General features: G+C 36.8%; 39 protein-coding genes. 17 read left to right on the top strand and 22 right to left on the bottom strand.

Annotation, left to right across the window (positions count from 1 at the left end; translation table 11 throughout):
* Positions 1 to 174: 174 nt before the first annotated feature.
* The 10 genes from glyA to metK all read right to left on the bottom strand — a co-directional run bounded on the left by glyA (position 175) and on the right by metK (position 12,055).
* Entirely contained in the window at positions 175 to 1,434 is a 1,260-nt protein-coding gene (gene glyA, locus B0186_RS07985) for a serine hydroxymethyltransferase (protein WP_078218842.1), read from the bottom strand.
* 181 nt (positions 1,435 to 1,615) lie between these two features.
* Complete coding sequence (gene purD, locus B0186_RS07980) at positions 1,616 to 2,914, bottom strand: phosphoribosylamine--glycine ligase (RefSeq protein WP_078218841.1); 1,299 nt, start codon at positions 2,912 to 2,914, stop codon at positions 1,616 to 1,618.
* 221 nt (positions 2,915 to 3,135) lie between these two features.
* Complete coding sequence (purH, locus tag B0186_RS07975) at positions 3,136 to 4,737, bottom strand: bifunctional phosphoribosylaminoimidazolecarboxamide formyltransferase/IMP cyclohydrolase (protein WP_078218840.1); 1,602 nt, start codon at positions 4,735 to 4,737, stop codon at positions 3,136 to 3,138.
* A gap of 134 nt (positions 4,738 to 4,871) precedes the next feature.
* Positions 4,872 to 5,264 (bottom strand): DoxX family protein, encoded by a 393-nt coding sequence (locus B0186_RS07970; protein ID WP_078218839.1) that lies wholly within the window; start codon positions 5,262 to 5,264, stop codon positions 4,872 to 4,874.
* Between the two features lie 244 nt (positions 5,265 to 5,508).
* Entirely contained in the window at positions 5,509 to 6,006 is a 498-nt protein-coding gene (locus B0186_RS07965; RefSeq protein WP_078218838.1) for an opioid growth factor receptor-related protein, read from the bottom strand.
* Positions 6,007 to 6,024: 18 nt separating this feature from the next.
* Complete coding sequence (locus B0186_RS07960; RefSeq protein ID WP_078218837.1) at positions 6,025 to 8,106, bottom strand: AAA family ATPase; 2,082 nt, start codon at positions 8,104 to 8,106, stop codon at positions 6,025 to 6,027.
* A 121-nt stretch (positions 8,107 to 8,227) separates the two neighbouring features.
* The gene (locus tag B0186_RS11895) at positions 8,228 to 9,217 is read right to left on the bottom strand and encodes a restriction endonuclease (RefSeq protein WP_211272433.1); all 990 of its coding nucleotides are present in this window, start codon (positions 9,215 to 9,217) and stop codon (positions 8,228 to 8,230) included.
* Between the two features lie 74 nt (positions 9,218 to 9,291).
* A complete protein-coding gene (locus tag B0186_RS07950) occupies positions 9,292 to 10,245 on the bottom strand; it encodes a helix-turn-helix transcriptional regulator (RefSeq protein WP_078218844.1) in 954 nt (317 codons plus the stop codon).
* Positions 10,246 to 10,251: 6 nt separating this feature from the next.
* Positions 10,252 to 10,800, bottom strand: a complete 549-nt coding sequence (locus tag B0186_RS07945; protein WP_078218836.1) for a SprT family zinc-dependent metalloprotease — start codon at positions 10,798 to 10,800, stop codon at positions 10,252 to 10,254.
* Positions 10,801 to 10,900: 100 nt separating this feature from the next.
* Positions 10,901 to 12,055, bottom strand: coding sequence for a methionine adenosyltransferase (gene metK, locus B0186_RS07940; protein ID WP_078218835.1), 1,155 nt, complete (start codon positions 12,053 to 12,055; stop codon positions 10,901 to 10,903).
* Positions 12,056 to 12,395: 340 nt separating this feature from the next.
* Between metK and rppH the strand changes: the two genes are divergently transcribed.
* Genes rppH through tadA form a run of 5 tightly spaced genes read left to right on the top strand, consistent with a single transcriptional unit; the run spans position 12,396 to position 15,999 of the window.
* Entirely contained in the window at positions 12,396 to 12,986 is a 591-nt protein-coding gene (rppH, locus tag B0186_RS07935) for an RNA pyrophosphohydrolase (RefSeq protein ID WP_078218834.1), read from the top strand.
* 1 nt (position 12,987) lies between these two features.
* Positions 12,988 to 13,782: a sulfite exporter TauE/SafE family protein gene (locus tag B0186_RS07930; protein WP_078218833.1), complete on the top strand. Its 795-nt coding sequence runs from the start codon at positions 12,988 to 12,990 to the stop codon at positions 13,780 to 13,782.
* A gap of 9 nt (positions 13,783 to 13,791) precedes the next feature.
* Complete coding sequence (lgt, locus tag B0186_RS07925; protein ID WP_078218832.1) at positions 13,792 to 14,598, top strand: prolipoprotein diacylglyceryl transferase; 807 nt, start codon at positions 13,792 to 13,794, stop codon at positions 14,596 to 14,598.
* 16 nt (positions 14,599 to 14,614) lie between these two features.
* Positions 14,615 to 15,466, top strand: coding sequence for a thymidylate synthase (locus tag B0186_RS07920; RefSeq protein WP_078218831.1), 852 nt, complete (start codon positions 14,615 to 14,617; stop codon positions 15,464 to 15,466).
* A gap of 47 nt (positions 15,467 to 15,513) precedes the next feature.
* A complete protein-coding gene (gene tadA, locus B0186_RS07915; RefSeq protein ID WP_078218830.1) occupies positions 15,514 to 15,999 on the top strand; it encodes a tRNA adenosine(34) deaminase TadA in 486 nt (161 codons plus the stop codon).
* 63 nt (positions 16,000 to 16,062) lie between these two features.
* Here tadA and fabB read toward each other — a convergent pair whose 3' ends face one another.
* On the bottom strand, positions 16,063 to 17,283 hold the full coding sequence (gene fabB, locus B0186_RS07910; RefSeq protein ID WP_078218829.1) for a beta-ketoacyl-ACP synthase I: 1,221 nt from the start codon (positions 17,281 to 17,283) through the stop codon (positions 16,063 to 16,065).
* Between the two features lie 152 nt (positions 17,284 to 17,435).
* Between fabB and mnmC the strand changes: the two genes are divergently transcribed.
* The 5 genes from mnmC to B0186_RS12190 all read left to right on the top strand — a co-directional run bounded on the left by mnmC (position 17,436) and on the right by B0186_RS12190 (position 23,621).
* Entirely contained in the window at positions 17,436 to 19,445 is a 2,010-nt protein-coding gene (gene mnmC / locus B0186_RS07905) for a bifunctional tRNA (5-methylaminomethyl-2-thiouridine)(34)-methyltransferase MnmC2/FAD-dependent 5-carboxymethylaminomethyl-2-thiouridine(34) oxidoreductase MnmC1 (protein WP_078218828.1), read from the top strand.
* A gap of 23 nt (positions 19,446 to 19,468) precedes the next feature.
* Positions 19,469 to 20,224 carry a Nif3-like dinuclear metal center hexameric protein gene (locus B0186_RS07900; RefSeq protein WP_078218827.1) on the top strand — a complete coding sequence of 252 codons (756 nt, stop codon included), beginning with the start codon at positions 19,469 to 19,471 and terminating at the stop codon, positions 20,222 to 20,224.
* 91 nt (positions 20,225 to 20,315) lie between these two features.
* Entirely contained in the window at positions 20,316 to 21,092 is a 777-nt protein-coding gene (locus tag B0186_RS07895) for an enoyl-ACP reductase FabI (RefSeq protein ID WP_078218826.1), read from the top strand.
* A 64-nt stretch (positions 21,093 to 21,156) separates the two neighbouring features.
* Entirely contained in the window at positions 21,157 to 23,136 is a 1,980-nt protein-coding gene (gene rnb, locus B0186_RS07890) for an exoribonuclease II (RefSeq protein WP_078218825.1), read from the top strand.
* 98 nt (positions 23,137 to 23,234) lie between these two features.
* Positions 23,235 to 23,621, top strand: coding sequence for a TM2 domain-containing protein (locus B0186_RS12190; protein WP_078218824.1), 387 nt, complete (start codon positions 23,235 to 23,237; stop codon positions 23,619 to 23,621).
* A gap of 89 nt (positions 23,622 to 23,710) precedes the next feature.
* Here the strand turns inward: B0186_RS12190 and uvrC are convergent, their stop codons facing one another.
* The 8 genes from uvrC to B0186_RS07845 form a co-directional block, all read right to left on the bottom strand.
* A complete protein-coding gene (gene uvrC / locus B0186_RS07880; RefSeq protein ID WP_078218843.1) occupies positions 23,711 to 25,540 on the bottom strand; it encodes an excinuclease ABC subunit UvrC in 1,830 nt (609 codons plus the stop codon).
* Between the two features lie 61 nt (positions 25,541 to 25,601).
* Positions 25,602 to 26,459 (bottom strand): KilA-N domain-containing protein, encoded by an 858-nt coding sequence (locus B0186_RS07875; RefSeq protein WP_078218823.1) that lies wholly within the window; start codon positions 26,457 to 26,459, stop codon positions 25,602 to 25,604.
* A 53-nt stretch (positions 26,460 to 26,512) separates the two neighbouring features.
* Positions 26,513 to 27,283 (bottom strand): 3-deoxy-manno-octulosonate cytidylyltransferase, encoded by a 771-nt coding sequence (gene kdsB, locus B0186_RS07870; protein ID WP_078218822.1) that lies wholly within the window; start codon positions 27,281 to 27,283, stop codon positions 26,513 to 26,515.
* A gap of 10 nt (positions 27,284 to 27,293) precedes the next feature.
* Positions 27,294 to 27,491: a Trm112 family protein gene (locus tag B0186_RS07865; RefSeq protein ID WP_078218821.1), complete on the bottom strand. Its 198-nt coding sequence runs from the start codon at positions 27,489 to 27,491 to the stop codon at positions 27,294 to 27,296.
* Positions 27,488 to 28,483: a tetraacyldisaccharide 4'-kinase gene (gene lpxK / locus B0186_RS07860; RefSeq protein WP_078218820.1), complete on the bottom strand. Its 996-nt coding sequence runs from the start codon at positions 28,481 to 28,483 to the stop codon at positions 27,488 to 27,490. Before lpxK ends, B0186_RS07865 begins: the two co-directional genes overlap by 4 nt.
* An 11-nt stretch (positions 28,484 to 28,494) precedes the next feature.
* Complete coding sequence (gene ycfP / locus B0186_RS07855) at positions 28,495 to 29,037, bottom strand: alpha/beta hydrolase YcfP (RefSeq protein WP_078218819.1); 543 nt, start codon at positions 29,035 to 29,037, stop codon at positions 28,495 to 28,497.
* A 100-nt stretch (positions 29,038 to 29,137) separates the two neighbouring features.
* On the bottom strand, positions 29,138 to 30,037 hold the full coding sequence (locus B0186_RS07850; RefSeq protein WP_078218818.1) for a RimK family alpha-L-glutamate ligase: 900 nt from the start codon (positions 30,035 to 30,037) through the stop codon (positions 29,138 to 29,140).
* Positions 30,038 to 30,051: 14 nt separating this feature from the next.
* A complete protein-coding gene (locus B0186_RS07845; RefSeq protein ID WP_078218817.1) occupies positions 30,052 to 30,774 on the bottom strand; it encodes a YwiC-like family protein in 723 nt (240 codons plus the stop codon).
* 110 nt (positions 30,775 to 30,884) lie between these two features.
* Here B0186_RS07845 and B0186_RS07840 point away from each other — a divergent pair, with 110 nt between their 5' ends.
* Complete coding sequence (locus B0186_RS07840) at positions 30,885 to 31,235, top strand: RidA family protein (RefSeq protein ID WP_078218816.1); 351 nt, start codon at positions 30,885 to 30,887, stop codon at positions 31,233 to 31,235.
* A 323-nt stretch (positions 31,236 to 31,558) separates the two neighbouring features.
* Complete coding sequence (locus tag B0186_RS07835; protein ID WP_078218815.1) at positions 31,559 to 32,872, top strand: cation:proton antiporter; 1,314 nt, start codon at positions 31,559 to 31,561, stop codon at positions 32,870 to 32,872.
* A gap of 60 nt (positions 32,873 to 32,932) precedes the next feature.
* Here B0186_RS07835 and fbpC read toward each other — a convergent pair whose 3' ends face one another.
* From fbpC to B0186_RS07820, 3 genes are all read right to left on the bottom strand, one after another.
* On the bottom strand, positions 32,933 to 33,979 hold the full coding sequence (fbpC, locus tag B0186_RS07830) for a ferric ABC transporter ATP-binding protein (RefSeq protein ID WP_078218814.1): 1,047 nt from the start codon (positions 33,977 to 33,979) through the stop codon (positions 32,933 to 32,935).
* Positions 33,980 to 34,042: 63 nt separating this feature from the next.
* Positions 34,043 to 36,100: an ABC transporter permease gene (locus B0186_RS07825; protein ID WP_078218813.1), complete on the bottom strand. Its 2,058-nt coding sequence runs from the start codon at positions 36,098 to 36,100 to the stop codon at positions 34,043 to 34,045.
* Positions 36,101 to 36,254: 154 nt separating this feature from the next.
* Positions 36,255 to 37,295, bottom strand: coding sequence for an ABC transporter substrate-binding protein (locus B0186_RS07820; RefSeq protein ID WP_078218812.1), 1,041 nt, complete (start codon positions 37,293 to 37,295; stop codon positions 36,255 to 36,257).
* A gap of 201 nt (positions 37,296 to 37,496) precedes the next feature.
* Here B0186_RS07820 and udk point away from each other — a divergent pair, with 201 nt between their 5' ends.
* The 5 genes from udk to adk all read left to right on the top strand — a co-directional run bounded on the left by udk (position 37,497) and on the right by adk (position 41,953).
* A complete protein-coding gene (udk, locus tag B0186_RS07815; RefSeq protein ID WP_078218811.1) occupies positions 37,497 to 38,138 on the top strand; it encodes a uridine kinase in 642 nt (213 codons plus the stop codon).
* 9 nt (positions 38,139 to 38,147) lie between these two features.
* Positions 38,148 to 38,732 carry a dCTP deaminase gene (gene dcd, locus B0186_RS07810; RefSeq protein ID WP_078218810.1) on the top strand — a complete coding sequence of 195 codons (585 nt, stop codon included), beginning with the start codon at positions 38,148 to 38,150 and terminating at the stop codon, positions 38,730 to 38,732.
* A 12-nt stretch (positions 38,733 to 38,744) separates the two neighbouring features.
* The gene (locus B0186_RS07805) at positions 38,745 to 39,935 is read left to right on the top strand and encodes a hypothetical protein (RefSeq protein WP_078218809.1); all 1,191 of its coding nucleotides are present in this window, start codon (positions 38,745 to 38,747) and stop codon (positions 39,933 to 39,935) included.
* A 287-nt stretch (positions 39,936 to 40,222) separates the two neighbouring features.
* A complete protein-coding gene (locus B0186_RS07800) occupies positions 40,223 to 41,224 on the top strand; it encodes a bile acid:sodium symporter family protein (protein WP_078218808.1) in 1,002 nt (333 codons plus the stop codon).
* 84 nt (positions 41,225 to 41,308) lie between these two features.
* Positions 41,309 to 41,953, top strand: a complete 645-nt coding sequence (gene adk, locus B0186_RS07795) for an adenylate kinase (protein ID WP_078218807.1) — start codon at positions 41,309 to 41,311, stop codon at positions 41,951 to 41,953.
* Positions 41,954 to 42,040 lie beyond the last annotated feature (87 nt).

Below are 42,040 nucleotides of genomic sequence, written 5' to 3'. Positions count from 1 at the left end.
TTAGGAAGGGGGCTTTTTTTAACCGCACTTTAATATGGGGCATTTGTTAGAAATGAGCTATTTAAGCAAGGTATGAATGGGAAATAAATACGATAAAATCACACCGCACTTTAAACAAAAAAAGCGATGGCTAAACCATCGCTTGTAATCAAAATTGAGGTTAAAAAATAAGATTTATGGATAAACAGGAAGACGTTTACAAATTGCTAATACTTTTTCTTTCACATCAGCAATAACTTGTTCATGGTTATCTTTATTCATGCTATCTAAAATATCGCACATCCAACCAGCTAACTCTACAACATCTTCTTCTTTAAAACCACGGCGAGTAACAGAAGGCGTACCCACACGAATACCAGAGGTAATAAATGGTTTTTGTGGATCATTTGGTACCGCATTTTTATTAACCGTAATATTTGCACGGCCTAATGCTGCATCTGCTGCTTTACCTGTTAAACCATGGCTAACTAAGTCAACTAAGAATAAATGGTTTTCTGTGCCATTAGATACAACGTTATATCCACGTTGTTTAAAGACTTCCACCATTGCTTTCGCATTTTTCAATACTTGCGCTTGATATGCTTTAAATTCTGGTTCTAAAGCTTCTTTAAAACAAACCGCTTTCGCTGCAATCACATGAACTAATGGACCACCTTGTCCAGCTGGGAATACCGCACTATTTAATTTTTTGTACAATTCTTCATCGCCATTAGCAAGGATTAAACCACCACGAGGACCTGCTAAGGTTTTGTGTGTTGTTGTGGTTACTACATGTGCATGTGGCATTGGGCTTGGATAAACACCTGCAGCAATTAGACCAGCAACGTGCGCCATATCAACGAATAAATATGCACCCACTTCATCAGCGATTTCACGCATTTTTGCCCAGTCAACCACTTGAGAATAAGCCGAAAATCCACCTACGATCATTTTTGGTTTCACTTCATGCGCTTGTTTGCGTAACGCATCATAGTCAATTAAGCCTTCTGATGTAATACCATATTGTTCTGCTTTATAAATTTTGCCAGAGAAACTCACTGATGCACCATGAGTTAAATGGCCACCATGTGCTAGGCTCATACCTAAAATCGTATCGCCTGGATTTAATAATGCCATGTAAACAGCCGCATTTGCTTGCGAGCCTGAGTGCGGTTGTACGTTCGCATAATCTGCACCAAATAATTCTTTTGCACGATCAATTGCTAATTGCTCTACGATGTCCGTATATTCACAACCACCATAATAGCGTTTGCCTGGATAACCTTCTGCATATTTATTGGTAAACTGAGATCCCTGAGCTTCCATTACTCGTGGACTAGCATAGTTTTCTGATGCAATTAATTCGATATGCTCTTCTTGACGACGATTTTCATCTTGAATGGCTTGCCATAAGATTGGATCGTAATCGGCAATATTCATACTTCTTTTTAACATTGTGTTTTCCTCTTTTGCTAATTATAAAGTGGTAACTAGTTTACCTGTTTCGACTTAAAATTTTAATAAAAATTTAATTCCAATTTTTCATCAGACTTATGAAAACTTTTCATTAATAAGCGCCGTCATGAAAAATAAAAAGTTAATTCAGCTTTTTACGGACGCCAACGTGTCGTCCCTACTATTGCTTTTCTCTTTGTACTGCTCGATAGCCAATATCTCGGCGATAGAAACGACCTTTCCATTGGATTTTTTCAGCTAATGATAGAGCTTGTTGCTGAGCTGCAAAAACCGTATCACCTAAAGCAGTTACACAAAGCACACGACCGCCATTGGTTAAAAGTTTTCCCTCTTTCTGTTCGACACCAGCTAAAAAAACTTTTTGATTTGCTACCGCACTTACAGGCAAACCTTGAATTTCATCGCCTTTGCGATAATCCGCTGGATAGCCTTCGGCTGCTAGTACGATACCAAGTGCGGCTTGCTCAGACCATTGTGATTGCACTTGATCTAATTTTCCATCACAAGCGGCTAAACAAAGCTCAACTAAATCTGACTGTAAACGCATCATAATTGGCTGAGTTTCGGGATCACCAAAGCGGCAGTTAAATTCAATCACTTTAGGCTGCCCATTTTTATCAATCATTAAACCAGCATATAAAAAGCCTGTATAAACATTGCCTTCAGCTGCCATGCCATTTACCGTTGGATAAATAACCTGTTGCATAATGCGATCATGAATTTCAGCAGTGACTACAGGTGCTGGCGAATAAGCCCCCATTCCGCCTGTATTCAAGCCTGTATCATTTTCGCCCACTCGTTTATGATCCTGTGAAGTCGCCATTGGCTCGACATTTTTACCGTCCACCATCACAATAAAACTGGCTTCTTCGCCTTCTAAAAATTCTTCAATTACCACTCTACTTCCAGCATCACCGAAAGCATTACCAGAAAGCATATCTTTAATCGCCGTTTCAGCTTCCTCTAAGGTCATCGCAACAATTACGCCCTTACCAGCGGCTAAGCCATCAGCTTTAACCACAATAGGTGCACCTTTTTCACGCACATAAGCCAGTGCTTGTTCTACATCGGTAAAGTTTTGATATTCCGCAGTAGGAATTTGATGACGAGCAAGGAAATCTTTGGTAAAAGCCTTGGAGCCTTCCAGCTGTGCCGCCGCTTGCGTTGGTCCAAAAATTTTCAAACCAGCAGCTCGGAAAGCATCAACTACGCCAATCACTAAAGGTGCTTCAGGGCCGACAATGGTCAAACCAATTTGCTTGTCTTGTGCAAATTTAACTAATCCATCAATATCAGTCGCTGAAATTGCGACATTTTCTACCGCACTTTTGCCACCCGTTTCCATTGCTGTTCCAGCGTTACCCGGTGCTACAAAAACTTTACTTGCTAACGGCGATTGAGCCACTTTCCAAGCCAAAGCATGCTCACGCCCACCATTTCCGATAATTAAAATATTCATTCGTTTTCCTTTAAAATTCTTTCTTTGATTTTCTTATTCGACATCATGCAATAACGCAATGCATTAGATTAACTAGGTAGGGACGCCACGCTGGCGTCCGTAAACTATTTAGTAAAAAGTTAAATAATCACATTCAATTTTTTAACGGACGCCAGCATGGCGTCCCTACAGTCATTCCTATTGTGCATCAGCTATATCATAATGGACTTCTAGATTAAAAATTAATGACGGAAATGGCGCATTTTTGTTAATACCATGACCATATTATGTTCATTAGCGGCATCGATCACTTCTTGATCACGCATTGAGCCACCTGGATGAATGACACATTCAATCCCGACTTTAGCCGCTGCATCAATACCATCACGGAATGGGAAGAAAGCATCAGATGCCATTACACAACCTTTGACTTCTAAGCCTTCGTCTTGCGCTTTAATCCCCGCAATTTTTGCTGAGTAAACACGGCTCATTTGCCCTGCCCCAATACCAATGGTTTGATTATTTTTGGCATAAACAATAGCATTAGATTTTACAAATTTTGCCACTTTCCAGCAGAATAAAAGATCTTCTAACTCTTGTTTTGTTGGTTGACGTTTGCTCACGACTTCAAGATCATCTAAACCAACCATAGATAAATCCGCTTCTTGTACCAATAAGCCACCATTGACACGTTTAAAATCTAAACGTTGTTGTGAGCTTTCCCAATATCCACATTCTAATAAACGAACATTTTTCTTACTTTTAACAGCTTCTTGTGCCGCAGGGCTTACTTTTGGTGCAATGATGACTTCAACAAATTGACGATCAATAATTTCTTTTGCGGTTTTTTCATCTAATTCACGGTTAAAGGCAATAATACCGCCGAAAGCTGAAGTTGGATCCGTTTGATACGCACAGTTATAAGCTTCCAAAATATCTTCTCCAAGCGCAACGCCACAAGGATTGGCATGTTTGACAATAACACAAGCTGGCTCAGCAAAAGATTTCACACATTCAAGTGCGGCATCAGTATCGGCAATATTATTGTAAGAAAGTGCTTTACCTTGTAATTGTTTAGCCGTTGATACGCTCGCCTCTTTGACCTCATTCTCCATATAAAAAGCCGCTTTTTGATGACCATTTTCGCCATAACGCATTGATTGCTTACGCACAAAATTAAGATTTAAAGTTCGTGGAAATTGACCGCACTTCGCATCGGTATCTTCTTCCTCAGCAGTAAAATAAGGTTTTACCATTTGCCCAAAATAGTTAGCGATCATGCTGTCATACTGAGCGGTATGTTCAAATGCCTTAATCGCCAAATCAAATCTGGTTTCTAAAGTTAAACCATTTTGGTTTTGATCCATTTCAGCCAAAATGGCATTAAAGTCTGCATTATTTACCACGATAGCGACATCTTTATGATTTTTTGCCGCAGAACGTACCATTGTTGGTCCGCCAATATCAATATTTTCTACCGCATCTTCAAGGCTACAATCAGGTTTAGCCACTGTTGCCGCAAAAGGATATAAATTCACAACAACCATATCAATAGCATCAATTTGATGCTGTGCCATCACTTCATCATCTGTACCACGACGGCCTAAAATTCCACCATGAATTTTAGGATGCAAGGTTTTAACTCGCCCATCCATCATTTCAGGAAAACCCGTGTAATCTGACACCTCAGTTACAGGTAAACCACTTTCAGCAAGCAATTTTGCCGTGCCTCCTGTTGATAATAATTTCACTCCTCTCTTAGCTAAACCTTGTGCAAATTCAACAATTCCTGATTTATCTGAAACGCTGAGTAATGCTTGACGGATAGGACGATTTAATTGCATTGAAAATTTCCTTTAATTGAACCAATAAAAAAACGCCGGCATTATAACGCAAACGTTTGCTTTTGTGTAAATAAAAAATAAAAAAAGCCCGCATAAAGCAGGCAAAAGGGAGTATGAATAAAATATTAAAATAATTATTTTTTCGCTAATTTGTTATCTAATGCAAAGGCGCCAGCACCATGCACAAAGAAGAACAAGAAAACTAAAGAATATAATGCAGCAAGTTCACCGCCGTTCAAAATTGGTAATAATACATTCGCAGCAGAAGCGTGAACATAGAAATAAGCGACTGCCATTTGACCTGAAAGGATAAACGCCACAGGACGAGTGAATAGACCTAATATTAGCAATACCCCACCAATAATTTCAATGACGCCACCAATACCAAATAATGAGAATAAAGGTTGCTGACCAAAAACAGCTGGCATGCCGAAAACTTTATCTGTTCCATGTAATAAGAACATATAAGCTGCAACGATTCGTAATAAAGCTAAAACATAAGGGTTATATTTGTTTAATGAGTTCATAAAAATTCCTATATAAAATAATTAAAAAGAAATGTGTTAATTCACGCGGCGCATAATAGCGAAGCAGAGATCAGTAAACAATACTGAAATAAGAAAAGAACTTTTTCTTTTTAGTTAATAATAAACAGGTTATTGGATAAATTATGAACTTTTATATTGATATCAACCTTCAATTAAAAAATCAAAAAGAGCGGTTAAATTTTTACAAATTTAACCGCTCAAATAAACAAATAGTAATATAGAACTACTCAATTAAACTCTGCCAAATACCCATAGTTTCAGGTTGAATAACACCTTTTTCTACCCCCATTTTTAAGGCAAATTGTTGTAAGTTTTTGGCTAAGGTCTTTTGACCACAAATATTTAAACTACGAATTAAACGAGATATTTTTTTACTTTCATGCCCAATATTGCGTAACCAATAATTCCGAGCTATTAATTCAGGCTTGGCGTAAATTTGATCACCTTCACGATATAAACAAAAATAATCCAATAAAAAATCTACTGAATGTAAATACTTCTGTTGGATTTCGGCATTCTGGCTGAAATATTGAGCCTCTTGTTCAGTAAATACGGGCACATTGGTATTCCACTTGGAACTCTCCATCACGGGAAATAGCCAAGGAATATAAAAATATCCATCACCTAATATGATTTGCGGTATATTCCACATATCTTGTAATGAATAATTATATGCACCATTACATTTTTCTAAATAGAAGTTGATTACGGGATGATTCATTTGATACCTCGATAAAAATTAAAAACCAATTGTCATTTTCTGTGTGCCATTTTTCAATTCACACTCCTCTTTCAAGGCATCAAGCCAATCGGTCGTAGAATTAAACGGACAAAAATAATGGCGGCGAGCTACCGTAGCAAAATCGCCTAAGGTCAATTTCCTGAGTTGCTTAAGATAAGATAGCTCTTGCTTAGTAGGTATTGATAGCCCTAATTTTTCTACTTGTTGCTGTGCAAGGCTAAAAATTTGCTCTTCTTGCAAATAATCAAAATACAACTTCAAATCGAAACGTCTTAATGCCGCTGGATCAAGCCCATCCATAAGATTTGTGGAAACAACCATTAGCCCTTCAAAATGCTCAATTTGAGTTAACATTTCATTCACTTGGCTATGTTCCCAGCTCCGTTGCCCACTTTCTCTTGCAAATAAAAAAGTATCCACCTCATCTAAGACTAATAACATATTTTCTTCTTTCGCTCTCTCAAAAGCCTGAGCAATTTTTTGCTCAGTTTCCCCTACATATTTACTCAACAAATCAGAACCTTGACAACGCAATAAAGGCATATCCAATTCTTGAGCCAACCATTCAGCCCATGCAGTTTTACCTGTTCCAGGTGGTCCGTAGCAGCAAATACGCCCTCTTTTTGTTTGCGATAAACCTTGAGTAACCTTATATAAATCATGGCGACAGCTCACATAATCCAACGAATAACTCAATTTTTTCTGATTTAACGGCTGTACTTTGCGATGGCCTTGAGCAAGTAAGGTTTGATTAAATACATTTAGCAACTTATGAGAAAAATCAATTTTTTGATCCGCACTTTTTAGTTGTTTCACAACATTAATACCTCGCGTTAATATCGCAGGTGAAAGTGCCTGAACTTGTGAAAAATAACGCACATAATCATCAGAAAGATACTCCTCTGCGATTTCTCGAATTAATTTTTCTTTATATTTGGTTGGTAAATTAGGCATTTCAAAAATCAAATCAAAACGCCGTAAATAAGCAGGATCAATACCTGAAACTGAATTAGAAATCCAAATCATTGGAGTGGTATTATTTTCTAAAAAATTATTGACCCAAGCTTTATTTTGTTGTGCTACTGAACGCTCAAATAAACCGCTTGCAAAAACATCTTCTACTTCATCAAAAATAACAATTGCATCTCGATCTTGTAATAAGGTTTGTGCTAAGTGGCAACGATTTAAACGTCTCTCACCATCAATAATATCGCCGTCCTCATCTTCATAATGTAAGAAATAGCAAGGGACATTCAACGTTTCTGCGAGCAAGGTTGCCAATTCTGTTTTACCCGTGCCTGCTAAACCATAAAGCAAAATATTAGCACCGCACTTTTTGCTCTTTAAACAATCCGCTAAATAATCCAGCAAAGTTTTACGCATATCTGCAATATGTTCAAAATTCGCTAGCGTTAAAGAGGATTTTTTCGCTACTTTAAGTGCCTTTTTCAGCAATAAATCCTCATCTAATTCAAACAGCAAGAAATCATCAAAATCAATGGTATGACCCCAATTAAAATAATCATCCACATCATTATAATTTCCTCTGTTATCCTTCATTACACCATAACTCATTAAATTAGCAGATTTTTTGACCGCATTTATGACTTTACTTTTTGCAATATTCAATAAATCAGCCACTACAGAACAAGCAGTATTCAGATCAACATTACCAAGATAATCTAAGGTATTTTCTAAACTTTTTTCTGCTTGAAGGTGCATCGTAAATTGCAATATTTTGATTTCTTCAGCAGTTAAATCTAAATATTTTTGAATTTTCGCTATATTTTGGTAAGCAACTACAAAATTATCAGGAATATCCAATGGCAAATTTTGGATTTCTGCATAACGTTTTTTGAGGGCTTTATTGATGGCTAGCTTAAATGAAATGCCACTGTCTTTAGCAAAATAAAGAGGGTCATCTTCTTCTGGAAGCCCTAAACTTGCGGCTAAATTATCATCTCTGTAACTAGACTCTCGAATAAATTTATTTATCACATTATGTTCAAGCAATACTTTTAAAATCAGTTTTTCTGTATAAAGCGACACTGTTGGTGGATTTAATTTGATGTCACACATAAAAAATACCCCTATCATCTTTTAATAGAGGTATTTTAAATAGCAAAGCGACAAATCTTGTCGTTTAACTGTTCTTTTCTAAATTTATATTTACTAGATATTCTCTCTTTGCAAATATAAATTAGACAATGACTGGCACATGCAGAATTCCTAATGAGCTCTTTGTTGCCATAGACAAATTAGCAACATGCTTATAAATCCAATCGACAAGTTGAATCCCCTCAATCACTAGAATATTATTGTCCTCTGCTAGCAAAGCTGCAGCTTCAGATAAAATAGCAGTTGTCACTAAACATTTTTTATAATTCATCTCGACTTCATCATCTGAACATTGATATTCAAGTAATTGTTTAACTCCTCGACTATCAGTTTCTCCTTCATGTAACTTCGCTTGAATAAATAAATTATTTGAGAAAATATCTCTACCATAAGCTTTAATATCTATATCGGAAATATCTGATGACTGATTTTTAGCTTTTCGAATAGCTGTATATCCCTCTAACTTTAATAGTTCAATAATTAACATTTCAAATTTATCTGGCGATAAATAACTTTTACCAGATACTATTTTCTGGAGTAAATCCTTTTTAAATCGTTCTTCTAGTTTTTCTTCTTCTCTAATTAGATAAGTATCATAAGTATAAACATCACCATTGCTAATATCATTAATCAAATTTTGAATCTCAGCTTCAAATTCTTTTAGGTTACATATACTCCCTCGGAATTTTAAATAACGCTGAAAATTATCTGTTAGCTTAGCTCTTGGTACCTTAATTAATTTATCTGTGTTTTTATCTCTAAAAAAAGAAACTGAAACTAAATTTGTTGCTTTATATCCAAAACTAACATCAAAGTTTTTCTTACCTTCCACAATACCAATAGCAACAGATTTAACGAGAGGAATAACAACAATATCTCCCGCTTTTAAACTAAAAAAATACTTAATCTTATTTTTAGATTTCCCAATTCCATTGGGATATTGTTCTTTGATCCTATGTAATAAATCTCTAATATTTTGGAATTGAGAGAAATCAACCTTACCCCAGCCCAAACCAACATAACCTTTTTTAATTACTTTTTCATCAGTTCTGACTAAATAAATATTCGCCATTCGCCCTCCAATTAGCTTTAAATAATATTAGAAACTATTTTAAATATTTATATGGCATTATAAGTCGTATAAGTCTAAGCCCCAATTTTTTCTATATCCCAAATCTCATCGCCAAATTTTGCTAGCCACCAATTTAGCATTTCCGTGTCCACTAAAGTGGCTTGAAATCTGTAATGTTTATCGTCTTCTTCAAGAGTTATCTGATCTTTAGATAAAGGCGTTTCGGTTAAATGAAAGCCAGCCCATTTTGCAATGGAAAAAGTTAATTTAATTTTTTTGCCATCGCCAAAGCCAAAATGACCTTCTGAAATATATTCCTTAAGATTAAAAGTTTGAGGGCGTTCAAAACTCATTGTGGATATTTCGGCAGATAAAATTCGATGTAAGGCTAAATGGAGAATAGATCCATTTTCATATTGCACCACGAGATAACTACTGGCACCTTGTTGTGCTAGTGCTAATGGCATGACCCTAGCTGAATGTTCTTTTCCTTTCTGATTACGATAAGCAATGCTTAACCATTTATTTCTATATAAAGCTAAGCTCACAGATTTAAAAATTTCAGGGGCAATTTCTGCGGGTATTAAAGGTTGGCTAGTAGGAACAATGCAAGTTTTTTCTAGCCATTGATGTCCTTCAGTATATTTATTATCGTAAATTAAATTCCGTTCTGCTTGTACAAAAAAGGGCTCCATAATGGACATAATATTACTTGGTAACAAAGCGCTTAAATGGTTTTTGGCAAGCATTAAGACTAGAGATTGCTGCTCATTAAGCATAGGTAAACTTAAACCACAACTTTGTTCTTTCCATTTATATCCTGCGGGCTTATTGCCATCACAATCTAAATGTTGCTCAAATTGCTCGCATAATGTTGCTAAATGACGTTGAATAGAACGTAAATCTCGCTTGTAGCCTGCCTCTTGCAAGCGTTCTTGTAACTCTTTGCTACTTATGCGCTTATTTTTAGGAATTAGACTTAATAACTTCAGTTGAAACTGCAAAGTGCTGTATTTATCTTCTTTCATATCCATTTACTCCACTTCATCTTTCATTTCAATTTGCTCAATTTTATCGCTAAAAACTAAAGTACCTTGACATTTTTTGCAAAAATACACCGCACTTTTCTGTTGAATTTTATTATGACGGCGGATTGATAGCTGATGGGTTTGGCATTGACATTGATAAAGAAAAGTTTTGCCTCTGACATTGCTCACATCAAATTGGTGACAAGTATCCGCTGGTAGCTGGAAAATCTTATTCATTACCGCTTGCCATTCTGCACCATGAGGTTTTACTCGCCCGAATTGTTGGTACACAATTAAATGGGCTAGTTCATGAGGAACCACTTGCTGAATAAATTGTTGTGGATTTTCCAATAATAAAGTGCGGTTTAATTTTATGCTGTTTTGTTGCAAATAGGCGACACCTGCTTTTAATCCTCGGGCATCATAGCTAAGGGTTGGCATGGGAAAATCACGTTGAAAATAGAGCTCAGCCATTTTCAAGCAATCTCTTAAACGCCTTTGGATTTGCATTTTGAGCTGACGAAAGTCGGCGGAATTTGGTTCAGTTTGAGGCATAAGAAGCGTAAAGTGCGGTTGAATTATGAAGTGATTGTAGGGACGCCACGCTGGCGTCCGATAATATATAAAAGGACGCCAATTGGGCGTCCATTTTAGATTATTTCAAACCTGCGGTAGCACGCAACTCTTCTGCACGATCCACTTTTTCCCAAGGGAACTGCTCACGTCCAAAATGTCCGTAAGCAGCGGTTTGACGATAAATAGGTTGGATTAGATCTAACATTTTGATCAAACCATAAGGGCGTAAATCAAAGAACTCACGCACTAATGCCACCAATAATTCATTGGCAACTTTGCCAGTACCAAAAGTTTCCACCATAATTGAGGTTGGTTCAGCTACACCGATTGCATAAGAAAGTTGGATTTCACAACGATCTGCTAATCCTGCAGCCACAATATTTTTCGCCACATAACGAGCCGCATAAGCAGCGGAACGATCCACTTTCGATGGATCTTTTCCAGAGAATGCACCACCACCATGACGAGCTGCACCACCGTAAGTATCTACAATGATTTTACGTCCAGTTAAACCACAATCGCCCATTGGACCACCAATCACAAAGCGACCTGTTGGATTGATAAAATACTTAGTGTCTTTGGATAACCATTCCGCTGGTAAAATTGGCTTGATGATTTCTTCCATTACGCCTTCGTGAACAGTTTTTTGATCAACTCTATCGCAATGTTGAGTAGAAAGTACAACAGCATCTACGCCAACGATTTTGTTATTTTCATATTTTAGGGTCACTTGGCTTTTCGCATCAGGACGTAACCAATCCAACGTGCCATTTTTACGCACTTGAGCTTGACGTTCCATTAAACGATGAGCGTAGGTAATCGCAGCTGGCATTAAAACTTCCGTTTCATTTGTGGCATAACCAAACATAATGCCTTGGTCACCCGCACCTTGATCCAATGGACTTTCACGATCCACACCTTGATTAATATCAGAAGATTGTTTACCAATAGCATTTAATACCGCACAAGAATGACCATCAAAGCCCATCTCTGAATGTTTATAACCAATATCGCAAATCACTTGACGAGTTAAGTTCTCAATATCTACCCAAGCGGAAGTGGTAATTTCTCCCCCCACTAAAGCCATACCTGTTTTTACATAGGTTTCACAAGCAACACGAGCTTTTGGATCTTGTTTTAAAATCTCATCAAGTACAGCGTCTGAAATTTGGTCTGCAATTTTATCTGGATGCCCTTCTGATACAGATTCAGAAGTAAATAAATAAGATGACATAGGTTTTCCTTAATATTACAAATTCTTTATATAATTTTCTTTATACAATAGTTTTAGATGTTTTAACGTCTAGACGGCTATAATACGCTTTTTTAACTAAAAGGCAAGTTTTAATTATGTAAAATAACTGTAAATTTATATAGTTAAAAATGAAGTGCTTAATTTAAGTTGTGCAAAAAGGCATATTATGAAACAATCTGCAAATTATTCGGCATTGTGCAGACAATAATATTTTCACTCCAATATTTTTATCTACTCTCAAAAAAGAAAATATTACTTATTACCGCATATATCTATGTCAAAACTAGCAAAAATTAACTATTAATTAAGGTGAAGGATAGTGATCGATTTCGATGGCTACCGTCCGAATGTGGGTATCGTGATCTGTAATTCAAAAAGACAGGTACTTTGGGCGAAAAGATATGGACAAAACTCTTGGCAGTTTCCACAGGGTGGAATAAATGATAACGAAACTGCCGAGCAAGCGATGTATCGCGAATTATATGAAGAAGTGGGCTTAACCCCAAAAGATGTCAAAATCTTATATGTTTCAAAACATTGGCTACGTTATAAATTGCCAAAGCGTTTACTTCGCTATGATAGCCAGCCAATCTGTATCGGGCAAAAACAACGTTGGTTTTTACTACAATTAGTTTCCGATGAAAAAAGCATCAATATGCAACGTACAAAATCGCCAGAATTTGATGGCTGGCGTTGGGTTAGCTTTTGGTATCCTGTAAGACAAGTTGTGGCGTTTAAGAAAGATGTATATCGCAAAGCAATGAAAGAATTTGCTGCATTTTTATTCGATACAAATTTGAATTCTAAAATAGCGATACCAGAAGAAAAAAAAGCTTCTTTATCATCAATTAAAAAAACACATTTTTACAAAAAATATCATAAATATTCTTCAAATAAGTTAGGGGGATAAGATGTTAACCTTTTTTCTCATTTGTCTAGGTGTAGGTGCCTTTGTGGGTTTTCTCGCTGGCTTATTCGGTATTGGTGGGGGACTTATCATTGTCCCAACCCTTGTCTACTTGCTCCCAATGGTAGGCGTTCCAGATAATCTACTTATGTCAACCGCACTTGGAACCTCTTTCGCCACTATTGTCATCACAAGTTTTTCTTCCGCACAACGCCATTACAAACTGGGCAATGTGGTTTGGGATGCGGTTAAAATTCTCATACCAGTGCTCATGTTATCTACCTTTATTTCAACGGGTATTGTAAGCCAATTAGATAAAAGTTTATCCAGCAAACTCTTTGCGATTTTAGTCGTTTACATGGCGATAAAAATGGTTATCTCGATTAAACCTCAAACCCAAAATAACAAAACACTCACACCACTATCATCTGCCATTGGTGGTGTTTTAATTGGTATTGCTTCAAGTATTGCGGGTATTGGCGGTGGCGGATTTATCGTGCCATTTTTAAATTCCCGTGGTGTTGATATGAAAAAAGCCATTGGCTCCTCTGCTGTTTGTGGCATGTTGTTAGGGCTGTCGGGTGCAGTTAGTTTTATGCGTAGTGGCTGGAATGTCGCTGAAATGCCAGAATATTCTCTTGGTTATGTTTATTTACCAGCAGTTTTAGGTATCACGCTTACGTCATTTTTTACTTCAAAGCTAGGTGCAACAACCACAACAAAACTCCCAGTACCAACCTTAAAACGCTATTTTGCAATGATGCTTATTGTTATTGCGCTTAATATGATCTTTAAATAAGGAAACTTAATGAATACCACATTTTTTAAAATGCCCTATATTGACCCTGTTATGTTTAGCTTAGGTCCTATCAGTTTACATTGGTATGGCGTGATGTATTTACTCGGCTTTGCCTTTGCTTATTGGCTAGGTACAACGAGAGCCAAAAAATCTAACTGTGTCTGGACAGCAGAACAAGTAGAACAATTATTATATAACGGCTTCTTTGGCGTGATTTTAGGTGGAAGAATTGGTGATGTGTTCTTCTACAACTTTGACAAATTCTTAGATGATCCTATTTATCTATTTCGTATTTGGGAAGGCGGAATGTCTTTCCACGGCGGATTAATAGGAGTTATTCTTGCTATGATTTGGACCTCTCGCCGTCAAGGTCATTGCTTCTGGCAAACCGCTGATTTTGTTGCGCCTTTAATACCTTTTGGTCTAGGTATGGGAAGAATTGGTAACTTCATAAATAGTGAATTATGGGGGCGTGTAACAGATGTACCTTGGGCGCTTATTCCTTATGGTTCAACAACGCCTCGCCATCCTTCTCAATTGTATGAAGCTTTCTTAGAAGGTCTGGTTTTATTAATCATCTTAAATCTCTATGTGCGCAAACCTCGCCCAACAGGCTCTGTGGCTGGTCTATTCTTAATTGGTTATGGGATCTTCCGTTTCCTCGTGGAATATGTGCGAGAAATTGATCACAATGTAAACACAGTAAATGATTTGCTTACTCGTGGACAAGTTCTCTGTTTGCCAATGATTTTCGGTGGATTAGCCATTATGATTTGGGCTTATCTTCGTGCCAATAAAAGAAAAAGTGCGGTTTAAAAAAGGATAATATTTTATGCGTCAATATTTAGATTTATGCCAACGTATTATTGATCAAGGGACTTGGGTAGAAAATGAACGCACAGGAAAACGCTGTTTAACTGTGATTAATGCAGATCTTACTTATGATGTTGCCAACAACCAATTTCCTTTGATTACCACCAGAAAAAGTTATTGGAAAGCGGCGATTGCAGAATTCTTAGGCTATATTCGTGGCTATGATAATGCTGCAGACTTCCGAAAACTAGGCACCAAAACTTGGGATGCCAACGCTAATGAAAATCTTGCATGGCTCAATAACCCAGTGCGTAAAGGCACTGACGATATGGGACGTGTTTATGGTGTACAAGGTCGTAGCTGGCGTAAACCGAATGGCGAAACAGTAGATCAGCTGCGTAAAATCGTGAATAACTTAAGTAAAGGAATTGATGATCGAGGCGAAATTTTAACCTTCTTCAATCCGGGAGAAATTGATTTAGGTTGCTTGCGCCCTTGTATGCATACCCATACCTTCTCTTTATTAGGCGATACACTATATTTAACTAGCTATCAACGCTCTTGCGATGTTCCATTAGGGCTAAATTTCAATCAAATTCAAGTTTTTACCTTTTTGGCATTAATGGCGCAAATTACGGGCAAAAAACCAGGGCAAGCCTACCACAAGATTATTAATGCGCATATTTATGAAGATCAACTTGAATTAATGCGTGATGTTCAACTAAAACGCGAGCCTCTGCCGTTACCAAAATTAGAAATTAATCCTGATATTAAAACACTGGAAGATTTAGAAACTTGGGTAACCATGGACGATTTCAAAGTCATCGGCTATGAATGTCATGAGGCAATTAAATATCCATTCTCTGTTTAATCTAAACAGGAACAAGCTCAAAAGTGCGGTCTGATTTTGATGAGAAAATGATGCGTCATGCCCTATCCCTTGCGGAGAGGGCTGAAACATTAGGGGAAATTCCAGTAGGTGCTGTTTTAGTCGATAAGCTAGGAAATATCCTTGCTGAAGGTTGTAACCTCTCAATCATTCACAATGATCCCACAGCCCATGCTGAAATTATTGCTCTGCGCCAAGCTGGGCAAAAACGACAAAATTACCGCCTACTTGACACAACCCTCTACGTTACTTTGGAACCTTGTACTATGTGTGCTGGCGCTATTTTGCATAGTCGCATTGGGCGCTTAGTTTTCGGTGCTTATGATTATAAAACAGGTGCGGTTGGTTCACGCTTTCATTTTTTTAATGATTACAAAATGAACCATGTGTTAGAAATTACTGGCGGTGTATTACAAGAAGAATGTAGCCAAAAACTCAGCTCATTTTTTCAAAAACGTAGAGATCAGAAGAAAAAAGAAAAATTAGAAAATAAACAATTAGATGCTAATTCATAGCAAGAAAAGAAACAAAAAACGCTCAACATTGAGCGTTTTTCGCTTATTAGGCGTAATAAAAAATTATTTGCTATAACGCTTAAACACTAACGCCGCATTTGTTCCACCAAAACCAAAGCTATTTGACATTACAGTTTGAAGTCCTGCATTTTCTTTTGTTTCAGTCACAATATTCATACCTTCAGCTTGTTCATCTAAAGTTTCAATATTAATACTTGGCGCAATAAAATCATGCTCTAACATCAATAAAGTATAGATTACTTCATGCGCACCTGCCGCACCTAATGAATGTCCAGTCATGGATTTTGTTGAAGAAATAGCAGGTTTTTGATCGCCAAATACATTGAGAATTGCCCCTAACTCTTTTACATCACCAACAGGTGTAGAAGTACCATGCACATTAATATAGTCGATTGGCGTATCTACTGTTGCAAGCGCTTGTTTCATACAACGTTCTGCACCCTCACCGCTTGGCGCAACCATGTCATAACCATCTGATGTAGCGCCATAACCCACAATTTCAGCATAAATTTTTGCACCACGAGCAAGCGCATGTTCTAATTCTTCCACGACCACTACCGCACCACCACCAGCGATAACAAACCCATCACGGTTTGCATCATAAGCACGAGAAGCTTTTTTAGGCGTTGCATTATACTTAGTTGAAACAGCTCCCATCGCATCAAATTCAGCAGCACATTCCCAGCACAACTCCTCTGCACCACCTGCAAAAACAACATCTTGTTTACCCAATTGGATTAACTCTACCGCATGACCAACACAGTGTGCAGAAGTCGCACAAGCGGAACTGATTGAATAATTGACACCACGAATTTTATAAGGTGTAGCTAGACAAGCTGATACGCTTGATGCCATAGTTTTTGTTACTGCATAAGGTCCTATTGCTTTTACGCCTCTCGGTCCACGAGCAACATCACAAGCAATAAGTTGATTACGTGCAGATCCTGTGCCAGCACCGATAACAAGACCTGTACGATCATTAGAAACTTGATCTTCAGTTAAACCAGAATCTTCAATTGCTTCTTTCATTGAAAGATAAGCATAAGCTGCAGCATCGCCCATAAAGCGATAAATTTTGCGATCAATCAAATCTGCTGGATTTAATTTAATAGTTCCTGCCACATGACTGCGCATACCCATTTCAACAAAATCTGGTACAAGCTCAATGCCCGATTTTCCTGCTTTTAAAGACTCCAATACTTCTTGTTTGTTGTTACCAATACTAGAAATAATACCCAAACCTGTGATCACGGCTCTTCTCATAGAAAAATTCCTTTGTGTTAAAGAATAAAATAATTGGTCGCTAACTTACTATGAAATAAAAATATTTCAAGTTTTTCTTTGAATGTTAGACCAGTCAAAATTTTTTCGCTATTATAGTCAACCTCTTGGTTACAATAAAGAATTAACTACACATGTTCACAATTACATCTGCCAAAGTTCATCTTAATCAACAAAACACCCCGGTGTCAGAACAATTCGATGATGTTTATTTTTCAAATCAAAATGGTTTAGCAGAAAGTGAATATATATTTCAACAAGGTAATCAATTATGGAACCGTTGGATTACCTCTCAAGAAAAACACTTTGTCATTGCCGAAACAGGATTCGGAACAGGTTTAAATTTCTTCTCAGTAACCGCACTTTTCCGCCTATTTCGCCAGCAATATCCTACATCGCACCTAAAACGTTTATTTTTTATTTCCTTTGAGAAATACCCCATTCCCAAAATACAACTTCAACAAATTCATCGACTTTATCCACAACTTTCCGAGTTATCACAACAATTACAACATTATTGGTTAGAACCAATCCAAGGTTGTCAACGTTTTCATTTTGCTGAAACAACTTTGGATTTATGGTTTGGTGATATTGCGGATAATTTATCGCAATTGGGCGATTATATGCAAAATCGCATCGATGCTTGGTTTTTAGATGGCTTCTCACCGAGCAAAAATCCACAAATGTGGAACGATGAACTATATCAATGGATGTTTTATTACAGCAAACCACAAGGCACATTTTCAACATATACTGCAGCAAGTGCGGTTCGAAAAGGGTTGCTTCATGCGGGATTTGAAGTATACAAACGCAAAGGTTATGGTAAAAAGCGCGAATGCTTGTGGGGTCTAAAAAATGCAATACAACAACCCAATGCAAAATATCCTTGGTATCTAAATCAAGTAGCCTCTTTATGCACTGAAGATATTGCTATTATTGGAGGTGGAATTGCTTCACTTTTTACCGCACTTTCACTCTTAAAAAGAGGAGCAAAAGTGACGTTGTACTGTGAAGATGAGCAACTAGCACTCAACGCTTCTGGCAATAAGCAAGGTGCATTTTATCCACAACTAAGTGATGACAATAATAGTAATATTCGTTTTTATATCCACGCCTTTTTCTATGGATTACAACGATTGCAATGGGTGATCGAACAAGGTATAGAATTTGAGCATGAATTTTGTGGTGTGGCAATTTGTGCCTATAATCAAAAAAGTGCGGTTAAATTAGCAAAAATTTCTTCTTATCAATGGCCAAACAGTTTATTTCAAAGTTTGCACACAGAACAATTAAGTGAAAAGGTAGGGCTACCTTTAAATTGTACGGGTGGTTTTATTCCGCAAGGGGCATGGCTTGCACCTCGTCAATTTGTGCAAAATACCTTTGCTTATTTACAACAACTCGGGCTAGAGATCAAAACTTCACAAAAAATCACCGCTCTTCACCAACAAAATACTCAATGGATTTTAACGAATGCACAAAATCAAACTTTTCATCATCAAGTCGTGGTTCTTGCTAACGGCTATAAAATAACCAACTTTACACAAACCGAAAAACTACCGCTTTATCCTGTGCGAGGTCAAGTCAGTCAAATTCCAACCAGTGAAAATTTACTGAAACTGAAATCTGTGCTTTGTTATGACGGTTATTTAACACCAGTAGATCAGGCAAAACAAAGTCATTGTATTGGTGCAAGTCATGTGCGTGATAATGCCAACCGAGATTTTAGCCATGAAGAACAATTAGAAAATCAGCAAAAAATTCAACGAAATCTCACCGCACTTTGGACTAAAGATGTGGATACTTCTAATAATCAAGCAAGAGTGGGCGTTCGTTGTGCAGTGCGAGATCGGGTACCAGTTGTTGGAAATGTACCGAATTTTGCACAACAATGCGTAGATTATCAAAATATCTTTAATTTACGCCGCCGTAAACAAGCTATTCCAAATGCAGCACAATGGGATAATTTATATCTTATTGGTGCATTGGGTTCTCGCGGGCTGACATCGGCTGCGTTATTGGGCGAAACCCTTGCATCGCTTATTTATGCTGAGCCACTTCCATTAAGTGAGGATATTCTGCATAATCTCAGCCCAAATCGTAGCTGGATGCGGAAGTTATTAAAAGGTACAACAATTAAATAAAATTTAATCAATTGGAAACTTATATGAATAATCTTGAATTAGAACAAATTATCAATCAAAAACTTAATAGTGCAGCTATCTCCGATTATGCGCCCAACGGTTTACAAGTGGAGGGAAAAGCGCATGTGCAAAAAATCATTACTGGTGTTACCGCAAGCCAAGCGCTAATTGATTATGCGGTGGAGCAAAAAGCAGATGCAATTTTAGTTCATCATGGCTATTTCTGGAAAAGCGAAAATCCTTGTATTCGTGGAATGAAAGGGAAACGCATTAAAACCTTGTTACAAAATGACATCAATATGTATGGCTATCATCTACCTTTAGATACTCACGCAGAATTAGGCAATAATGCACAACTTGCCAAGTTACTCGGGATTGAAAATTTACGTCCGTTAGAAAATAACAACTTTAGTATTCCTGTTTATGGGGATTTAATTGAAGCATTGAGTGGCGAAGCATTTGCTCAACGCATTGAAAAAGTATTAGGTCGTAAGCCGTTATTTTGTGGCGAAAACGCACCGCACTTAATTCGTACTATTGGTATTTGCACAGGTGGCGGACAAGGCTATATTGATTTAGCTGCGGCAAAAGGGCTAGATGCTTTTATTACAGGCGAAGTATCAGAACAAACTATTCATTCTGCACGAGAACAAGGTCTTCATTTTTTTGCGGCGGGTCATCATGCCACAGAGCGTTACGGCATTAAAGCATTAGGCGAATGGCTAGCCAAAGAATATGGATTTGAAGTGGAGTTTAAAGATATTGACAATCCAGCTTAAAGGTCGGAACTCTCAGGCTGTCTTTTGTTTTTTGTCGGATTTTGACTTATACTATGCCGACTTTTTAACTAACTAAATAAAGGGTTTTATTATGGGATTTTTAGCGGGTAAACGCATTTTAATCACAGGTTTAGCAAGCAGCCGTTCAATTGCTTACGGTATTGCTGCTGCAATGAAACGTGAAGGTGCTGAATTAGCCTTCACTTATTTAAACGATAAATTAAAAGCTCGTGTGGAAGAATTTGCGCAAGAGTTTGGTTCTAATATTGTCTTACCTTTAGACGTAGCAACAGATGAAAGCATCAATGAATGTTTTGCACAATTAAAGCAACATTGGGATAAATTTGATGGTTTTGTGCACGCAATTGCTTTTGCTCCGGGCGATCAATTAGACGGCGATTATGTCAATGCAGCAACTCGTGAAGGCTATCGCATAGCACATGATATTAGCGCATACAGCTTTGTTGCTATGGCACAAGCAGCTCGCCCAATGTTAAATCCAAACGCTGGCTTATTAACCTTAACTTATTTAGGTGCTGAACGCGCAATTCCAAACTATAACGTCATGTGTTTGGCAAAAGCCTCTCTTGAAGCGGCAACTCGTGTTATGGCAGCTGATTTAGGTAAAGAGGGTATTCGTGTCAATGCAATTTCAGCAGGTCCAATCCGCACTTTAGCTGCATCAGGCATTAAAAACTTCAAGAAAATGCTAGCAACTTTTGAAAATACAGCACCTTTACGCCGTACCGTAACAATTGAAGACGTAGGTAATTCAGCAGCATTCTTATGCTCAGAATTAGCCTCTGGCGTAACAGGCGAAGTATTGCATGTTGATGCTGGTTTTAGCATTACAGCAATGAGCGAATAATCAACTATTTCATCTTTTTCAGGACGTTCATTTGAACGTCCATTTTCATTTATAGCGTAAAAATATGTTTCAAAATAACCCCCTACTTTCCCAACTCAAACAACAAATTCGTGATAGCAAACCTCATGTAGAAGGTATCGTAAAAGGCTCTGATAAAGCATTCGGTTTCCTTGAATGTGATAAAAAAAGTTACTTTATTCCACCCGCTGCCATGAAAAAAGTCATGCATGGCGATAAAATTAAAGCAGTAATTGAAACTGTTGGCGATAAAGAACAAGCTGAGCCAGAAGAATTAATCGAACCGATGCTCACTCGCTTTATTGCAAAAGTGCGGTTCAATAAAGAGAAGAAATTACAGGTTTTAGTGGATCACCCACAAATTAACCAGCCTATTGGCGCAAATCAAACAAAAGCCGTTAAAGAAGAATTACAAGAAGGCGATTGGGTTGTGGCACAATTAAAAACCCACCCTTTGCGTGATGATCGTTTTTTCTTTGCTCAAATTTCGGAATTTATTTGTCGTGCGGACGATGAATTGGCGCCTTGGTGGGTAACCTTAGCACGCCATGAACAATCTCGTTATCCTGTACAAGGGCAAGAAAGCTATGAGATGTTAGATCAACAAACTCGTGAAGATCTAACCGCACTTCACTTCGTAACTATCGACAGTGAAACCACAAAAGACATGGACGATGCTTTATATATTGAGCCAATCACTGAAAACGATGTGCAAATTGGCTGGCGCTTAGTGGTTGCCATTGCGGATCCAACAGCTTATATCGATATTAATTCACAGATTGAACAAGATGCAAAACAGCGTTGTTTCACCAATTACTTGCCGGGCTTTAATATTCCAATGTTGCCACGAGAATTGTCAGATGATCTTTGCTCACTTTCAGAAAACGATAAACGAGCTGCCTTAGTTTGCTATATTGAAACGGACTTACAAGGTGAAATCAGCGCTAAACCACGCTTTGTTTCAGCTTATGTGATGTCAAAAGCGAAATTAGCCTATGACAAAGTATCTGATTACTTAGAACAAAAAGCAGATAGCTGGCAACCTCAAGATCCTATTACCCAGCAGCAAATTGCATGGCTACATCAATTTACCTTAGCCAGAACCCAATGGCGCCAAATCCATGCGCTGCTATTTAGAGAAAAACCAGATTACTCTTTTGTATTAGCAGAAAATGGCAAAGTACAAGAGATCAAAACAGAATATCGCCGTATTGCTAACCAAATTGTTGAAGAAGCAATGATTATTGCCAATATTTGTGCTGCGCAATATCTTGATGAACAAATTGGTTTCGGGATCTTTAATACTCACAGCGGTTTTGATAAAAAATTCTTGGAAAATGCCCATAATTTCTTATTAGCAAATTTAGCTAATGAGCAAAATCAAGCAGAATTAAGTCAACTCTACTCCGTAGAAAATCTGGCAACCTTAGTTGGTTATTGCAATATGCGTCATGATATTGAGCCCTTTGAAAGTGATTATCTTGAGTTTCGTTTGCGCCGTTTCTTAACCTTTGCAGAATTTAAGGCTGAATTAGCACCGCACTTTGGCTTGGGTTTACAAGGTTATGCCACATGGACATCGCCAATTCGTAAATATTCGGATATGGTAAATCACCGCTTAATTAAAGCTAGCCTAACAACACAGCAATACGAACGCCCACAAGAGAACGTTTTACAACGTTTACAAGAGGCTCGCCGTCAAAACCGTTTAGTTGAACGCGATATTGCGGATTGGCTATATTGCCGTTATTTAGCAGATAAAGTAGAACAAAAACAAATCTTCCAAGCGGAAGTACAAGATGTCATGCGTGGTGGATTGCGAGTGTTATTGTTAGAAAATGGCGCATCTGTTTTTATTCCAGCCTCAACCTTGCACAACAACAAAGAGGAACTTCAAGTCAATGCGGATGAAATTGCTCTTTATATTAAAGGCGAAAGAACATACAAAATTGGCGATATAATCCCTGTTCAACTTATCGAGGTTAAAGAAGATACAAGAAGTATCATTGGTAATATTGCCAACTAATCTCGAATAAAACACACCGCACTTTTAGCTAAAGAAAAAATCCATATTTTCTTCCTTAGCTAGAAAATTTAAGTAATCACATTAAAGAGGAAATCTTTATGGCTAAAATTATAAAAATCGAAAATGGTATGGTTTCTATCGGTATGCCGGATGGTTCAATTAAAGTCATACCAAGAACAGCTTTCAATTTTGAGCCTCATATCAGAGATGAAGTCGATGTGTTTGGTACTGATGATGCCCCTGTTATTTTGAAAACAAATAACATCTATCCTCAAGATGCAAAACCAGTCAATAAAATGGCTTATTGTTTGCTGGCGTTCTTCTTAGGGGGTTTTGGTATTCATAAATTTTATGCAGGAAAAACAGGACTAGGTATTTTATATCTTTTATTCTGTTGGACTTTTATTCCAGGATTTATTGCATTAATTGAATTTGTGATTGGATTAATGAAAACAGCTGATGACAATGGAAATATTATTTTTTAATAGCTTCAAAAGTTGCATCTAAAAAGGGGAAATTTACAATTTCCCCTTTGGTTTATTATTGTCCTAAGCAAAAACTTTAAATCATCTTTCTATTCACTACGCAAAGTTTCATAAATTCGCTCTGCTAAAGATGCTGAAATCCCCGGCACCGACGCTATTTCTTCCAAGCTCGCATTTTTAACCCCTTGCATACCGCCTAGATATTTTAATAAGGCTTGTCTTCGTTTTGCTCCAACACCTTCAATGGTTTCTAGTCCACTTTGGGTAAAGGCTTTTTGCCTTTTTTTGCGATGGCCACTAATGGCGTGGTTATGGCTTTCATCACGAATATGCTGAATAAGATGTAAAGCTAAATCATTAGGATCTAAATTTATTTCTCGCCCTAGTTTGCTTAAAATGAGCGTTTCTTGCCCTGCTCGGCGATCAACACCTTTTGCCACGCCGATTAAGTGCGGTCGATTTTTATCCCATTTTACTTTTAATTCAGCAAACACTTGCAAAGCTCGATTAAGCTGCCCTTTTCCACCATCAATAAAAATTACATCAGGGATTTTTTCAGGCTCTAAATCTCGTTCATAACGTTTTCGCAACGCCATTTCCATCGCTGCATAATCATCTCCGCCGGTAATTCCTTCAATATTAAAACGGCGATAGTCGGATTTTAAAGGTCCTTCTTGATTAAACACTACACAAGAAGCAATAGTTTGCTCCCCCATGGTATGACTAATATCAAAACATTCCATGCGTTTAATTTCAGGCAAAGATAAAAGAGCTTGTAAGGCTTGATAGCGTTCGCTAATTAAACTGCTTTCTTTGAGCTTCACCCTTAAGGCTGCTTTAGCATTCATTTGTGCTAAATGTAAATACTGGCTTTTGTCACCTTTTACATTGTCTTGAATATTCACTTTTCGCCCAGCTTGCTCACTTAATAGCTGTTCTAATTCTGCTTTTACTTCCAACTTATGATCCAACACAATATTGTTTGGAATAGTTCTGCCTTGATGAGCTTGTAAATAAAATTGCCCAACAAAAGTCGCCGTGAGTTCAGCTAAATCCGTATTGGCTGGTACTTTAGGAAAATAACTACGATTGCCCAACACTTTCCCTTGACGAATAAACATCACTTGCACACAAGCCATACCAAGCTGATAAGCGATAGCAATAATATCCATATCATCTAGTCGTTCATTACTGACAAATTGTTTTTCAATCACTGCACGAACAGACTGAATTTGATCTCTAAAACGTGCCGCACTTTCAAAATCTAATTGCTGGCTTGCCTGCTCCATTTTGCCAATCAAATGTTCTAATACTTGTTGATCTTTGCCTTGTAAAAACAATCTTGCATATTCAACCTGAGCTTGATAATCCTGATCTGTCACATATCCGCTCACACAAGGAGCCAGACAACGTCCAATTTGATATTGCAAACAAGGGCGAGAGCGATTTTTATAAACAGAATTTTCACATTGGCGAATAGGAAATAATTTTTGCAACAAAGATAAGGTTTCTCGCACCGCACTTGCATGAGGATAGGGACCGAAATACTCTCCTTGCACTTTTTTAGCACCACGATGTGAAGTAATTCTAGGATGACGTTCTTGCGTTAATAAAACATAAGGATAGGATTTATCATCTCTCAATAGTACGTTATAACGAGGCTGGAAAGCTTTAATATAGTTATGCTCAAGTAGTAATGCTTCTGTTTCTGAAGTAGTTATTGTGGTTTCAATGGAATGAATGTGCGAAACCAAAGCAGAGGTCTTTTTACTACTTAAATTAGTACGAAAATAGCTCGATAAACGCTTTTTCAGATCTTTTGCCTTACCAACATAAATAACCTGCCCTTTTGCATCGAACATGCGATAAACACCAGGCTGGTGCGTTACATTGGCAAGAAAGGTTTTATGGTCAAATATCATGTTAAATCTATAATTGTATAATTTTTATAGAGACGTTATCGCAACCAAAACATATCCATTAATGCTTGTCATCACCTAAAGTCTCCAAATCTTTTATCGATTTCTGATTTAATTTTTCCAAGGATAATAGCTGTGTTCTAGCAAGTTTTCTGAGTTCTATCATTCTTTCTTTTGCCTCAATTCCTTTTTCAATCAAAATAGCATTGTAGCTTTCCATATTTGAAAGAACTAATAATTCATTCAAGCTAGCATAATCTCGCATATTTCCTTTTAAGCCTTTATTTTCATCCTTCCACTGCTTTGCAGTTTTATCAAATAAAGCAACATTAAGCATATCTGTTTCACTTGCATATTTAAAACCTAATTGACTTTCAGTTAGATCTTTTAACAAATATGTTTTAATCGCATTTGTATGAATTTTATAGTTAATCTTAGATATTTGCCGATGCAAATTCCAAGTTAAAGATAATCTTGAAGTCTCATCTTCCTTTAGGCGTTGATAATCCTTAATGATGTAAAGTTCAAACTCTGCTGATATCCAAGCTGCGAATTTAAATGCAATATCTTTATGAGCAAAAGTCCCACCCGCCCTTCCTAGTTTGACGAATAATCCTTTTGCATTCGTAGTTGTAACCCATTTTTGAGGTGATAAGGTAAAAGCATTGCTCCCAGCATCTTTTAAATACCCCTCGAATTCGAGGGGGTTAAATCCGGGATTATTTAATTGCCCCCATATTCCTAAATATTCTATTGTATTATGGTTTCGCATCCAGTTTGCCACAACGACATTGGGTTCTTCCCGATTTTTATATTTGGCAATATCTGTCAGGCTAATATAATCATTCTTAAAATCTTCTGTATAAAGCTGAATAGCAAATCCTTTTGCTTCAATTATCTCTTTTTTTATCTTTGCCAAATTAATTTCCCTTTTATTTCTACAGTCTTATTTAAGTCCCAATCCATTAATATCTATACATGAGCTAAAATCGACCGCACTTTTTCTAAATCTTCTGCCGTATCCACTCCTACCGCTGGCACTTCTTTAGCAAGATCTACATGGATTTTTTCGCCGTACCAAAGTACGCGTAATTGTTCCAAGCTTTCAATTTGTTCCAATGTTGTTGGTTGCCATTGCACATATTGCTTAATAAAACCTGCCCGATAAGCGTAAATACCAATGTGGCGTAAATAATGATCTTGCAGTAATAATTGCTTTTGTTGCTGTGCTGATAAATTGGCAAATTGATCACGATTCCAAGGAATTGCAGCACGAGAAAAATACAACACATTGCCGTTTTTATCTGTCACAGCTTTCACCACATTTGGATTAAATAATTCCTCCGCATCTGCTAATTTAACCGCCAACGTTGCCATATTTACCCCATTATTCGCCAAATTTTGTGCCACTTGGCTGACTATCACAGGCGGAATTAATGGCTCATCCCCTTGAATATTGACAATAATTTCATCATCAGGAATGGCTAATTTTTCTACCACCTCCGCTAAACGCTCTGTGCCTGAATTATGCTGAGAGGAAGTCATACAAACTTCCCCACCAAAGCTATGCACCGCTTGTGCGACATCCTCGTTATCAGTGGCAACAACGACTCTACTAGCACCCGATTGTTGTGCTTTTTCCCAAACATGTTGGATCATGGGTTTACCCGCAATATCAGCTAAAGGCTTGCCCAGTAAACGACTTGAGGCGTAGCGGGCGGGAATGATCACCGTAAATTTCATTGATTTCTCCTTACTGATTTTCTTGTTCAGTATGTGTTGAAGACTGAGATAAACTAATTGCCTGATCAGCAAGTAATACGGGAATACCTTGTTTTATCGGATAAGCAACATGATCAAAATTGCAAATCAGTTGCTCATTTTCGCTGTCATATTTCAAGCGTCCTTGGCAAATTGGACAAGCCACAATTTCTAATAATCTTCCGTTCATTTTTTCTCCTTTATTTTTTGTAAAACTGCTTGCATAAATGGTGCCACATTCTCCCCCTGAATATCCGCCTCAACAGGTACATACCACCAATTTTTCTGTGCAAAAGGACGACATTTAACTGCATCTTTTTCTGTCATAAAGAGCGGTTGATTTTGGGGAAATTTGGCAAAATGCGTTGCGTTAAAATCTTGATGATCTTGAAAACCTTGTGTAGTTTCAAGAGATAAAGCCAAATCTTGTAGCATCTTAAAAAAGCGCTGTGGATAACCAATACCAGCAATAGCATTGAGAGGAATAGATTGAAATTCAGTTAATAATTTACGTTCTCCACTCAGTAAATTAACCGCAAACTTTGGCACTAAGCGCATTAAAGTATTGCTGTAAGCCGTTGACTTGCCATTATTAATGATCAGATCCACTTCTTCTAAACGACTCGGCAATTCTCTTAAAGGACCTGAGGGCATGACAAAACCATTGCCAAAAATTCTTTCGCCATCAATCACAACAATTTCAAAATCACGTTGTAACTTATAATGTTGCAAACCATCATCACTGATAATCAAATCGCAATCGAATTGAGCTAATAAAAGTTCAATTGCTTGCTGTCTATTGGGCGAAATACAAACTGGTGCGCCTGTGCGTTGTGCGATTAATAAGGGCTCATCACCCGAAATAGTTGGATTATCATCTGTTTTAACTAAATAGGGATATTGCTCCGCTCGGCTACCATAGCCACGAGAAATAACACCGCACTTTATGCCTTGCTGCTGAAATTGTTGCACTAACCAAATTGTGACTGGAGTTTTTCCATTTCCACCGACAGACAAATTCCCCACAATCAAAACAGGCACAGAAGGGCGGTAAGATTTCAGCAAATTTAAGCGATACAGCGAACGGCGAATAAAAGAAATAAACCAAAAAGCGAGAGAGAGAGGAAATAATAGCCAAGCAAGCAACTTGGCTATAACGTGATTTTCATACCAAAAGGACATAATAAACCTATTTATTCCGCACTTTTAAAGGCTTTGATCCGTTGTAAATGTTGGGAGATTTTTTTGAATTTATGGGTTTCATTTTCATCCCAGATGATTTCATAGAAAGGCGACAAGGTATCTGCACTACGTTGTACATCTAAAATTTCTTCTTGTTTGGATAGAAATACGAGGCATTTACCTTGATTTTTTACTCGGAAATTTTCCACACATTTGGTAGCAATATCAGCATATTCTTCAGGACGATCAATTTTTCCTTCCATATTTTCTTGTGGAAACAAATTAGGATTAAAAATGGCTTGCTTAATTCCACACAAAAATCCTACTCGTTCCGCCCAGTAACCGCCTAGGCCTACGCCACAAATTAAAGGCTGAGGATCTTTGCTTTCCGACACTAATTTATGTACTTCATTCAACAAAAATTGCATATCATAGCGAGGATGTAATGTGCTGTAATTAATAAAACGCACGTCTTCATCAATAAATTTAAGCTGTAAAATTTTTTCGTGATTACCTGGACTACTGGAATCAAAACCATGTAAGTAAATAATCATAATAACCCCCTAATTATTGTTATATTTTGACTACCTTATTAAAGCAAAAAACGAGCTCTTTTTCTACCGCACTTTCAGCAAAACATCGTTGTTTAAAAGCTTATAGTGCAAGCTGCTTTTCAATATGCACAATCATCTGCAATGCTATATCAATACCGCTCGTTTTTTCGATCATTTCCAATCCTGGACTGGCATTCACTTCTAACACTAATAAACCTTGTTTAGAGCGAATTAAATCAACACCAGCCACATCTAACCCCAACACTTTTGTCGCTTTTAATGCAAGGGCTTTTTCTTGTTCTGTGAGCTGAATTTTTTCGGCGCTACCACCACGATGAAAATTCGCACGAAATTCGCCTTCTTGCCCAATACGTTGCATGGTCGCCACCACTTTGTCGCCAATAACAAAACAACGAATATCTGTCCCTTTTGCTTCCTCAATAAAATCTTGCATCAATAAAGGCACTTCAGCTTGCGTTAAAGTTTCTACAATACTCACCGCACTTTTACGATTTTCTGCCAAAATAACCCCAATGCCTTGTGAGCCACTCAAAGTCTTCAAAATAGTTGGCGTTTCTACTTGCTTAATTGCTTGGTTGGCAGAAAATTCAGCGCCACTCAACACCGAGTTAGGCACTGCAATACCTTGCTCTGCTAATAATTGCAAGCTCAGCCACTTATCTCGTGCTTTCAGAAAAGCAACATCATCATTTAAACAAAAAATATTTTTTGCACGAAAATGTCGTAATACTGCACAGCCCATTTTGGTACTTGCAGACCCAAAACGAGGAATAATTGCATCGTAATCAGGCAATAAATAAGGCTCACTTTCTGTATTGGCTTGATAATACAGCTCAAAGTGCGGTGCATTTTGTGAGAGTTTTAATAGACAACGGTTAGGATCTAAAATATCCATTTGATGCCCATTCTCTTCCGCTGTGGCTTTTAAACGTTGACAGCTATAAAGACGAGGTTCTCGACATAACATTAATAATTTCATAGTAAATCTCTGCGCTATAAAGTGGCAAAAATAAGTTGAATAAAAAATAAGATAGATATAGCAATCTCAGCAAAACCAATTTGTTTTACGGAGAGTTTTTTCTTGGGTAAGAGATAAGCTCGTATTGCTGGTGGAACAAATGCCAACGCAAGATAAATTTGCTGAGTAATAACAAATAAACCAATACAAGCAATATGCCATAAATAAGAAGCGTATAAATATTTAGGATTTTTACGCTCACGCATACAGGATTTGACATATAAAGTCGTACCAACAAAATACAAGGTTGGCAATAATGCCACTAACCAAATTTGCGAGTTAAAAGTAAAGGTAGAAAAATAATAACTTGCCATACCTGCAATAGCGAAAATGATAATTCCAGCGAAATCATTTATTAACGCTCTTTCATTTTTTTGTTTAACAAAGTAAATATTAATAGCAACAAAAGGCAACATGGCTGCAAGAAAATATAAAATATGCCAATTATGCCAAAGTGTAGGCAAGGCAAAAATTAAACTTGCTGTACCATAAATCAACGTCCATTTTTGATATTTGGCGAAATGTACGTTTTTACCCTTGAATAAATTAAGAAAAGGATATGTCATTAAATACAAGCTAAACCAAGCTAATAATAAGAAAAAATGTAGCCAAATGGGGTTGCCCAAAAGCATGCCATATAAAAATGGAATTAACGCCATTAAAATGGCACCATGCTGGTTAGAAATCAGTAATTTCACACAAATATCCTCTCTTAAAGCTGAAGAATAAATCTTGCAGATCCTAGTCCATTTTTACAAAAATCGCTATAATCTTTGTGCGTTATTTAATTATTCAACGAGGTGAAATTATGGAGAAAATACAACGCTTTCATTCTAATGGACGTTTATCAGAAATGGTTATCCACAATAATACCGCTTATCTTGCCGGGCAAGTGCCAGAAAATACGGATGTTGATGCTTATTTACAAACCAAAGAGGTCTTAGGATTAATTGATAAATTATTATTAGAAATAGGTTCTAGCAAAAGTAATATTCTGACTGCACAAATTTTCTTACCAGATATGCAAGATTATCAAGCAATGAATAAAGCATGGGATGAATGGGTAGATCCAGAGAACGCGCCAGCTAGAGCGACTGTACAAAGCCAATTAGCAGATCCAAAATGGAAAGTAGAAATTGTTGTTGTGGCTACATGCTAAATTTTAGTTTCTCAATATCGCATAGCAGAATACGACAAAGACATTCTGCTATGTTCTTCTCAACAACATTTTTGCACTAAAAGAGCGGTCAAAAAGCGCGATATAAATTAACCCTTTCTGGCTATTTTATAAAAATAAACTTTATAAAAAGTAGGACTTTCCTTATACTACGCAAGAATTTTTCTTGTTACATTTTCTTCACTTTCTAAAGTCAATCGTAACTCAGTTAGCTAAATTCTAACAATCCAAGTCTGTTTATATTTTGTTAATGTGATTAATTAATAAAATATAAGCAGATTTTTAAATTTTAGAAGGTACCTACTATGAGTATTTATACTTACATTTGTTTTCTCTCTACAATATCGATTTTAATCGGTTTCGTGACGCAAAAAATCAGTGATCGAATTCAGTACACTATTGCGGTTACCGCAACAGCGACTGTGAGTTCATTAGTATTATTAATGGCTGGTTCTGCAAATTTATTTCATTTAGATGACATTGCTCAGAACGTAATGCAGCGCATTGATTTTAAAGGGTTCCTATTAAATGGTATTTTAGGATTTTTGCTCTTTGCTGGTGCATTAGGAATTAAATTACCAGTATTGAAAAGCCAAAAATTAGAAATCACAATTCTTGCTTTATTTTCAACTTTGGCATCCACTTTCTTTATTGCCATTTTATTCTATGGAATTTCTCACTTATTAAGTTTACACATCGATTTTATTTACTGTGTTTTGTTTGGTGCGCTCATTTCACCAACGGATCCAATTGCAGTTTTAGCCATTATTAAAAACTTAAAAGCACCGAAAAAACTTTCCATGAAAGTAGAGGGTGAATCCTTGTTTAATGATGGTGTAGGTTTAGTGATCTTTACTACGATTTTTGCTGTGGCATTTGGTGGACATGAACCAAGCGCAACGGGAATTGCAAAACTCTTTTTGACCGAAGCCGTAGGTGGAATTTTATTCGGCCTAATTTTAGGTGTAATTGCTCATTTTTTGATTTCAGCTACTGATGACGGTAGCTTAGAAATTTTGCTGACGTTAACGATTCCAACAGCTGGATTTATGTTGGCAAATTTACTTCATGTTTCTGGAGCCTTAGCAATGGTTGTCGCAGGTATTATGATTGGCAACTGGACAAGGCACACAGGCTTTTCAGAGCAAAGCCAACATTACCTTGATCACTTTTGGAAAATGATCGACCATTTCTTAAACTCACTTTTATTCTTGTTAATTGGCTCCGCGATGTTGTTAGTCAACTTTACCTCACAAGCCATTATTTTAAGTATCATTGCTATTCCTGTGTGCTTAATTTGTCGCTATGTCAGCGTATGGATCCCATTCAAATTTTTAAGTATGAAAACGGTGTATAACCCTTATACTTTGCGTATTTTAACTTGGGGTGGACTACGCGGAGGATTATCACTTGCTATGGCGCTTTCTATTCCAACAACAAGTGTATTCTTAGAAAATATCGGTATGAATGTGCGTGATTTATTTATTATCGTCACTTATAGCGTGGTACTTTTTTCTATTTTAGTTCAAGGTACAACAATCGAAGCTATGATTAGAAAATCTAAAGAAGCCACATTACAAAGACGTGGTTATGTAGGATTAGGCGGAAATAAATCATAAAAATAGAAACAAAAATAGGGCAATTTAATTTGCCCTATTTTGCTATATAAGAAGTCGTGATTATTCTTTTCGTAACAAAAAGACACCACTTTCAGTTAAATGCACATAAGCTTCTTTCATCTCTTGTGAAAAACTTTCTGGGTTAGCATTGACGAGTAAATCAGTTCCTCCCCAATTTGCTACGATTTCCCAATAATCTCCCATATAGACCGCACTTTTTATCACACAGCGTTGCTCCGCTGTTCCTTCCGATTTAAGTTTTACCGCTTCTGGACGAATCCCCACTAAACATTCGCCATCCGCTAAAGCAAATTTATCCGCATTAGGTAAGACAAATTGATAGCCATTTATGGTCACTTTTCCTTGCTCTAGACAACTATCGAAAATGCTACTCTCCCCCATAAAACTTGCTAAGAACAGAGAATTTGGATATTGATATAGCTCTTTTGCTGGTGCTTTCTGCATGATTTTACCTTTATTCATCACAATCACTTCATCAGATACCGCAAAAGCCTCTGTTTGATCATGAGTAACATATAAAGACGTTATATTTAAACGTTGCTGCAATTCACGAATTTTTTCACGCATTGAACGGCGTAAATTAGCATCAAGGTTACTTAATGGTTCATCAAATAATAAAACTTTTGGTTTAAGCACTAAAGCACGAGCCAATGCCACACGTTGTTGTTGACCACCTGAAATTTGATCTACATAACGATCTTCAAAGCCAGCTAAATCAACTAACTCTAATGCCTCTTTTACTCTTTGTTTACGCTCTTCAGCATCTACACCTTGCATTTTTAGCCCATAGCCAACGTTGTCGCCAATGGACATATGTGGGAATAAAGCATAAGACTGGAACACGATACAAATATCACGATTTTGAATGGAGGATTTTGTGACATCTTCGCCATCAATAAAAATTTGCCCTTCAGTTGGACTTTCAAGCCCTGCAACTAAGCGTAACACTGTTGTTTTGCCACAACCTGAAGGTCCCAACAAGGTAACCATTGATCCTCGTTTTATGGTCAAATCTAAATTATCAATAACCGTAGCTTTGCCAAAAGATTTTGTGATATTTTTCAGTACTAAAAAATCATTATTCATATTCATTGCCTTTCATTAAAATTTTTTATTTTTCTACCGCACTTTTATTGAGTGCGGTGCTAATTAATTCATTTTTTTCGCTTTTGAGCGAGAAATTCGCGTATCGCCAACGAGCCAGTCAAACAATAAGATAATTGCCATCATCACAACAATTAAGATTGACCCATAAGCAATTGCTACACCATATTCACCGTCTTCTACACGATTTAAAATGTAAGAAGTTGCCACTCTGGTATCCGCTGTAACCAAGAAAACAATCGCACTCACTGTTGTCATTGCGCGCACGAAACTCGTCACTAATGCCGACAGTAATGCCGGTTTTAACAATGGGAACACAATAAATACAATGGTTTTAAACGAACTTCCTTTTAAGGATAATGATGCTTCATCAAGGGATTTATCTAATTGCCCCAAGCCAGCAATTGCCGCTCGCATACCCACAGGCATATTACGCATGACCATTGATAAAATAATGATCAAACCTGTTCCCGTTAAGTAAATTGGTGCATCATTAAAAGCCAAAATATAGGAAACCCCAGCCACAGTTCCTGGTACTGCGAAACAAAGCAAAGTGAGGAACTCTAAAGTTTTCTTACCTTTAAAATCTCGGCGCACTGTAATATAGGCAATTAACAAACCAAAAATCGCCGTAATTGGCGCCGCACTTGCTGCAAATAGTACAGTTTGAATCAATGAAGGCCATGCGCCATCACTAAAACCTTGTCCAAATAAGGTAATATAGTGTTTTAAGGTTAAAGTATAATCCACACCCCAGTTAGCCGTGAAACTACCATAGAAAATACTGCCATATAAAACAGAGTTAAATACGACCCAAAAACCTAATAAGAAAATAATTAAGCCTTTCATCATCTTAGGTAAATCTTGTACATCACCACGATAGGATTTACCAGACACAGTAACGTAAGAGCGATTTCCAATCCAAATATATTGAATAACAAAAATTGCTAATGAGAAAATCAATAGCAATGTACCCAAGGTACTTGCAGAGGCATAGTCTAATTGCGAACCAGCAATGTAAAAATAAATTTGAGAAGAGATTACATCAAAGCTACCGCCAAGTACTAAAGGCGTACTGAAATCAGCCAACGACTGAATTGCCACTACTAAGAATGAATTTGCTAAGGCCGGTTTTAATAATGGAAAAATAATATTAAAGAAGGTTTGATAGCGGTTAGCGCGTAATGTGTAAGATGCTTCTTCAATAGATGGATGAATAGATTTTAATGCACCTTCCAAGATCATGAAGGACATTGGTGTGAGTGCTAGTGTATGCGCAATGACAATACCTGTAAAACCATATAACCAGTTGCTACTAAATCCTAGATAATCGACTAAATATGCGGTGACATAACCAGAACGACCTAGCATTAACGTTACCCCAAGTCCAACCACAAAAGGCGGTGTAACTATAGGTAAAATAGAAAAGATCTTGCCAATAAATGCTGTTCTTTTTGCAATTCTTGTAGTGTAAAGGGCGAAAATTAAACCAAAGAAACTGGCTAAAATACCAACACTTCCTGCAACACTCAATGAATTACCGATAATACGTAGTACATAGGGTTGATTAATAATGCGTAATACTTGGCTTGGAACAAACTCTGAGCCGTCATAAAACATGGAAATAAAAATGGCAAAGGTTGGATACACAATAAAGAAAAAAATCAGCAAAATGATGCTTAATAATGAGGCAATAATAAATTTATCGCTTTGCATTACTTTCATTTTTGCTAACGCATTTGTCGCTAACGCTATCAAACTGACAATCAATACAAAAACCGAATAGCCAAGGCTAATTTTTGCAAGAATCGCTGAAATGAATACAAAACCGAAAACGGCTGATACAACAGCGAATTCGAACAGTCCTTGTAAATATTCGCCTTTAGGCTTTAATAAAGCAGATATTACAGGAACAAAGAATAGTGTACCAAACCATATCCAACTTAAATTAGGTTGAAACCAACCCATAGCTTCAAGGATCTCTTCTGTTGTCGAATCAAATAATCCATAATAGAGTGCATTTGAGGGTAGACATGCAAAGCCCAACAGAGCCAAAAGTATCCAAAAAATACTTGAATTAAAAAGTTTTATTTGCTTTCTCATAAGAACCTCCAAGAAAGCAAAACACTTCCAATCATAAATCTATTAGAAATATTACCGCACTTTAATGAAATCGTAGTACCACCTGTGCAATTAATAGACACTTATTTAAATAAATATGGTGCGTAAAACGCACCAATTATTAATAAAAATAACATTATTTCGCTAGTTTAACATCATCAACCCATTTGCTAATTAGACGTTTACGCTCAGAGGCTGCACCATATTTCTCAAAATCATAGTTGATTAGATTTAATGTTTTAGGATCAAATGCTGTTGGAGATTGTTCAGCAGTTATGTTTGTTAAAATTTGGTGTGATTCACCTTTTTTCCAAGCCAGTTCTTGACCTTCTTTAGAAAGCACCCAGTCTACGAATAATTTCGCATTATCAAGATTTCTCGCACCTTTTAATATACTTACACCACCTAACTCATATCCAGTTCCCTCACAAGGAACAATCAATTCAATTGGAGCACCTTGTAATTTTTCTACCGAATAGTCATGCAAGAACCCAATTCCCACTGTGGTTTCGCCTCGAGCTGCATTTCTTGATGGTGTAATACCTGATTTAGTGTATTGAGAAACATTTGGGTGAAGTTGTTTGAAATAATCGAATGCTTCTTTTTCGCCCCAAAGCTGTACAAACGTCGCAATAGCTGTATATGCAGTACCAGAACTTTGCGGATCAGCAATTTGAATTTCGCTTTTTAAACGAGGGTCTAATAAGTCTTTCCAGCATTTAGGCACTTCATTAATACCTAATTTTTTTAAACGTTCAGTATTCACACCAAAACCTAATATCCCCATATAAACTGCCGAACTATAATTTCCTTTTATTTTCCCAGGATCTTGAAAACGCTCAAGGATTTGATCAATGTTAGGAGAACGATATGCCACGGTCAAACCAAGTTCACTCGCTTGTAACTGAGGATCCAAAGTTCCTGCATACCAAACATCTGCTTGAGGGTTATTTTTCTCTGCCTCTACTTTAGCGAAAGTGCTACCTGAACTGTTACGAATAAAGGATACTTTAATATTGTGCTTGTCACCAAAAGCCTTAGTTTCAGCCTCACATAGCGCATTTGTTCCACTACAATATACAACCAAACGACCTTTAGCTTGAGCTTGTGCAGTGACCATTAATCCTACTGATAAAAGTGCGGTTGATATTGCTAAAGAAATTTTTTTCATATTCATTTTCATCTCCTCATTTAATAATATTCACTAAGGGCGTTTAAAATGATACATCAAGAAAAAATGAAATAATGTGAGGAAAATCACACAATAAAAAAAATAAGCGAGATTTACACATAAATCTCTTGATGGATGCTGTAAATACTAACAAATTTTCTTTATAATTGCCCTCTAGTTTTAGTTAAATTAGGCAAATTACTATTTATGTCAGATCAATCCTGCATTATCATTGCGATCACTGGTGCATCCGCCTCAGGGAAGAGCCTCATTTCATCTACTATCCATAAAGAACTTTGTAACGAGTTAGGGTATGAAGAAATCGGCATGATCGCAGAAGATAGTTATTACAAGGATCAAGGTCATCTCTCCTTTAAAGAACGAATTAAAACGAATTATGACCACCCCAATTCCATGGATCATGACTTATTAATTCAACATTTAAAGGCTCTCAAACTCGGAAATGCGATCGATATTCCTGTTTATAATTATGTTGAACACTCTAGAACTCAAGAAGTCACCCATTTTGAACCTAAAAAAGTAGTTATTTTAGAAGGTATCTTATTATTAACAGATGAACGTATCCGTCAAGAAGTCAATATGTCTGTTTTTGTTGACACACCTCTAGACATCTGCTTTATTCGCCGTTTACAACGTGATATGGAAGAGCGTGGACGCTCGTTACAATCTGTGATTGAACAATATCAAGCAACAGTTCGCCCAATGTTTTTACAATTTATCGAACCCTCAAAACAATATGCTGATATTGTCGTTCCACAAGGTGGTAAAAACCGCATTGCAATTAATATGTTAAAAGCTCAGATTAAACATTTGTTAGATAACAAGTAAGGAACAAAAATGAGATTATGTGATACGGATATTGAGAAATACTTGGATCAAGGCATTATTTCTTTAACGCCTAGACCTGATAATAGCAAAATTAATGGTGCAACTGTTGACGTGAGATTAGGAAATTCTTTCCGTGTATTTCGTGAGCATACTGCGCCTTTTATTGATTTAAGTGGTCCCAAAGAAGAAGTTTCAGCTCAACTTGAAGCGGTAATGAGTGATGAAATTATTATTGCTGAAAATGAAGCTTTCTTTTTACATCCAGGCGAATTAGCCTTAGCCACAACCTTAGAAGCAGTAAAATTACCAGCAAATATTATTGGTTGGTTAGATGGACGTTCTTCCTTGGCTCGTTTGGGATTAATGGTTCATGTTACTGCACATCGAATCGATCCAGGTTGGGAAGGAAAAATCGTTTTAGAATTTTTTAATTCTGGAAAATTACCGCTCGCCTTACGTCCAAATATGGTCATTGGTGCATTGAGTTTTGAAGTGCTAAGCGGTAAAGCTGCCCAGCCTTACACTAGTCGCAAAGATGCCAAATATAAGCACCAACAAAGTGCGGTTGGTAGTCGTATTAATGAAGACAAGTAAGAGAAAAGTCTTATGTGGAAGAAAATTTCGCTTTTAATTACCGCACTTTCTCTTGGAATGGCAATTTTTACTTATGTACAAATTGGTAAAATCCAATCAACACTAGTCAAAAAATTAAAAGCGAATCAAATGGAAGTAGATAAAATCTCCATTGAGTTTTTTCCAGCAAAGATCGCTCTTACCAATCTTCAATATGCTAAATTTTCTTATCCAGTTAAAGCTGAAACCACAAATATTCAAATAGATATTGGTACGTTATTAACAGGTGAACTTGCCCTGAATAATGTGGTTTTAAACAAAATTACTAGCACTTCCAGCTCTTTTCCAAGCATTCAACAGCTATCAATTCTAGGAAAAATTAAACTACAACAGAACAAAGCCATATTTGATGATGTTCTGCTTGATTTACAATTTGCTCAGTCTCTTTATTTAGATAAAAGTAAATTTAATTTTCATATTATTAAAGGCGTTTTTCAGCGAGATGAAATGGCCCATCCTAAATTTGAAGCCGATATGCTTATAAATCAGCAACCAGTTTCGATAGTAGCTGACATTAAACAATTAGCTGATGAACAAAAAATATTAACGCTTTTGTTTAAAGACCAAAAATGCACGCCATGCTCAGCGGAGCTTAAATACACTGTGAGATTAGCTAACTCTCTATTTACACAAGGTTTTCTACAATTTAATAGTCACGAATTCCCAATTGAACATTGGCTCAAAATGGCAAATCTGTCCCCTGCAATAACAGGCAAAGCGGAGATTTTTGCCAATGGCATAATACAAGAGGGGAAATTAACAAAATTAGATATGCCAATCGGCATTAAGCAAGGCACTCTATCTAGCATTAACTTACTCGAGCTCGCCAGCGGTATCTTGCCAATCAATTATGATAAAGAAAATGCGCCTAAAGATATGCCTTTTTCTCAGTTACAGTTAAATTCAAATTGTGACGGTAAATTATTATACTTAAATGATATTTCTATGCTTACAGAGCAGATTATGATTGAAGGAAAAGGGACTGCTAATCTTGCTCAAATGCAATGTGATGTTAATTTAACACTTCGTCCAACAAATGAAAAATATCAACATGCTAGCTTAGCAATACATTTTTTTGATCAATGTAACCGACCTCAATATAAATTAAAAATCCAAGCAAAAGATTCTTTAAAACAATTACTCAAGCAGAAATTCTCGCATTGAAGCCGATACCCTAATAATTTCCTACTTTTATTCAAAATAATTTAAGTATTAAGCTTAAAGTGATACTTACTATCTTCCTGTTATTTACCCTTTAACATATGCTACCACAAAGAATAAAAACAAAATAAAACTCCAAATAAAAGTTATTATTTCGACTTAAATAAAAATTTAATCTCATCAAACTACAAAAAATTAAATTAAAACACTAAAATCAACATTGACTTCACATTATTTTTCGGAAAGAATTTTATCCAGTATGCATTAAATATGCTTATCAGGAGAAAATTATGTTCCTACTTAAAAAATCCAGTCATCTTTTGGCAAAATACACCGCACTTGTTATCATCGCATTCGCTTGCGTTACCTTTTATCAACCAAGCCTTTTTACTTGTGTCAAAGGCGATGCGCAAATTATTGTTCTTAGTTTAATTATGTTATCTATGGGAATGACGTTAGGTAAGGAAGATTATCGTATTCTTGCTCAACGCCCTTTTGATATTTTAATAGGTACTATCGCTCAATATAGCATCATGCCTTTTGTTGCGATTTCTATTGCGCAATTCTTTAATTTATCTCTAGGTTTAACTTTGGGTTTAGTACTTGTAGGTTGCTGCCCCGGAGGTGTTGCATCAAATATTATGAGCTTCCTTTGTAAAGGCGATGTAGCTTATTCTGTAGGGATGACCACTGTTTCTACGATTTTGGCTCCCGTAATGACTCCCCTCTTGCTAAATTATTTAGTTGGTGAAACCATCGCAATGGACGGCTGGGCAATGTTTAAATTTATGTTGTTGGTCACATTAGTCCCAGTTGGCATTGGCTCAATGATGAACATGATGTTTGAAAATAAAAAATGGTTCCAAGAACTGCGCGAATTAATGCCTGGCGTTGCCGTAATTAATTTTGCCTTTATTGTTGGTGGCGTAGTAGCAGTACATGGAAATAAATTCTTAGAATCTGGTTTTATTATCTTTATTTGTATCGTTTTCCATAATGTTATCGGCTATATCTTGGGTTTCCTTGCTGGCCGTTTATTTGGTATGAGTACAGCGAAAAAGCGTACCTTATCTATTGAGGTAGGTGTACAAAATGCAGGATTAGCCACAGGCTTGAGTTCAAAATTCTTCCCAACCAATGCAGAGTCTGCGATTGCTTGTGCGGTATCTTGTGTATGGCATTCTGTCTCCGGCACAATCCTAGCAAATTTATTTTTATGGTGGGATAAACGCAAAAGCTCTTCAGCAGTAAATGATAATCTTGCTAAAAACTTGGCAAATAGCATGGAATAGAATAAGAAAATTTTATACCACACTTGAGTTTGCTGGCTAATCAAGGTAAGGTATGCCGGCTTATTTATTGTTTATGAGGTTAATATGAAAATCATTCTTTTAGGGGCACCTGGTGCTGGTAAAGGTACTCAAGCTCAGTTCATTATGAATAAATTTGGGATTCCACAAATTTCTACTGGCGATATGTTACGCGCAGCAATTAAAGCTGGTAGTGAATTAGGACAAAAAGCCAAGATCTTAATGGATGCAGGTCAATTAGTACCAGATGATTTAATTATTTCTTTAGTAAAAGAACGTGTTGCACAAGAAGATTGCGCAAAAGGTTTCTTACTTGATGGTTTCCCACGCACAATTCCACAAGCTGATGCGTTAAAATCTGTTGGCATTAGTATTGATTATGTATTGGAGTTCGATGTGCCAGATGAAGTGATTGTTGAACGTATGAGCGGTCGCCGTGTTCATCAACCTTCAGGAAGAACTTACCATGTCATTTACAATCCACCAAAAGTGGAAGGTAAAGATGACGTAACAGGCGAAGACTTGATTATTCGTGCTGATGATAAACCTGAAACAGTTTTAGATCGTCTAAAAGTTTACCATAATACAACTAAACCTTTAGTTGACTACTACCAAGCAGAAGCTAAACAAAGCAATACAAAATATTTCCGTTTAGATGGTACACAAAAAGTTGAAGAGGTAAGCAAAGAATTAGATAACATTCTGGCTTAACTTATATAAATAAACATATAAAAAGCACTTTGATTAGAACTCAAGGTGCTTTTTGTTATTTATCCATTAAGACCCCATCCCAAATTC

Source organism: Canicola haemoglobinophilus, from assembly GCF_002015075.1.
In the GTDB taxonomy this organism is placed as follows: Bacteria; Pseudomonadota; Gammaproteobacteria; order Enterobacterales; family Pasteurellaceae; genus Canicola; species Canicola haemoglobinophilus.
The sequence above is the reverse complement of the archived record's forward strand: the minus strand, read 5'-3'. Positions and strand labels throughout refer to the sequence as shown.

Bases quoted from the DNA above. Each gene is read 5' to 3' on its own strand.
- B0186_RS07965 (WP_078218838.1), bottom strand. From the start codon at position 6,006: ATGAATCATCCCGTAATCAACTTCTATTTAGAAAAATGTAATGGTGCA.
- glyA (WP_078218842.1), bottom strand. From the start codon at position 1,434: ATGTTAAAAAGAAGTATGAATATTGCCGATTACGATCCAATCTTATGG.
- B0186_RS07920 (WP_078218831.1), top strand. From the start codon at position 14,615: ATGCGTCAATATTTAGATTTATGCCAACGTATTATTGATCAAGGGACT.
- tadA (WP_078218830.1), top strand. From the start codon at position 15,514: ATGATGCGTCATGCCCTATCCCTTGCGGAGAGGGCTGAAACATTAGGG.
- adk (WP_078218807.1), top strand. From the start codon at position 41,309: ATGAAAATCATTCTTTTAGGGGCACCTGGTGCTGGTAAAGGTACTCAA.
- kdsB (WP_078218822.1), bottom strand. From the start codon at position 27,283: ATGAAATTTACGGTGATCATTCCCGCCCGCTACGCCTCAAGTCGTTTA.
- B0186_RS07820 (WP_078218812.1), bottom strand. From the start codon at position 37,295: ATGAATATGAAAAAAATTTCTTTAGCAATATCAACCGCACTTTTATCA.
- fabB (WP_078218829.1), bottom strand. From the start codon at position 17,283: ATGAGAAGAGCCGTGATCACAGGTTTGGGTATTATTTCTAGTATTGGT.
- B0186_RS07930 (WP_078218833.1), top strand. From the start codon at position 12,988: ATGTTAACCTTTTTTCTCATTTGTCTAGGTGTAGGTGCCTTTGTGGGT.
- B0186_RS07850 (WP_078218818.1), bottom strand. From the start codon at position 30,037: ATGAAATTATTAATGTTATGTCGAGAACCTCGTCTTTATAGCTGTCAA.
- B0186_RS07805 (WP_078218809.1), top strand. From the start codon at position 38,745: ATGTGGAAGAAAATTTCGCTTTTAATTACCGCACTTTCTCTTGGAATG.
- B0186_RS07865 (WP_078218821.1), bottom strand. From the start codon at position 27,491: ATGAACGGAAGATTATTAGAAATTGTGGCTTGTCCAATTTGCCAAGGA.
- B0186_RS12190 (WP_078218824.1), top strand. From the start codon at position 23,235: ATGGCTAAAATTATAAAAATCGAAAATGGTATGGTTTCTATCGGTATG.
- B0186_RS07895 (WP_078218826.1), top strand. From the start codon at position 20,316: ATGGGATTTTTAGCGGGTAAACGCATTTTAATCACAGGTTTAGCAAGC.
- dcd (WP_078218810.1), top strand. From the start codon at position 38,148: ATGAGATTATGTGATACGGATATTGAGAAATACTTGGATCAAGGCATT.
- B0186_RS07835 (WP_078218815.1), top strand. From the start codon at position 31,559: ATGAGTATTTATACTTACATTTGTTTTCTCTCTACAATATCGATTTTA.
- B0186_RS07950 (WP_078218844.1), bottom strand. From the start codon at position 10,245: ATGAAAGAAGATAAATACAGCACTTTGCAGTTTCAACTGAAGTTATTA.
- B0186_RS07945 (WP_078218836.1), bottom strand. From the start codon at position 10,800: ATGCCTCAAACTGAACCAAATTCCGCCGACTTTCGTCAGCTCAAAATG.
- B0186_RS07900 (WP_078218827.1), top strand. From the start codon at position 19,469: ATGAATAATCTTGAATTAGAACAAATTATCAATCAAAAACTTAATAGT.
- B0186_RS07840 (WP_078218816.1), top strand. From the start codon at position 30,885: ATGGAGAAAATACAACGCTTTCATTCTAATGGACGTTTATCAGAAATG.
- B0186_RS07960 (WP_078218837.1), bottom strand. From the start codon at position 8,106: ATGTGTGACATCAAATTAAATCCACCAACAGTGTCGCTTTATACAGAA.
- B0186_RS07970 (WP_078218839.1), bottom strand. From the start codon at position 5,264: ATGAACTCATTAAACAAATATAACCCTTATGTTTTAGCTTTATTACGA.
- fbpC (WP_078218814.1), bottom strand. From the start codon at position 33,979: ATGAATAATGATTTTTTAGTACTGAAAAATATCACAAAATCTTTTGGC.
- purD (WP_078218841.1), bottom strand. From the start codon at position 2,914: ATGAATATTTTAATTATCGGAAATGGTGGGCGTGAGCATGCTTTGGCT.
- rnb (WP_078218825.1), top strand. From the start codon at position 21,157: ATGTTTCAAAATAACCCCCTACTTTCCCAACTCAAACAACAAATTCGT.
- B0186_RS07825 (WP_078218813.1), bottom strand. From the start codon at position 36,100: ATGAGAAAGCAAATAAAACTTTTTAATTCAAGTATTTTTTGGATACTT.
- mnmC (WP_078218828.1), top strand. From the start codon at position 17,436: ATGTTCACAATTACATCTGCCAAAGTTCATCTTAATCAACAAAACACC.
- udk (WP_078218811.1), top strand. From the start codon at position 37,497: ATGTCAGATCAATCCTGCATTATCATTGCGATCACTGGTGCATCCGCC.
- ycfP (WP_078218819.1), bottom strand. From the start codon at position 29,037: ATGATTATTTACTTACATGGTTTTGATTCCAGTAGTCCAGGTAATCAC.
- B0186_RS07800 (WP_078218808.1), top strand. From the start codon at position 40,223: ATGTTCCTACTTAAAAAATCCAGTCATCTTTTGGCAAAATACACCGCA.
- lgt (WP_078218832.1), top strand. From the start codon at position 13,792: ATGAATACCACATTTTTTAAAATGCCCTATATTGACCCTGTTATGTTT.
- metK (WP_078218835.1), bottom strand. From the start codon at position 12,055: ATGTCATCTTATTTATTTACTTCTGAATCTGTATCAGAAGGGCATCCA.
- lpxK (WP_078218820.1), bottom strand. From the start codon at position 28,483: ATGTCCTTTTGGTATGAAAATCACGTTATAGCCAAGTTGCTTGCTTGG.
- B0186_RS11895 (WP_211272433.1), bottom strand. From the start codon at position 9,217: ATGGCGAATATTTATTTAGTCAGAACTGATGAAAAAGTAATTAAAAAA.
- purH (WP_078218840.1), bottom strand. From the start codon at position 4,737: ATGCAATTAAATCGTCCTATCCGTCAAGCATTACTCAGCGTTTCAGAT.